44 protein-coding genes and 2 pseudogenes (2 of these 46 cut by a window edge) are annotated in these 57,671 nt (G+C 53.4%); 25 read left to right on the top strand and 21 right to left on the bottom strand.

All coding sequences use genetic code 11. From position 1 onward, the window contains the following. On the top strand, positions 1–2,088 hold the 3' portion of the coding sequence (gene mrcA, locus OGX83_RS13130) for a peptidoglycan glycosyltransferase/peptidoglycan DD-transpeptidase MrcA (protein ID WP_003827669.1). It extends 465 nt beyond the left edge of the window; 2,088 of the gene's 2,553 nt are visible here — the last part of the coding sequence; its start codon lies beyond the left edge, outside the window; it ends in the stop codon at positions 2,086–2,088. Between the two features lie 105 nt (positions 2,089–2,193). Here mrcA and nudE read toward each other — a convergent pair whose 3' ends face one another. Beyond that, positions 2,194–2,754, bottom strand: coding sequence for an ADP compounds hydrolase NudE (nudE, locus tag OGX83_RS13135; protein ID WP_048236942.1), 561 nt, complete (start codon positions 2,752–2,754; stop codon positions 2,194–2,196). A gap of 322 nt (positions 2,755–3,076) precedes the next feature. Here nudE and igaA point away from each other — a divergent pair, with 322 nt between their 5' ends. The 4 genes from igaA (at position 3,077) to hslO (ending at position 7,258) form a co-directional block, all read left to right on the top strand. Next, positions 3,077–5,212: an intracellular growth attenuator protein IgaA gene (igaA, locus tag OGX83_RS13140; protein WP_032945218.1), complete on the top strand. Its 2,136-nt coding sequence runs from the start codon at positions 3,077–3,079 to the stop codon at positions 5,210–5,212. Between the two features lie 62 nt (positions 5,213–5,274). Continuing rightward, on the top strand, positions 5,275–5,943 hold the full coding sequence (gene yrfG, locus OGX83_RS13145) for a GMP/IMP nucleotidase (protein ID WP_003023533.1): 669 nt from the start codon (positions 5,275–5,277) through the stop codon (positions 5,941–5,943). A gap of 10 nt (positions 5,944–5,953) precedes the next feature. Continuing rightward, the gene (hslR, locus tag OGX83_RS13150; protein ID WP_079934288.1) at positions 5,954–6,355 is read left to right on the top strand and encodes a ribosome-associated heat shock protein Hsp15; all 402 of its coding nucleotides are present in this window, start codon (positions 5,954–5,956) and stop codon (positions 6,353–6,355) included. Positions 6,356–6,379: 24 nt separating this feature from the next. After that, entirely contained in the window at positions 6,380–7,258 is an 879-nt protein-coding gene (hslO, locus tag OGX83_RS13155) for an Hsp33 family molecular chaperone HslO (RefSeq protein WP_003023531.1), read from the top strand. Positions 7,259–7,367: 109 nt separating this feature from the next. Here hslO and OGX83_RS13160 read toward each other — a convergent pair whose 3' ends face one another. Continuing rightward, the gene (locus tag OGX83_RS13160) at positions 7,368–9,086 is read right to left on the bottom strand and encodes a DUF4153 domain-containing protein (RefSeq protein ID WP_286588224.1); all 1,719 of its coding nucleotides are present in this window, start codon (positions 9,084–9,086) and stop codon (positions 7,368–7,370) included. Positions 9,087–9,464: 378 nt separating this feature from the next. Here OGX83_RS13160 and pckA point away from each other — a divergent pair, with 378 nt between their 5' ends. Next, the gene (pckA, locus tag OGX83_RS13165; RefSeq protein ID WP_003023529.1) at positions 9,465–11,087 is read left to right on the top strand and encodes a phosphoenolpyruvate carboxykinase (ATP); all 1,623 of its coding nucleotides are present in this window, start codon (positions 9,465–9,467) and stop codon (positions 11,085–11,087) included. A gap of 74 nt (positions 11,088–11,161) precedes the next feature. Here pckA and envZ read toward each other — a convergent pair whose 3' ends face one another. Then, on the bottom strand, positions 11,162–12,514 hold the full coding sequence (envZ, locus tag OGX83_RS13170; protein ID WP_003827658.1) for a two-component system sensor histidine kinase EnvZ: 1,353 nt from the start codon (positions 12,512–12,514) through the stop codon (positions 11,162–11,164). Next, positions 12,511–13,230 (bottom strand): osmolarity response regulator transcription factor OmpR, encoded by a 720-nt coding sequence (gene ompR, locus OGX83_RS13175; RefSeq protein ID WP_001157751.1) that lies wholly within the window; start codon positions 13,228–13,230, stop codon positions 12,511–12,513. The genes envZ and ompR overlap by 4 nt, the downstream gene beginning before the upstream one ends. Positions 13,231–13,455: 225 nt before the next feature. Between ompR and greB the strand changes: the two genes are divergently transcribed. The 6 genes and pseudogenes from greB to OGX83_RS13205 all read left to right on the top strand — a co-directional run. Further along, positions 13,456–13,929 (top strand): transcription elongation factor GreB, encoded by a 474-nt coding sequence (gene greB, locus OGX83_RS13180; protein WP_003023524.1) that lies wholly within the window; start codon positions 13,456–13,458, stop codon positions 13,927–13,929. A 98-nt stretch (positions 13,930–14,027) separates the two neighbouring features. After that, positions 14,028–16,361 (top strand): Tex family protein, encoded by a 2,334-nt coding sequence (locus OGX83_RS13185; RefSeq protein ID WP_008786333.1) that lies wholly within the window; start codon positions 14,028–14,030, stop codon positions 16,359–16,361. A 432-nt stretch (positions 16,362–16,793) separates the two neighbouring features. Continuing rightward, a complete protein-coding gene (gene feoA / locus OGX83_RS13190; protein WP_003023519.1) occupies positions 16,794–17,021 on the top strand; it encodes a ferrous iron transporter A in 228 nt (75 codons plus the stop codon). Between the two features lie 18 nt (positions 17,022–17,039). After that, the gene (feoB, locus tag OGX83_RS13195; RefSeq protein ID WP_286588226.1) at positions 17,040–19,358 is read left to right on the top strand and encodes a Fe(2+) transporter permease subunit FeoB; all 2,319 of its coding nucleotides are present in this window, start codon (positions 17,040–17,042) and stop codon (positions 19,356–19,358) included. A gap of 11 nt (positions 19,359–19,369) precedes the next feature. Continuing rightward, entirely contained in the window at positions 19,370–19,606 is a 237-nt protein-coding gene (gene feoC, locus OGX83_RS13200; protein ID WP_003023516.1) for a [Fe-S]-dependent transcriptional repressor FeoC, read from the top strand. Positions 19,607–19,839: 233 nt separating this feature from the next. Beyond that, positions 19,840–20,343 (top strand): annotated as a pseudogene (locus tag OGX83_RS13205) (Rpn family recombination-promoting nuclease/putative transposase); the annotation flags it as partial. Between the two features lie 44 nt (positions 20,344–20,387). On the opposite strand, the gene bioH reads toward OGX83_RS13205, so the two are convergent. Further along, positions 20,388–21,158 (bottom strand): pimeloyl-ACP methyl ester esterase BioH, encoded by a 771-nt coding sequence (bioH, locus tag OGX83_RS13210; RefSeq protein ID WP_008786336.1) that lies wholly within the window; start codon positions 21,156–21,158, stop codon positions 20,388–20,390. A gap of 37 nt (positions 21,159–21,195) precedes the next feature. Here bioH and gntX point away from each other — a divergent pair, with 37 nt between their 5' ends. The 3 genes from gntX (at position 21,196) to gntT (ending at position 24,209) form a co-directional block, all read left to right on the top strand. After that, on the top strand, positions 21,196–21,879 hold the full coding sequence (gene gntX / locus OGX83_RS13215; RefSeq protein ID WP_234691884.1) for a DNA utilization protein GntX: 684 nt from the start codon (positions 21,196–21,198) through the stop codon (positions 21,877–21,879). 58 nt (positions 21,880–21,937) lie between these two features. Further along, positions 21,938–22,513, top strand: a complete 576-nt coding sequence (gene nfuA, locus OGX83_RS13220; protein ID WP_003023509.1) for a Fe-S biogenesis protein NfuA — start codon at positions 21,938–21,940, stop codon at positions 22,511–22,513. 379 nt (positions 22,514–22,892) lie between these two features. Then, the gene (gene gntT, locus OGX83_RS13225; RefSeq protein ID WP_003023507.1) at positions 22,893–24,209 is read left to right on the top strand and encodes a gluconate transporter; all 1,317 of its coding nucleotides are present in this window, start codon (positions 22,893–22,895) and stop codon (positions 24,207–24,209) included. Between the two features lie 87 nt (positions 24,210–24,296). Here gntT and malQ read toward each other — a convergent pair whose 3' ends face one another. Both malQ and malP read right to left on the bottom strand, forming a co-directional pair. Beyond that, positions 24,297–26,384: a 4-alpha-glucanotransferase gene (gene malQ, locus OGX83_RS13230; protein ID WP_258884043.1), complete on the bottom strand. Its 2,088-nt coding sequence runs from the start codon at positions 26,382–26,384 to the stop codon at positions 24,297–24,299. A gap of 9 nt (positions 26,385–26,393) precedes the next feature. After that, positions 26,394–28,787 (bottom strand): maltodextrin phosphorylase, encoded by a 2,394-nt coding sequence (gene malP / locus OGX83_RS13235; protein ID WP_103284630.1) that lies wholly within the window; start codon positions 28,785–28,787, stop codon positions 26,394–26,396. Positions 28,788–29,180: 393 nt separating this feature from the next. Between malP and OGX83_RS13240 the strand changes: the two genes are divergently transcribed. The 4 genes from OGX83_RS13240 to malT all read left to right on the top strand — a co-directional run bounded on the left by OGX83_RS13240 (position 29,181) and on the right by malT (position 34,097). After that, positions 29,181–29,660, top strand: coding sequence for an Hcp family type VI secretion system effector (locus tag OGX83_RS13240; protein ID WP_213752615.1), 480 nt, complete (start codon positions 29,181–29,183; stop codon positions 29,658–29,660). 29 nt (positions 29,661–29,689) lie between these two features. Further along, positions 29,690–30,553, top strand: a complete 864-nt coding sequence (locus OGX83_RS13245; protein ID WP_286588232.1) for a hypothetical protein — start codon at positions 29,690–29,692, stop codon at positions 30,551–30,553. A gap of 123 nt (positions 30,554–30,676) precedes the next feature. Beyond that, on the top strand, positions 30,677–30,997 hold the full coding sequence (locus OGX83_RS22800) for a DUF1240 domain-containing protein (protein WP_353622193.1): 321 nt from the start codon (positions 30,677–30,679) through the stop codon (positions 30,995–30,997). Between the two features lie 394 nt (positions 30,998–31,391). Next, complete coding sequence (malT, locus tag OGX83_RS13250) at positions 31,392–34,097, top strand: HTH-type transcriptional regulator MalT (protein ID WP_003827634.1); 2,706 nt, start codon at positions 31,392–31,394, stop codon at positions 34,095–34,097. Positions 34,098–34,138: 41 nt separating this feature from the next. On the opposite strand, the gene OGX83_RS13255 is transcribed toward malT, so the two are convergent. The 3 genes from OGX83_RS13255 to glpE all read right to left on the bottom strand — a co-directional run bounded on the left by OGX83_RS13255 (position 34,139) and on the right by glpE (position 36,178). After that, a complete protein-coding gene (locus OGX83_RS13255) occupies positions 34,139–34,897 on the bottom strand; it encodes a DeoR/GlpR family transcriptional regulator (protein ID WP_003023499.1) in 759 nt (252 codons plus the stop codon). Positions 34,898–34,942: 45 nt separating this feature from the next. Continuing rightward, positions 34,943–35,776 carry a rhomboid family intramembrane serine protease GlpG gene (gene glpG / locus OGX83_RS13260; RefSeq protein ID WP_008786341.1) on the bottom strand — a complete coding sequence of 278 codons (834 nt, stop codon included), beginning with the start codon at positions 35,774–35,776 and terminating at the stop codon, positions 34,943–34,945. 75 nt (positions 35,777–35,851) lie between these two features. Beyond that, the gene (glpE, locus tag OGX83_RS13265) at positions 35,852–36,178 is read right to left on the bottom strand and encodes a thiosulfate sulfurtransferase GlpE (RefSeq protein ID WP_003827629.1); all 327 of its coding nucleotides are present in this window, start codon (positions 36,176–36,178) and stop codon (positions 35,852–35,854) included. Positions 36,179–36,376: 198 nt separating this feature from the next. Between glpE and glpD the strand changes: the two genes are divergently transcribed. After that, entirely contained in the window at positions 36,377–37,885 is a 1,509-nt protein-coding gene (gene glpD, locus OGX83_RS13270; protein WP_008786343.1) for a glycerol-3-phosphate dehydrogenase, read from the top strand. A 90-nt stretch (positions 37,886–37,975) separates the two neighbouring features. On the opposite strand, the gene glgP is transcribed toward glpD, so the two are convergent. The 6 genes from glgP to asd form a co-directional block, all read right to left on the bottom strand. Then, the gene (gene glgP / locus OGX83_RS13275) at positions 37,976–40,423 is read right to left on the bottom strand and encodes a glycogen phosphorylase (protein ID WP_286588235.1); all 2,448 of its coding nucleotides are present in this window, start codon (positions 40,421–40,423) and stop codon (positions 37,976–37,978) included. Between the two features lie 19 nt (positions 40,424–40,442). Then, positions 40,443–41,876, bottom strand: coding sequence for a glycogen synthase GlgA (gene glgA / locus OGX83_RS13280; RefSeq protein ID WP_008786345.1), 1,434 nt, complete (start codon positions 41,874–41,876; stop codon positions 40,443–40,445). Then, complete coding sequence (gene glgC, locus OGX83_RS13285; RefSeq protein ID WP_003827621.1) at positions 41,876–43,171, bottom strand: glucose-1-phosphate adenylyltransferase; 1,296 nt, start codon at positions 43,169–43,171, stop codon at positions 41,876–41,878. The genes glgA and glgC overlap by 1 nt, the downstream gene beginning before the upstream one ends. Before the next feature lie 14 nt (positions 43,172–43,185). Continuing rightward, complete coding sequence (gene glgX / locus OGX83_RS13290; protein WP_286588239.1) at positions 43,186–45,162, bottom strand: glycogen debranching protein GlgX; 1,977 nt, start codon at positions 45,160–45,162, stop codon at positions 43,186–43,188. Then, positions 45,162–47,345, bottom strand: coding sequence for a 1,4-alpha-glucan branching enzyme (glgB, locus tag OGX83_RS13295; protein WP_032945237.1), 2,184 nt, complete (start codon positions 47,343–47,345; stop codon positions 45,162–45,164). The genes glgX and glgB overlap by 1 nt, the downstream gene beginning before the upstream one ends. Positions 47,346–47,618: 273 nt before the next feature. Beyond that, positions 47,619–48,725: an aspartate-semialdehyde dehydrogenase gene (asd, locus tag OGX83_RS13300; RefSeq protein ID WP_003827614.1), complete on the bottom strand. Its 1,107-nt coding sequence runs from the start codon at positions 48,723–48,725 to the stop codon at positions 47,619–47,621. A gap of 190 nt (positions 48,726–48,915) precedes the next feature. Here asd and yhgN point away from each other — a divergent pair, with 190 nt between their 5' ends. From yhgN to OGX83_RS13315, 3 genes and pseudogenes are all read left to right on the top strand, one after another. Continuing rightward, complete coding sequence (gene yhgN / locus OGX83_RS13305) at positions 48,916–49,509, top strand: NAAT family transporter YhgN (RefSeq protein WP_003023480.1); 594 nt, start codon at positions 48,916–48,918, stop codon at positions 49,507–49,509. Positions 49,510–50,538: 1,029 nt separating this feature from the next. Next, positions 50,539–50,985, top strand: a complete 447-nt coding sequence (locus OGX83_RS13310) for a hypothetical protein (protein WP_111464609.1) — start codon at positions 50,539–50,541, stop codon at positions 50,983–50,985. Then, positions 50,979–51,158: pseudogene (locus OGX83_RS13315) on the top strand (MarC family protein); the annotation flags it as partial. The gene OGX83_RS13310 and the pseudogene OGX83_RS13315, both read left to right, overlap by 7 nt. On the opposite strand, the gene gntU reads toward OGX83_RS13315, so the two are convergent. From gntU to OGX83_RS13340, 5 genes are all read right to left on the bottom strand, one after another. After that, positions 51,081–52,421, bottom strand: a complete 1,341-nt coding sequence (gntU, locus tag OGX83_RS13320) for a gluconate transporter (protein WP_003827609.1) — start codon at positions 52,419–52,421, stop codon at positions 51,081–51,083. The pseudogene OGX83_RS13315 and the gene gntU overlap by 78 nt on opposite strands. Next, on the bottom strand, positions 52,421–52,951 hold the full coding sequence (gene gntK / locus OGX83_RS13325) for a gluconokinase (protein ID WP_003023475.1): 531 nt from the start codon (positions 52,949–52,951) through the stop codon (positions 52,421–52,423). Before gntK ends, gntU begins: the two co-directional genes overlap by 1 nt. A gap of 141 nt (positions 52,952–53,092) precedes the next feature. Next, on the bottom strand, positions 53,093–54,088 hold the full coding sequence (gene gntR, locus OGX83_RS13330; RefSeq protein ID WP_008786351.1) for a gluconate operon transcriptional repressor GntR: 996 nt from the start codon (positions 54,086–54,088) through the stop codon (positions 53,093–53,095). Between the two features lie 368 nt (positions 54,089–54,456). Then, on the bottom strand, positions 54,457–55,152 hold the full coding sequence (yhhW, locus tag OGX83_RS13335) for a quercetin 2,3-dioxygenase (RefSeq protein ID WP_003023472.1): 696 nt from the start codon (positions 55,150–55,152) through the stop codon (positions 54,457–54,459). Positions 55,153–55,275: 123 nt separating this feature from the next. Beyond that, positions 55,276–56,313, bottom strand: coding sequence for an oxidoreductase (locus OGX83_RS13340; protein WP_071446689.1), 1,038 nt, complete (start codon positions 56,311–56,313; stop codon positions 55,276–55,278). A 471-nt stretch (positions 56,314–56,784) separates the two neighbouring features. On the opposite strand from OGX83_RS13340, the gene yhhY reads away from it, so the two are divergent. Beyond that, positions 56,785–57,273 (top strand): N-acetyltransferase, encoded by a 489-nt coding sequence (gene yhhY / locus OGX83_RS13345; protein WP_008786353.1) that lies wholly within the window; start codon positions 56,785–56,787, stop codon positions 57,271–57,273. 46 nt (positions 57,274–57,319) lie between these two features. Next, positions 57,320–57,671, top strand: partial view of a hypothetical protein gene (locus tag OGX83_RS13350; RefSeq protein ID WP_048236954.1) — the 5' portion only. The gene runs 533 nt beyond the window's last position; 352 of the gene's 885 nt are visible here — the first part of the coding sequence; the start codon lies at positions 57,320–57,322; its stop codon lies off the right edge, out of view.

Raw genomic sequence — 57,671 nt, forward strand, 5'->3', positions numbered from 1 at the left:
AAAGATGAGATCCTCGAACTGTATCTGAACAAGATCTATCTGGGGTATCGCGCCTATGGCGTGGGTGCTGCCGCGCAGGTCTATTTCGGTAAGACGGTGGATCAACTCAGCTTAAGTGAAATTGCGGTGATTGCCGGTCTGCCAAAAGCGCCGTCAACCTTCAACCCGCTCTATTCGATGGACCGTGCAACCGCGCGACGTAACGTTGTACTGTCGCGTATGTTGAGCGAAAACTACATCACGCAAGCCCAGTACGATCAGGCACGCGGCGAGGCCATTGACGCCAACTACCACGCGCCGGAAATCGCTTTCTCTGCACCGTATCTGTCTGAAATGGTGCGCCAGGAGATGTATAACCGTTATGGCGAGAAAGCCTATGAAGACGGGTATCGCATCACCACCACCATTACGCGCAAAGTACAGCAGGCAGCTCAGCAGGCAGTACGTAACAACGTGATGGATTACGACATGCGCCACGGCTACCGCGGCCCGTCGAACGTGCTGTGGAAAGTGGGCGAAAGCAGTTGGGACAGCAAGAAAATTACCGATACGCTGAAAGCGCTGCCGACTTATGGCCCCCTGCTGCCGGCGGTTGTTACCAGCGCCAATCCACAGGAAGCCATTGCCGCGCTGGCGGATGGTACATCAGTGTCATTACGGATGGATGGTATGCGCTGGGCGCGTCCTTACCGTTCGGATACTCAACAAGGCCCGACGCCGCGTAAAGTGACCGACGTAGTACAGACTGGCCAGCAAATCTGGGTACGCCAGGTGGGAGATGCCTGGTGGCTGGCGCAAGTGCCGGACGTCAACTCCGCCCTGGTCTCCATCAATCCGCAAAACGGCGCGGTGCTGGCGCTGGTTGGTGGTTTTGACTTCAACCAGAGCAAGTTTAACCGTGCAACCCAGGCGTTACGCCAGGTGGGCTCCAACATCAAGCCATTCCTGTATACCGCCGCAATGGATAAAGGTCTGACGCTGGCGAGCATGCTCAACGACGTGCCAATCTCCCGCTGGGATGCCGGTGCTGGTTCTGACTGGCAGCCGAAGAACTCCCCGCCGCAGTACGCCGGTCCTATCCGCTTACGTCAGGGGCTGGGTCAGTCGAAAAACGTGGTGATGGTACGCGCCATGCGCGCCATGGGCGTGGATTACGCGGCAGAGTATCTGCAACGTTTCGGTTTCCCGGCACAGAACATTGTGCATACCGAATCACTGGCGCTGGGTTCGGCTTCGTTCACGCCGTTGCAGGTGGCGCGCGGTTACGCGGTGATGTCTAACGGAGGCTTCCTGGTCGATCCGTATTTCATCAGTAAGATCGAAAGCGATATGGGCGGCGTTATCTTCGAAGCGAAGCCAAAAATTGCCTGCCCGGAATGCGATATTCCGGTGATTTACGGCGATACCCAGAAATCTAACGTGCTGGAAAACAGTAACGTAGAAGATGTCGCCGTCTCGCAGGAACAGCAGAATGCCGCCGTGCCTATGCCGCAGCTTGAGCAGGCGAACCAGGCACTGGTCGCGCAAAGCGGAACACAAGAGTACGCTCCGCACGTGATCAACACGCCGCTGGCCTTCCTGATTAAAAGCGCGCTGAACACCAATATCTTTGGTGAACCAGGCTGGATGGGAACCGGTTGGCGCGCAGGTCGCGATTTACAGCGTCATGATATCGGCGGGAAAACGGGGACTACCAACAGCTCTAAAGATGCGTGGTTCTCCGGTTACGGACCAGGGGTAGTAACGTCGGTATGGATCGGCTTTGATGACCATCGCCGCAACCTTGGTCATACAACGGCTTCCGGCGCGATCAAGGACCAAATCTCCGGCTACGAAGGCGGTGCGAAGAGTGCGCAGCCTGCATGGGATGCTTACATGAAATCCGTGCTGGAAGGTGTGCCTGAACAGCCGCTGACGCCACCACCGGGTATCGTGACGGTCAATATCGATCGCAGTACCGGTCAACTGGCGAGCGGCGGTAACAGCCGCGCAGAGTACTTCATTGAAGGCACTCAGCCGACGCAACAGGCGGTGCATGAGGTGGGAACAACCATTATTGATAATGGTGAGACACACGAACTGTTCTGATCGATTGCCGGATGGCGCTTCGCTTATCCGGCCTACAATTTCGGTACAATTATTTGATCTTCCGGAATTTTGTAGGCTGGATAAGGTATCAGTTGGCAATCGTAATTAAAGCCGTCCCTGCCCTTTCAGCCATTCGCGTACGAGGAACAGCGCACTGACATTACGCGCTTCGTGAAAATCAGGGTCTTCCAGCAGGTCCATCAAATGCGCCAGCGGCCAGCGCACCTGCGGTAATGGCTCAGGTTCATCACCCTCCAGCGATTCAGGATATAAGTCCTCTGCCACCACGATGTTCATCTTGCTGGAGAAATAAGATGGCGCCATGCTGAGTTTCTTTAAAAACGTCAGATCTTTTGCGCCAAACCCCACCTCTTCTTTCAGCTCCCGATTCGCCGCCTCAAACACGCTTTCGCCAGGATCGATTAATCCCTTGGAAAAACCCAGTTCGTAGGACTCGGTCCCGACCGCGTATTCGCGAATAAGGATCAGATGGTCGTCAACAATCGGCACAATCATTACCGCTTCACGCGTGGATGGACGCATACGTTCATAAACGCGGCGTACGCCATTGCTGAACTCAAGGTCCACGCTTTCGACCTTAAACAGCCGGGATTGGGCGATGGTTTCCACTTTCAAAATCGTGGGTTTCTGTAATGATTTGCTCATTGTGAGGATCTTTGCTGTGAAATCTGGGGTTATTGTGCGATATACCGCACGGTTTCGGCAATGTGAATTGCCGTTTATTTACATTTATGTAACGTACTAAAAGTTAATCCCTATTTCAAATTAAAAGTCAATAGGTTGAAATAACTCCAGGAATTTGCTGATATTCCATTTTTGGTGATTTTGCTATGATTCGCATTTACTGGGCTGTACTTAAAGATGCTCAAGTTCGACTCCACACTTGCCGATAGCCAACCACAGAATCACGAATATTGAACAGGGTGCGACTGACCACGCCTGACAGACTAAGTAAGATGGGGAAAGCATGAGCACCATTCTGATTTTTTTAGCTGCTTTGCTGGCCTGCTCATTGCTTGCAGGATGGCTACTCAAATCAAAATCCAGGCAGAAAAATTTACCCTTGAGCAGCGTCTTCTCAGACGCCTCGAAACGTAAACTCACACCTGAAGAACGCAGCGCAGTCGAAAACTATCTCGAAAGCCTTAGTCAAATTCAGCAAGTACCCGGTCCCACAGGAGCCAGTGCTGCACCGGTCTCATTAACGTTGAATGCCCAAAGTAATAGCGTCATCGTGCTTACTCGTTCGATTACACGTTACGGCATTACCACCGACGATCCTAACAAATGGCGCTACTATCTTGATTCCGTTGAGGTACATCTTCCCCCTTTCTGGGAACAATACATCAACGACGAAAACAGCGTTGAGATAATCCACACCAATACGATACCGCTGGTTATCTCGTTGAACGGCCATACGCTGCAGGAATATATGCAGGAAGCGCGAGGTTATGCGTTACAGCACACCGCTTCTACCCAGGCGTCCATTCGTGGTGAAGAAAGTGAGCAGATTGAACTGCTGAATATTCGCCAGGAAACCCATGAAGAATATGCGCTCAGCCGCCCTTCGGGATTGCGCGAGGCGTTACTGATAACCGCCTCATTCCTGCTGTTCTTTTTCTGTTTGGTTATCCCGAATACGTTTGTTCCGTGGGCAGTTGGTGGCGCGGTATTGCTGTTAGCTGCGGGTCTGTGGGGATTGTTCGCCCCGCCGTCTAAAAGCGCCCTGCGGGAAATTCATTGTCTGCGCGGTACGCCACGTCGCTGGGGGTTATTTGGCGAAAACGACCAGGAACAAATTAATAATATCTCGCTGGGTATTATTGATCTGATCTACCCACCTCACTGGCAACCTTACATCGCCCAAGACCTTGGCCAGCAAACGGATATCGATATTTATCTCGATCGCCACGTTGCCCGCCAGGGGCGTTTTTTATCTCTGCACGATGAAGTGAAAAACTTCCCGTTACAGCACTGGCTGCGCAACGCCGTCATCGCAGGCGGCTCGTTACTGGTACTGCTGATGCTGCTGTTTTGGATCCCGCTGGATATGCCGATAAAGGTCACGCTCTCCTGGATGAAGGGCGCTCAAACTATCGAAGCCACCAGCGTTAAACAGCTCGAAAACGCGGGCGTTCGCGTGGGTGACACGCTGCACCTGAGTGGTACGGGTATGTGTAACATTCATACCCAAGGAAGCTGGAATGCGCAGCCTGCCACGCCGTTTATGCCTTTCGATTGCTCGCAAATTATCTGGAATGACGCGCGCGCATTGCCGCTGCCTGAGTCTGACCTGGTGAATAAGGCTACCGCGCTCACGCAGGCCGTGAGCCGTCAGCTGCATCCCAAACCTGACGATGACTCTCGCGTCAGCGCATCGCTACGCTCAGCAATCCAAAAGTCCGGCATGGTATTACTGGACGATTTTGGTGAGATTGTCCTGAAAACGGCCGATCTGTGTGCAGCCAAAGATGAATGTGTGCGCTTAAAAAATGCGCTGGTTAACCTCGGTAACAGTAAAGACTGGGCCGCGCTGGTGAAGCGAGCAAACGCAGGCAAACTGGATGGCGTGAACGTGCTGCTGCGTCCGGTAAGCGCAGAGTCACTGGATAATCTGGTGAATACCTCTACGGCGCCGTTTATTTCACGCGAGACTGCGCGAGCAGCCCAGGCGCTGAATAGCCCTGCCCCTGGCGGTTTCCTGATTATCAGCGATGAAGGCAGCGATCTAGTCGATCAGCCGTGGCCGACGACCTCGCTATATGACTATCCACCTCAGGAACAGTGGAACGCCTTCCAGCGCCTGGCGCAGATGCTAATGCAGACGCCGTTTCGCGCGGAAGGGATCGTCACCAATATTTCGACTGACGCCAATGGCACCCAGCACATTGGACTGCACCGTATCCCGGACCGCTCAGGTTTATGGCGCTACCTTGGCACGACGCTGCTGATGTTCTCCATGCTCGGATGCGCTATCTACAACAGCATACAGGCATTCAGACGCTACCAGCGTCACCGCACCCGCATCGCGGAAATTCAGAGCTACTACGAAAGTTGTCTGAATCCAACACTGATTGACAACCCGGAAAGCCTGATTCGATAACACGCTCGCGCGACAGGATATGCTACCCTGTCGCGCATCATGTTTTCTTCTGGGGAGTTTCCATGCATATCAATATTGCCTGGCAGGATGTCGACACCGTGTTGTTAGATATGGACGGCACGCTGCTCGACCTGGCATTCGATAACTATTTCTGGCAAAAACTGGTGCCGGAAACCTATGGCGCGAAGCAGGGTATCTCTCCTCAGGAAGCTCAGGACTATATTCGTCAGCAGTATCATGCCGTGCAGCATACGCTAAACTGGTATTGCCTGGATTACTGGAGCGAGTGCCTGGATCTGGATATTTGCGCCATGACCACGGAACAGGGACCGCGCGCCGTTTTGCGCGAAGATACCGTACCGTTTCTTGATGCCTTAAAAGCCAGCGGCAAGCGCCGCATTTTGCTCACCAACGCGCATCCGCATAATCTGGCGGTGAAGCTTGAGCATACCGGTCTGGCCTCACACCTTGATTTATTACTTTCCACCCACACATTTGGTTATCCCAAAGAGGATCAGCGGTTATGGCACGCTGTGGCTGAAGAAACGGGAATGAGTGCAGAGAAGACGCTGTTTATTGACGACAGCGAACCCATTCTCGACGCCGCTGCTCTGTACGGTATTCGTTACTGCCTCGGCGTGACCAATCCCGACTCCGGCATCGCCGAAAAACAGTACGCACGCCATCCGTCACTGAATGACTACCGCCGACTGATCCCCTCACTGATGTGAAGGAGACGCCATGAAAGAAAAGCCCTCTGCTGAAATCAGGCTGGATAAATGGCTGTGGGCTGCACGCTTTTACAAAACGCGTGCGCTAGCCCGCGAAATGGTTGAAGGCGGTAAGGTGCACTACAACGGCCAGCGCAGTAAGCCAAGCAAGATTGTCGAGCTGAACGCCACCCTCACCCTTCGCCAGGGAAATGACGAACGAACAGTCATTATCAAGGCCATTACCGAGCAGCGTCGCCCGGCAACGGAAGCCGTTACGCTGTATGAAGAAACCGCGGAAAGCGTGGAAAAACGCGAAAAAATGGCGCTGGCGCGTAAACTTAACGCGTTAACCATGCCGCACCCGGACAGACGACCGGACAAGAAAGAGCGCCGCGACCTGTTACGATTTAAACACGGCGACAGCGAGTGACTGTCACCTGCAAGAGAGATGATTATGCCGCAACATGACCAATTACATCGTTATCTGTTTGAAAACTTTGCCGTGCGCGGCGAGCTGGTGACCGTTTCGGAAACCCTGCAACAGATCCTCGAAAATCATACTTACCCGCAGCCGGTCAAAAACGTACTGGCTGAGCTGCTGGTTGCCACCAGCCTGCTCACCGCCACGCTGAAATTTGCCGGTGATATCACTGTGCAGTTGCAGGGTGATGGTCCGCTGAGCCTGGCCGTCATCAACGGCAACAACAATCAGCAGATGCGCGGCGTGGCCCGCATGCAGGGTGATATTCCTGAAGATGCCGATCTGAAAACGCTGGTGGGCAACGGTTACCTGGTGATCACCATTACCCCGGAAGAAGGCGAGCGTTATCAAGGCGTGGTCGGTCTGGAAGGTGACACGCTGGCAGCGTGTCTGGAAGATTACTTCATGCGTTCTGAACAGCTGCCGACACGCCTGTTCATCCGCACTGGCGACGTTGATGGCAAACCCGCTGCTGGCGGAATGCTGCTGCAGGTAATGCCGGCGCAAAACGCGCAGGCAGATGATTTCGATCACCTGACCGCCCTGACCGAAACTATCAAAGCCGAAGAGCTGCTGACGCTGCCGGCCAACGAAGTGCTGTGGCGCCTGTACCACGAAGAAGAGGTTACTCTCTACGATCCGCAGGACGTTGAGTTCAAATGCACCTGTTCACGCGAACGCTGCGCAGGCGCACTGAAAACGTTGCCGGACGAAGAAGTGGACAGCATTCTGGCGGAAGAAGGCGAGATCGATATGCACTGCGATTACTGCGGTAGCCACTATCTGTTTAACGCCATGGATATTGCTGAGATCCGCAGCAATGCCTCCCCTGCCGATCCCCAGGTGCATTAATCACCGTCTTGCCTGATGGCACGGCGCTTATCAGGCCTACGGAAAATCTGTCGTAGGCCTGATAAAACGTTCGCGCTGCCATCCGGCAAAAACGATGTCGGCAACACACTCACTCGGTGTAATAAGTCATCGGCAGTCTTTTGCCATCAATAGTGATATCCCGCCAGATTCTGGGGGCTGAGCCCAGTTGCTGATTCGCTACCGCCTGCAGCAATTTATCCTTAGTGAATCCTTCAGGTAGCCTGGCAACCGCTAACAAATCCCATTTGTTTTTCTGCATGCCGAAGACCAGACTCTCCCCATCGCCAAAGGCATATAACACCTGCTCAGGATGACCATCCGCATTGAGGTCCTGACTCACCAGTACGCACGCATTCTGCTCAGCACAAGAGGTGATGCGATACCCCTGTGTTTTGACAAACGCCCAGAACGCATCGTCTGGCTTCTGGCTCCCCGGAGCAATCACAACCTTCGATACTAACTGTGTTGCGCTTAGCTCTTTAACCGGATCCCGGCGCCCTTGCAGCAGAGAATTCAAGTCGCGTCTGCGTTTACTGTCTTGATTAAACGCCACATCTTTTTGTAATGCTTCCAACGCTGCGCGCCCCGGTTTTCCACTGTGAGCCAACATATACAGGCTGACTTGATCCGGTTTAATTTTTCCGCTGTGATACAGCCTCATATGGCTGTTAACGCTGATGCGCCAGGCATCAATAACCGGCGATGACAGCAGAACCAACAGCCCCAACGCCAGCAACGAAACGCCAAGAATGACCAGCCCCTGAAGCTCAAGCGGATTGCGCCCGCGGCGCAAAATGCTGGCCTGATAGCCAAACGACCATACCAGCAGTACCACGACCACCAGCACGCCATACAAACGCTCAGGCGTCCAACCGTACTGCTGTATTCGGACCCACAGTGACCAACCTGCAATCAGCATATAGATGGGCGCGACAATCAGAGAGCATTTGATCAGGTAGCGTAACGCGCCAGGATAGGGTAACGCCTCTTTTTGCGGTTCACGCACAATAGCCATCAACAGCAATAGGAGCAGCGTCAGCGTTGACATCAACCCGGCCGCAGACACGCGTTGCGAAATAGCCTCCAGCCCGGTGAAGGGTAAGGTCAGTATGAACATCAGCGCCAACAGCGCGACCAGAGGTAACAGACCGGTGGCGATAAACGTCAGTAATTTTTGTACCGCCGTGACCAGACGCGACTGTGTTCGGGCCAGTACCACTGCCAGTGCGGTAATCAGACCAAAGGCCACATAGCCAAACCAGTCGGTATCAAAGAAGAGCGTGCTGAAGAAGGGAATACCGACCAGCTTAAACATCTCGCTCCATAGCAGGAGCACCAGCCAGAACAAACCGTTGGCGACAAAGACAATCAGCAACGTCAACGCATTAAGCCACAATTGCCGATAAAAATGCGGGTAACGCGCCTGCTCACGAGAGACATGAAGCGAGTACTGAATCCAGGGCAAAGCAAGCATCGCCATCAGCAGTAAGCGCCAACCGTAGAACATAAAAACTTCATGTTGCCGCCACTTATCACTGTCCTCGACTTGCCACTTTAGCCAGACGCTCATCGCCAGCACCACAACAAAGATCAGCGCCATCCAGTACCACAGCGCGCGTTGTTTGAAAGAAACAACAGTAAGCAAAAGTGCCGAGGTGATCGCAATCGTCGCAGGCATGCCATAGAACAGCCAGCCGTCATTATGGGGCGCCAGATATGTCATCAGCAGATAGCATAATGTCCCCTGCAACAGGCCGATGAATATCATGCCCCAACGCGTCGTACGTGAAATTTCAGCACTATCCATGTCAGTATCCAGAATGAAGGGAAAAGCTAATTATCGCATCAACTTCACAATTTTGAGCATTGATAGAGCGATTTCAGACCACGACGACGGGAAGTGAATCGATATTGTTTATGTATATCCAACATTCATTTCTTACGTGAATGCGATTACACTCACAAGATTCCCGCCAAAAACACTCTCCATTAACGTTTTAAGAACATTTTCCACAACAAAAAAGGGTTTCCTGCCATAATATCTGCCTCTTTGTGACAGGAGTCGCAGCGCATTCGGTCGCCCGTGATTTTCCCGGATGCGTAAATCTATGAGCCTTGTCGCGGTTAACAATCCCTAAAAAACCTTACTATTCCAGGTAATACATATTGGCTAAGGAGCAGTGAAATGCGTGTGAACAACAGTTTAACCCCGCAAGATCTCAAGGCTTATGGTATCAATGACGTTCAGGATATCGTTTACAATCCAGACTACGACACGCTTTTCCAGGAAGAACTTGATCCAAACCTGGAAGGTTATGAACGTGGCGTGTTAACGAATCTGGGCGCCGTTGCCGTTGATACCGGTATCTTTACCGGACGTTCGCCAAAGGATAAGTACATTGTCCGTGACGACACCACGCGCGACACGCTGTGGTGGTCCGACAAAGGTAAAGGTAAGAACGACAACAAACCGCTCTCCCCGGAAACCTGGCAGCATCTGAAAGGATTAGTCACCCAGCAACTTTCCGGCAAGCGCCTGTTTATCATTGATGCTTTCTGCGGCGCTAACGCCGATACCCGTCTTTCCGTGCGCTTCATTACCGAAGTTGCCTGGCAGGCGCATTTTGTCAAAAACATGTTCATCCGCCCAAGCGACGAAGAGCTGGTTGATTTCAAACCTGATTTCATCGTGATGAACGGCGCTAAATGCACCAACCCGCAGTGGAAAGAGCAGGGTCTGAACTCCGAAAACTTCGTGGCTTTCAACCTGACTGAGCGTATCCAGTTGATTGGCGGTACCTGGTACGGCGGCGAAATGAAGAAAGGTATGTTCTCCGTAATGAACTACCTGCTGCCGCTGAAAGGCATTGCCTCCATGCACTGCTCAGCAAACGTTGGGGAAAAAGGCGATGTGGCAGTCTTCTTTGGCCTGTCCGGCACCGGTAAAACCACGCTGTCCACCGACCCGAAACGTCGCCTGATTGGCGATGACGAACACGGCTGGGATGACGACGGCGTGTTTAACTTCGAAGGCGGTTGCTACGCGAAGACCATCAAACTGTCTAAAGATGCCGAGCCGGAAATCTACAACGCGATCCGTCGTGACGCGCTGCTGGAAAACGTCACCGTGCGCGAAGATGGTTCCATCGATTTCGATGATGGTTCAAAAACTGAGAACACCCGCGTTTCCTACCCGATTTATCACATCGATAATATCGTTAAGCCGGTGTCAAAAGCGGGCCATGCTACCAAAGTGATCTTCCTGACCGCCGACGCATTTGGCGTGCTGCCGCCGGTTTCTCGCCTGACCGCAGACCAAACACAGTACCACTTCCTGTCTGGCTTCACCGCCAAACTGGCCGGTACCGAACGCGGCGTCACCGAACCGACCCCAACCTTCTCAGCCTGCTTCGGCGCAGCATTCCTGTCTCTGCACCCAACGCAGTACGCAGAAGTGCTGGTGAAACGTATGCAGGCGGCAGGTGCGCAGGCGTATCTGGTTAACACCGGCTGGAACGGTACCGGCAAGCGTATCTCTATCAAAGATACCCGTGCGATTATCGACGCCATCCTGAACGGTTCGCTGGATGACGCGGAAACGTTCCGTCTGCCAATGTTTGACCTGGCTATCCCGACCGAGCTGCCGGGTGTGGACACTCGCATTCTCGATCCGCGTAATACCTACGCATCTCCGGAGCAGTGGCAGGAAAAAGCCAATGCACTGGCGAAACTGTTTATCGAGAACTTCGAGAAATATACCGACACCCCTGCAGGTGAAGCGCTGGTTAGCGCCGGACCGAAGCTGTAACGAAAAGTGCCGGATGGCAGTTTCGCCTTATCCGGCCTACAGCAACAAAAAGGGAGGCATTTTGCCTCCCTTTGTTATGCGTCTTTCGTGTTGCCCGGCGCGCGAGTGAAGGGAACCGGAAGCCATGCACGAATCGACAGCCCACCGCGTTCACTGGTACCAATCTCCAGCATACCGTTATGGTTATCAATAATACGCTGCACAATCGCCAGACCCAGGCCCGTGCCGCTGGTACTGCGCGCGCTGTCGCCGCGGACAAACGGCTGGAACAGGTGCTTACGCTGCTCCGGCTTGATGCCCGGACCATCATCTTCTACCTGGAACCAGGCGCGATGCTGCTCCATTCCGCTACTGACCTTAATCCAGCCGTTGCCGTAGCGGGCGGCATTAACCACCATATTGGCAACCGCACGCTTGATCGACAGCGGGTGCATCTTCACCTGAATGCTGCCCGGCAGCAGCGCAGTTTCGATTTCACGTTCGTAGCCGCTTTCTGCCGCAACCACTTCACCCAGCACCGAGTTCAGATCTGCCATCTCCATTGGCATCTCCTGACCGGTACGCAGGTAATCGATGAACTGCTCGATGATGGCGTTACACTCTTCGATGTCCTTATTGATGGACTCCGCAAGATAACCGTCCTCTTCGCCCATCATTTCCGTCGCCAGACGAATACGCGTCAGCGGGGTACGTAAATCGTGGCTCACGCCCGCCATTAACAGCGTACGGTCATCGGCCAGCTGCTTCACGCCCGCGGCCATATGGTTAAAGGCTCGGGTTACGGAGCGCACCTCTGAAGCGCCATACTCACGCAACGGCGGCGGAATGATACCTTTCCCCACCTGCAGCGCCGCATGTTCAAGATCCACCAATGGCCGGTTCTGGATACGGATAAACAGCCACGCCCCACCGATAGCCAGCAGCATAATCGCTAGCGTATAGCGGAACAGCGGCGAGAAGTCACCCTGATGAATTTCTGTAAGCGGCACGCGTACCCAGATATTGGGCGACAGCCAGGTTTTCAGCCACACGACCGGCGAGCTTTTGTTTACCTCAACGCGGACTTCCGTTGGGCCACCCAGCTGCTGCGCCATCTGATGGCTTAAGAATTCATAGTGTTGCGCCCAACGCAGTCCGGCCTCTTCAGCAGCCTCGTTGGAATAGAGAGAAATACCCAGCTCACGATAAATTTCCCGGCGGAATGCGGGCGGCACCACCAGTTGCGTACCGTCCTCCAGTTGCAGTTTATCGGTCATCAGCATACGAACTTCGTACGCCAGAACCTTATTAAACTGCTGGAGGCTCGGCAGAATCGCGAAGTTCAGCACTACCAGGTATGTCGTCACCAGGCTGGCAAACAGCAAGGTGACGATGAGCAATAACGTGCGGGCAAACGAACTTCGTGGTGAGAAGCGCATTCGCCTCATGCTTTAGAACCGTCCGGAACAAAGACATAGCCCAGACCCCATACGGTCTGAATGTAGCGTGGATGAGCCGGATCTTCTTCCACCATGCGGCGCAGACGGGAGATCTGGACGTCGATAGAACGTTCCATCGCAGAATATTCACGACCACGGGCGAGGTTCATCAGCTTGTCGCGGGACAGCGGCTCGCGCGGGTGGCTTACCAGCGCTTTCAGTACCGCAAACTCCCCGCTGGTGAGCGGCATCGGCTCATCTTCGCGGAACATTTCACGCGTACCGAGGTTCAGCTTGAACTTACCAAAAGCGATAACCGCTTCTTCCTGAGAAGGTGCGCCCGGCAGTTCATTCGCCTGACGACGCAGAACTGCGCGAATACGTGCCAGCAGCTCACGCGGGTTAAACGGTTTCGGGATGTAATCGTCGGCACCGATTTCCAGCCCTACGATACGGTCAACTTCTTCACCCTTCGCTGTGACCATAATGATCGGCATCGGGTTGCTCTGGCTGCGCAGGCGACGGCAAATAGACAGGCCATCTTCTCCCGGCAGCATTAAATCCAGCACCATCAGGTGAAAGGACTCACGGGTCAGCAGACGATCCATCTGCTCAGCGTTTGCGACGCTTCGAACCTGGAAGCCCTGCTCGGTCAGATAACGCTCCAGAAGTGCACGCAAGCGCATGTCGTCATCGACCACCAGAATCTTATAGTTCTCTTGCATTGTTATTACTCCCAAAGGTTCGCAACAATTAAGTGTATATTCTTAAGAAAGCTAACGTGAGTCACCAGCGAATTCTGGTATGAATTCCAGGCTAAATTGTTACAAAGCATATTAAACAGCAGCTTAAGTATACAATGTTTCTCGCAATACATTATTTATTCTGTTGATATGCTCACGTAATACTAATTGTGCGCATCATCACAGAGTCGAAGGTAAAACAATAAGATGAAAACGCCCCTGATAACCCGTGAAGGGTATGAAAAACTTAAACAAGAGCTGAATTATCTCTGGCGTGAAGAGCGCCCGGAAGTCACCAAAAAAGTTACCTGGGCCGCAAGTCTGGGTGACCGCAGCGAAAATGCCGACTACCAGTATAATAAAAAGCGCCTGCGTGAGATCGACCGCCGCGTCCGTTATTTGACCAAGTGCATGGAGAATCTAAAAATCGTCGATTACTCCCCACAGCAGGAAGGCAAAGTCTTCTTTGGCGCATGGGTTGAGATTGAAAATGACGATGGCGACATCCGCAAATTCCGTATTGTTGGCTACGATGAGATCTTCGGTCGTAAGGATTACATCTCAATCGACTCACCAATGGCGCGGGCGCTATTGAAAAAAGAGGTCGGCGATCTCGCAGTAGTAAACACCCCAGGTGGCGAAGCCAGCTGGTACGTGAATGAGATTGAATACGTGAAGTGAGACCGGAACAATCCGAAGCCCCGGCAGATGGCTGGCATTTTTGCCAGTCAATCCGTATAACTATCCCCTGATTTTTTATCCTATAGACGAAGCTATCCATGATGAATGATTCTTTCTGCCGCATTATCGCAGGTGAAATTCAGGCTCGTGCTGAACAGGTAGAAGCTGCCGTTCGCCTGCTTGACGAAGGGAACACCGTGCCGTTTATCGCACGATATCGTAAGGAAATCACCGGCGGTCTGGACGATACGCAACTGCGTAATCTGGAAACCCGTCTGGGATATCTGCGTGAACTGGAAGACCGCCGTCAGGCAATCCTGAAATCTATCGGCGAGCAAGGCAAACTGACCGACGATCTGGCGAAAGCGATCAACGGCACGTTAAGTAAGACCGAACTCGAAGACCTCTATCTGCCGTACAAACCTAAGCGCCGCACCCGTGGGCAGATCGCCATTGAGGCCGGACTGGAGCCGCTGGCAGACCTGTTGTGGAACGAACCGTCTCACGACCCGGAAACGGAAGCCGCAAAATATCTCAACGCCGAAAACGGCGTGGCGGATACCAAAGCCGCCCTCGACGGCGCGCGCTACATTCTAATGGAGCGCTTCGCTGAAGATGCTGCTCTGCTGGCGAAAGTACGTGATTATCTGTGGAAAAACGCCCACCTGGTCGCCACCGTGGTAAGCGGTAAAGAAGAGGAAGGCGCTAAGTTCCGCGACTACTTCGATCACCACGAACCGATTTCTACCGTGCCATCCCACCGTGCGCTGGCCATGTTCCGTGGCCGTAACGAAGGCGTGTTGCAACTTTCACTGAATGCCGATCCGCAATTCGATGAGCCACCAAAAGAGAGCCACGGCGAGCAGATTATCCGGGATCACCTGGGACTACGCCTGAACAACGCCCCAGCAGACAGCTGGCGTAAAGGCGTGGTTAGCTGGACGTGGCGCATCAAGGTGCTGATGCACCTCGAAACGGAGCTGATGGGTACCGTGCGCGAACGTGCGGAAGATGAAGCTATCAACGTCTTTGCCCGTAACCTGCATGACCTGCTTATGGCCGCTCCGGCCGGGCTGCGCGCCACCATGGGCCTCGATCCAGGTCTGCGTACCGGTGTAAAAGTGGCAGTGGTTGACGGTACCGGCAAGCTGGTCGCGACCGACACCATTTATCCGCATACCGGTCAGGCCGCCAAAGCCGCCGTTGCCGTTGCGGCGCTGTGTGAAAAACACAACGTTGAACTGGTGGCGATTGGTAACGGTACGGCGTCGCGCGAAACCGAGCGTTTCTTCCTCGACGTGCAAAAGCAGTTCCCGCAAGTGACCGCGCAGAAAGTGATCGTCAGTGAAGCCGGCGCGTCGGTTTACTCCGCATCCGAACTGGCGGCGCTGGAGTTCCCGGACCTCGACGTATCTCTGCGTGGCGCGGTGTCTATCGCCCGTCGTCTGCAGGATCCGCTGGCTGAGCTAGTGAAAATCGATCCGAAATCTATCGGTGTGGGCCAGTATCAGCACGACGTTAGCCAGACCCAGCTGGCGCGTAAGCTGGATGCGGTAGTGGAAGACTGTGTGAACGCCGTCGGCGTCGATCTGAATACCGCCTCCGTACCGCTGCTGACCCGTGTTGCTGGTCTGACGCGCATGATGGCGCAGAATATCGTTGCCTGGCGCGATGAGAACGGTCAATTCCAGAACCGTCAGCAACTGTTAAAAGTCAGCCGTCTTGGGCCTAAAGCCTTTGAACAGTGCGCGGGCTTCCTGCGTATCAACCACGGCGATAACCCGCTGGATGCCTCTACCGTTCACCCGGAAGCTTATCCGGTTGTGGAACGCATTCTGGCTGCCACCGAGCAATCGTTGCGTGATCTGATGGGTAACAGCAGCGAATTGCGTAATCTGAAAGCCGCTGATTTTACCGACGAACGCTTCGGGGTGCCGACCGTCACCGACATCATCAAAGAGCTGGAAAAGCCGGGCCGCGATCCGCGTCCTGAATTTAAAACCGCGCAGTTTGCCGATGGTGTAGAAACCATGAACGATCTGCTGCCGGGAATGATTCTGGAAGGGGCAGTCACCAACGTCACCAACTTCGGCGCATTTGTTGATATCGGCGTGCATCAGGATGGTCTGGTGCATATCTCTTCACTGTCGAATAAGTTCGTCGAAGATCCACACACCGTGGTGAAAGCGGGCGACATTGTGAAGGTGAAAGTGCTGGAAGTGGACCTGCAACGTAAGCGTATCGCGCTGACCATGCGTCTGGACGAGCAGCCGGGTGAAACCAATGCGCGTCGCGGCGGCGGGAATAACGATCGCGCTCAGGGCAATCGCCCGGCACCAAAAGCGGCGAAACCGCGTGGCCGTGACGCACAGCCTGCAGGCAACAGCGCGATGATGGATGCGTTGGCGGCGGCGATGGGTAAAAAACGCTAAGTTTAAACCCTGTGCCGGATGGTGGTGTAAACGCCCTGTCCGGCCAGGTTATCGCAATTAATTTGCAGGCCGGATAAGACGCATGAGCGACGCCATCCGGCATATTTAATCCATGCCCCGCTTTGCACCACAATATATTTATCACTTCATTAACAGATGAAACCTTAATTAAACATTAAGATCCCCAATAATTACTTCCGCGAATCACTCGTTTCCAACCAGAATAAATATTGAGGAATATCAAAATTGGCTCAAATTATTATCCAATTGTACATTCCGTCACATTTATTCTATTGATGATAGAAACCATTCTCATTATCATTGATTTGTTGATTATTTACTCTTTCCTTACGTTGGCTAATCATCTGGTCTCATGCCGCCCTGTCGCCCCATGAGGTTATCATCCAGTTAGCGAGATATAAGTAGGTCCCTATGCAATTCACTCCTGACAGTGCGTGGAAAATTACCGGTTTTGCCCGTGAAATCAGCCCGGCTTATCGTCAGAAACTGTTGTCACTTGGCATGCTACCCGGCTCATCCTTCAACGTGGTACGCGTCGCCCCGCTCGGCGATCCTATCCATATCGAAACGCGTCGCGTAAGTCTGGTATTGCGTAAGAAGGATCTGGCGTTATTAGAAGTGGAAGCGGTTTCCTGTTAATACAGTGAGTCTATAAAAATGAAAAAACTAACCATTGGTTTAATTGGTAATCCTAATTCCGGCAAGACAACTTTATTCAACCAGCTCACCGGCGCGCGCCAGCGTGTAGGCAACTGGTCTGGCGTTACCGTTGAGCGTAAAGAAGGCCATTTCGCCACGACGGACCACCAGGTCACGCTGGTCGATTTACCCGGCACCTATTCTCTGACGACAATCTCATCGCAAACCTCTCTCGATGAGCAGATTGCCTGCCACTATATTTTATGCGGCGACGCGGATCTCTTGATCAACGTGGTCGATGCTTCAAACCTTGAACGCAACCTCTACCTGACGTTGCAACTGCTTGAGCTGGGTATTCCCTGTATCGTCGCACTGAACATGCTGGATATTGCTGAGAAACAGCAAATCCGTATCGATATCGACGCCCTCTCCGCTCGTCTTGGCTGTCCGGTGGTTCCACTGGTATCCACCCGCGCCCGCGGCATTGAAGCACTGAAGCTGGCGATCGATCGCTACAAAGAAAACGACACCGTTGAGCTGGTCCATTATGCCCAGCCGCTGCTGCAAGAAGCTGATTCCCTCGCCGACGCAATGGCCAAAGATATGCCGCTTAAACAGCGCCGCTGGCTGGGCCTACAGATGCTCGAAGGCGATATCTACAGCCGTGCTTACGCCGGTGATGCAGCACAAAACCTTGATGCCGCTGTTGCTCGCCTGAGCGAGACAATGGACGACCCGGCGCTACATATTGCCGATGCACGTTACCAGTGCATTGCCGCTATCTGCGATACCGTCAGTAATACCCTGACGGCAGAGCCGAGCCGTTTCACCACAGCGGTAGATAAAATTATCCTCAACCGCTTCCTCGGTCTGCCGATTTTCCTGTTCGTGATGTACCTGATGTTCCTGCTTGCCATCAACATTGGCGGCGCGCTGCAGCCGTTGTTTGATGTTGGCTCCGTGGCACTCTTTATCCATGGTATTCAGTGGATTGGCTATACGCTGCATTTCCCGGACTGGCTGACCATCTTCCTGGCCCAGGGCCTTGGCGGCGGGATTAACACCGTGCTGCCGCTGGTACCGCAAATCGGCATGATGTATCTGTTCCTCTCCTTCCTTGAAGACTCCGGCTACATGGCGCGCGCCGCATTTGTGATGGACCGTCTGATGCAGGCGCTGGGACTTCCGGGCAAATCGTTCGTCCCGCTGATCGTCGGCTTTGGCTGTAACGTACCGTCAGTGATGGGCGCACGTACGCTGGATGCCCCGCGTGAGCGTCTGATGACCATCATGATGGCGCCGTTTATGTCCTGTGGTGCACGTCTGGCGATTTTCGCCGTCTTTGCCGCCGCGTTCTTTGGTCAGAACGGCGCGCTGGCGGTCTTCTCGCTGTACGTACTGGGTATCGTCATGGCGGTGTTGACCGGCCTGATGCTCAAACACACCATCATGCGTGGCGAAGCAACGCCGTTCGTGATGGAGCTGCCGGTATATCACGTACCGCACATTAAGAGTCTGATCATTCAAACCTGGCAACGTCTGAAAGGCTTCGTTCTGCGTGCAGGTAAAGTCATCATCATCGTCAGCATTTTCCTCAGTGCCTTTAACAGCTTCTCACTGAGCGGGAAAATCGTCGACAACATCAACGACTCAGCTCTGGCTTCCGTGAGCCGCGTCATTACCCCAGTCTTCAAACCGATTGGTGTTCACGAAGATAACTGGCAGGCAACCGTAGGTCTGTTCACCGGCGCGATGGCGAAAGAAGTGGTTGTCGGTACGCTGAACACGCTCTATACCGCAGAAAACATTCAGGAAGAAGAGTTCAACCCGGCAGATTTCCACCTCGGTGATGAGCTGCTCAGCGCGGTAGATGAAACCTGGCAAAGCCTGAAAGACACTTTCAGCCTGAGCGTGCTGGCTAACCCTATCGAAGCCAGCAAGGGCGACGGTGAAATGGCTACCGGTGCAATGGGCGTGATGGGCGAGAAATTTGGCAGCGCCGCCGCCGCGTACAGCTACCTGATCTTTGTTCTGCTGTATGTACCGTGCATTTCAGTGATGGGCGCTATCGCACGTGAATCCAGCCGTGGCTGGATGAGCTTCTCGATTCTGTGGGGCCTGAATATCGCCTACTCTCTGTCGACGCTGTTTTATCAGACGGTCAGCTACAAAGAGCATCCGACCTACAGCCTGGTGTGCATTTTAGCGGTCATCCTGTTTAACATCGTGTTGCTGGGCCTGCTGCGCCGAGCTCGCAGCCGCGTGGACCTCGCACTGCTGGCAACCAACAGGACGGCGAGTTCCTGCTGTTCCAGCACGACTGGCGATTGCCACTAAGGTTATCGACAATGGCATCGCTTATTCAGGTTCGTGATTTACTGGCTTTGCGGGGGCGCATGGAGGCTACACAAATTAGCCACACGCTGCATACCCCGCAGCCCATGATTGACGCCATGCTGAATCAGTTAGAAAAGATGGGCAAAGCGGTGCGGATTCAGGAAGATGCCGACGGGTGTCTTTCCGGAAGCTGCAAAAGTTGCCCGGAAGGTAAAGCCTGCCTGCGCGAGTGGTGGGCTTTACGCTAATCAGATGCTCTTTGCCGGATGGCGCTACGCTTATCCGGCCTACAAATGATGCAAACGTCCAGGCCGGATAGCGCGTTTACGCTGATATCCGGCTTTTTTGCGTAATGGATTCCACACAGATTTCATTATTTCAGCAAAAAAGATCTATCCTCCAGCCAGCCACGCATCGTTATTAATCCGTGGATGATTACTGGTAACCTGGGAAGTAGAGTCTCGTCATCTTTTTTCTCAGGTATAGCACCGCGTTTCCACTGATCGATATCACTGTTGTGCCCGATGACAAGATTATGCAGCATCGCTGGATGGCGCTGTTGGAGCTCATCCAAAAGCATATTCGTAAACGCGATTTGATGGGGCTGGTAGAAAAACTGGCCATCCTGCTTGTTAAAGGACACGCTAATGACAACCAGTTGAAAGCCTTGTTTAATTATTTAATGCAGGCCGGTAACACCACACATTTTGGCGAGTTTCTTCATGAAGTCGCCGAACGTTTACCCCAACATAAGGACAAGTTGATGACTATCGCCGAAAGATTACGACAGGAAGGGCACCTAAATGGTCTTCAGGAAGGCCATAGGAAAGGGTTGCAAGAAGGGTTACAAACGGGTCTGCAACAAGGCAAACGAGAGGAAGCATTACGTATTGCATCAACCATGCAGGCTGATGGTATAGACCCACTAACCATCATCAGAATTACTGGCCTGACCGCTGAGGATCTGGCTACGCGCAGCCATTAATCTCAGGCCCGGCGAGCATGGCACCACCGGGCAACACATCAAATTTATAGTTTCTGTTTTAACGCCACAAGCGCTGCACAGAATTCGGCGGGATGCGAGATAAACGGCGCATGCGCCGCTTTGGCAAACACCAAAGACTCGCTCTGCGGCCACAGGGCATCCAGCATCGGGACGACTTTGCGCGGCACCAGCCCGTCAAGATAGCCGTACAACCGCAGGAAAGGCATTTCCACCGCGCACAGCGGTTCTCGCAGATCGACCGTTTTCAGGATCTCCAGTCCACCATTGAGCACCTCGACGTCCGGCATGGGTAAAGCCAGTACCGTTTTCTTCAGCGCTCGCGCATCCTGACGCGCAGTTTCTGTGCCCATCGTTTGCAATGCCAGAAAACGCTCCACCGTACGCTGGAAATCTTCGCTCAGCTGCTGCTGGAAGCCTGCCAGCACCTCTGGCTTGATTCCCGGCCACTCATCCCGCGCGCTAAAGCAAGGAGAAGACGCGACGGTCACCAGCGCCTGAACACGCTCAGGATGCGTTAACGCCACCTGACTCGCGACCAGCCCGCCCAGACTCCAGCCGAGCCAGATAGCTTTCTCCGGTGCCTGTTTCAATACCCGCTCAGCCATCTCTTCCAGTGACATTGCACCGAAACCCTGGCTACGACCAAATCCCGGTAAGTCGACAAGATGCAGCGTAAAATGCGAGCTCAGTTCCTCGCTTATGCAATGCCACACTTGCGCATTCAGTCCCCATCCGTGCAGCAGCACAAGATGGCAATTTCCCGAACCCTGGGTCTGCCACCAGATGTCATTCATCAGTTATTGTTCTCTTTTAGCCTGAAAGGATGCATCTATGCTAACAGTACCGGGATTGTGCTGGCTATGCCGAATGCCCCTGACGTTAGGGCATTGGGGGATCTGCTCAGTCTGTACGCGGGCAACGCGTCAACACGCCAGCCTGTGCCCTCAATGTGGACTCCCTGCCGCTCATACCGTCATTCCCTGTGGGCGCTGCCTGCAAAAACCGCCGCCGTGGCAGCGGCTGGTTACCGTCAGCGACTATGTTCCGCCGTTGAGCGGGCTTATCCACCAGCTCAAGTTTTCAAGATGCAGCGAAACAGCCTCAGCTCTTTCACGTTTGCTGTTGCTGGAGGTACTACAGGCCCGGCGCGCCAGCGGCCTTCTTCTACCGGACAGGCTGGTCAGCGTCCCGCTCTGGCAACGTCGACACTGGCGCAGAGGGTTTAATCAGAGCGATTTACTGTGCCGCCCGCTGGCACGCTGGCTGGGTTGCGACTGGGACAGCCGGACCATCTCGCGGGTTCGGGCAACCGCCACACAGCACCATCTCAGCGCCCGATTACGTAAACGTAACCTGAAAAATGCCTTTCGCCTTGAATTGCCGGTGCAGGGACTCCATATGGTTATTGTGGATGATGTCGTCACTACCGGAAGTACCGTCGCGGAAATCGCGCAGCTGCTTTTACGCAACGGCGCGGCGACTGTCCAGGTATGGTGCCTGTGTCGAACCTTGTAGAGCCTCGATGATGGGCGTATTATAACCAAGTAAAATAGTCAACTATTAGGCCATTACTATGATCCATATTTCCGATGCTGCACAAGCGCACTTTGCCAAACTGCTGGCAAATCAGGAAGAAGGGACACAAATCCGCGTATTTGTGATTAATCCCGGCACGCCTAACGCTGAATGCGGCGTTTCTTATTGTCCGCCGGACGCCGTGGAAGCAACCGACACCGCCATTAAATTTGACCTGCTGACCGCATATGTTGATGAACTGAGCGCACCGTATCTGGAAGATGCAGAAATCGATTTCGTTACCGACCAGTTAGGCTCCCAGCTGACCCTGAAAGCACCAAACGCCAAAATGCGTAAAGTTGCCGATGATGCGCCGCTGATGGAACGCGTGGAGTACATGCTGCAATCGCAGATCAACCCACAGCTGGCTGGCCACGGTGGTCGTGTCTCTCTGATGGAAATCACCGATGAAGGCTACGCCATTCTGCAGTTTGGCGGCGGCTGTAACGGCTGTTCAATGGTAGATGTAACGCTGAAAGAAGGTATCGAGAAGCAGCTGCTGGCTGAATTCCCTGAACTGAAAGGCGTTCGCGATTTAACCGAACACCAGCGCGGCGAGCACTCTTACTACTAACGCCCGAACCTGTAGAGTATCCGTAGGCCCGATAAGACGCACCCGCGTCGCTATCGGGCATTAATGCCGGGTGGTAGCGTAATCGCGGTCTCCGGCTTACACCCCAACATTTCTTCGCATTTATCCTGCAACAATCCCCCGCATAATTTGACCAGCTTCTCATATTTTAAATTTTGCCTGTCCAGGTGATTTTCAAGCGTAGCATGTTACCCGTATCATTCGTGTCAGCACCTCACACACACATAATAGCCAGTTAAACTGATTAGTTTTGAAGGCAACCAGCATTGGTGCTGAGAATACTCTGTTCCCGGTCGGGACAATCGGAATTTGTCATCTAAACACTGACGTTACCCATAACAAAGTAAAGGCCAGGTAAATCATGCCATTAGTCATCGTTGCTATCGGTGTAATCTTGTTACTCCTCCTGATGATCCGTTTCAAAATGAACGGCTTCATCGCTCTCGTCCTGGTGGCGCTTGCTGTCGGATTGATGCAAGGGATGCCACTGGATAAAGTCATCGGTTCGATTAAAGCCGGCGTCGGCGGAACCCTTGGCAGCCTCGCCCTGATTATGGGTTTTGGCGCCATGCTGGGCAAAATGCTGGCGGACTGCGGCGGCGCACAGCGCATCGCAACCACGCTGATTGCTAAATTCGGCAAAAAACACATTCAGTGGGCAGTGGTATTAACCGGCTTCACCGTCGGTTTTGCCCTGTTCTACGAAGTCGGCTTCGTGCTGATGCTGCCGCTGGTATTCACCATTGCTGCCGCTGCTAACATCCCGCTGCTGTACGTTGGTGTGCCGATGGCGGCTGCGCTGTCCGTTACTCACGGCTTCCTGCCGCCGCACCCGGGTCCAACCGCTATTGCCACCATTTTCCACGCAGACATGGGTAAAACTCTGCTGTTTGGTACGATTCTGGCAATCCCGACCGTTATTCTCGCCGGTCCGGTATACGCGCGTTTCCTGAAAGGCATCGATAAGCCAATCCCGGAAGGTCTGTACAGCGCAAAAACCTTCACTGAAGAAGAGATGCCAGGCTTTGGCGTCAGCGTCTGGACCTCTCTGGTCCCGGTTATCCTGATGGCAATGCGCGCCGTGGCGGAGATGATTCTGCCGAAAGGCCATGCTTTCCTGACGGTTGCAGAATTCCTCGGTGACCCGGTCATGGCAACGCTGATTGCGGTGCTGATTGCGATGTTCACTTTTGGTCTGAACCGCGGACGTTCGATGGATCAGATTAACGACACGCTGGTGTCCTCAATCAAAATCATCGCGATGATGCTGTTGATCATCGGTGGTGGCGGTGCCTTCAAACAGGTTCTGGTTGATAGCGGCGTAGACAAATACATCGCTTCAATGATGCACGGCTCTAACGTTTCTCCGCTGCTGATGGCATGGTCTATCGCTGCAGTACTGCGTATCGCACTGGGTTCCGCAACCGTTGCAGCGATTACTGCAGGTGGGATTGTGGCACCGCTGATTGCAACGACCGGCGTAAGCCCTGAGCTGATGGTTATTGCGGTTGGTTCCGGTTCCGTCATCTTCTCCCACGTGAACGATCCTGGGTTCTGGCTGTTCAAGGAGTACTTCAACCTGACCATCGGTGAAACCATCAAGTCATGGTCAATGTTGGAAACCATTATCTCCGTCTGCGGTCTGGTAGGGTGTCTGCTGCTGGGTATGGTGGTCTGATAAAACTGAGCCTGATGGCGCTACGCTTATCAGGCCTACGTGTTACGAGCCATCACCATAAAAAAGCCGGGGAAATCCCCGGCTTTCTTACTTCTTCTTCGCGGCCGCTTTTCGCCGCTTATCCAAATCCTTAATCAGCTTATTCACGCCCTCATCGGCAAACATCTGCTCCAGCGTGGCGGTGAGCTTACGCCGCCAGTTTTTGTACTGGTCGCTGGTCCCCGGAATGTTGACCGGCTCAGCCATATCCAGCCAGTCTTCCGGTTGCAGGCCCAGTAGCGCACTGTTGCTGTCAGCGATGTAGCGTTGCATGCCGCGATTCAGAATCGGCGTCATCGACATCAGGGACGCCTTGTGACCGGCACGTTTTGGCAGGCAGCCGTATTTGTGCAGCGCGTCCAGCAGCCCTTGTTTCGCCAGTTCCCGGTCCTGATACAACCCGCGCAGCACGACTTCATCCGGATACAGGCCCAGTGCTTTACCTAGCGTCAGATCGCCGCTATCCCAATAACCTTTAAGCGTAGGAAGGTCATGCGTCGCCGCGACTGCCATTGATTGTTCCGGGTACGCTTTCGGCGCACGGAAGTTTTTCTCATGGTCATTCTCAAAATAAAGCACTTTGTAGGAGTAGACGCCACTGTCACGCAGCTTGCTGACGATCTCCACCGGCACGGTACCCAGATCTTCACCAATCACCATGCAGTGGTGACGTTTACTTTCCAGCGCCAGAATTGAAAGCAAATCATCGACCGGATAATGCACGTAGGCACCGTGATCGGCAGTTTCACCGTAAGGGATCCACCACAGACGCAGCATCGACATGACATGGTCGATACGCAACGCGCCGCAATTCTGCATATTGGCGCGCAGCAGTTCGATAAACGGTTCGTAGGCGCGTGCCGTGATGATGTGCGGATCCATCGGCGGCAGTCCCCAGTTTTGCCCAAGCGGACCGAGAATATCCGGCGGCGCGCCAACTGAAGCTTTCAGGCAATACAACTCGCGGTCACACCAGGTTTCCGCCCCGCCTTCGGCCACGCCAACGGCCAGGTCGCGATACAGCCCTATCGGCATTGCAAAGCCCTGGCTGGTTTTCCAGCAGTCAGCAAACTGGGTATACGCCAGCCACTGCAACCACAGGTAGAAATCTACGTCATCACGATGTTCTTCGCAGAAGCGTTTTACCTCTGGCGAGTCCACTGACTGGAAAACTTCTGGCCACACCGGCCAGCCCCAGCGCAATGCGTCCTCTTTCACCTGATGCGCATGCAGCGCATCAAAGGCCGCCTGCCAGTAGAGGCTATCCCCTTCCTGAGCCACAAACTGGCGAAATGCCGCCATCTGCTCATCATCACGCGCAGAGAAGCTTTTCCACGCCATACGTAGCGCCGTCATCTTCAGTGCGGTAACGGCAGAATAATCAACCCACTCGGTATCGCGCGCGCGTTGCAGAGCTTGCTGAGTCGCGGGTTTCTTCCACCACGCCTGCGCCTCTTTACTCAGACGGAAATCATCTACGGCGTTTACATCAATATAAATAACGTTCAACCAGCGGCGTGACGACGGGCTGTACGGGCTGGCACTCTCCGGATTCGCCGGATACAGCGCGTGAATCGGATTAAGCCCGATAAACGCGCCGCCGCGTTGCGCCACATCCACCAGCATGGTGCGGAGATCGCCGAAGTCGCCAATCCCCCAGTTATTTTCCGATCGCAGGGTGTAGAGCTGTACACATGCGCCCCACAGCTTCTGCCCGGCTAACAACGCCTGCGGTTCATAGCAGCGCTTTGGTGCCACGATGATACGACAATGGGAACGCAGCTCGCCCTGGGTCAGGGTCAACGTGTGATACCCCTCCGGCAGCTTCGCCGGAAGGTTAAAAGATTTACCGCCGACGGCATGCCCTTTGTGCTGCACGCCCTCTTCGGTGGTCAGCAGCCAGTTAAACTCTCCGCTTCCCTCAACCGCCAGCGGCATTTTCTTGCCAGCGGTATAGACCATGACATTCGGCACCGGGGTTACCGCCACCTGAGTGGCAGCGGTGGTGCGATGCATGGCGTCAAGCAAACGCCGTTTGGTTTCGGCGCCAATAGACTGCGGTTTACCGTGGGCATTAATGTAATTGGGGCTGATCCCCGCCGCCAGCGCGGCATTATCCAGACGTTTGCTTTCCATCGCTATTCCTTAACGTTTCGCCTGCCAGATACGAGCCTGATAATCGCGGATGGAGCGATCAGAGCTGAACATGCCGCAACGCGCGGTATTCAGAATCGCCGCCCGGGTCCAGGCGTCCTGGTCACGATACAACACGTCAACCTGCTTCTGAGCTTCAACGTAGGCCGCGAAGTCCGCCATCACCAGATACGGGTCGCCGCCCTGCTTGCCGATACTGTGCAGCATCTGGTCAAAGGCATGCTTGTCGCCATCGCTGTATTTCCCGCTTTCCAGCTCTTTCAGGACAGCATCCAGCACTTTGTCTTTTTTACGCCATTTCACCGGGTCGTAGCCTTTGGCTTTGAGCGCCTTCACCTCTTCCACGGTATGACCAAAGATAAAGATATTCTCGTCACCCACCTTCTCGGCGATTTCGACGTTTGCACCATCCAGCGTACCTACGGTTAACGCACCGTTCAGCGCCAGCTTCATGTTACCGGTGCCGGAAGCCTCTTTCCCTGCGGTTGAAATCTGCTCAGAGATATCCGCCGCCGGGATCAGCATTTCCGCCGCCGAGACACAATAATCCGGCAGGAAGACAACCTTCAGCTTGTCACCGACTTTCGGGTCGTTATTGATGGTTTGTGCAACCTGGTTGATGGCGAAGATGATATTTTTCGCCAGGTAGTAACCCGGAGCAGCCTTTGCGCCAAACAGAAATACGCGCGGCACGCGATCTGCCTGCGGGTTCTCACGGATTTCTTTGTACAACGCCAGAATATGCAGCAGATTCAGGTGCTGGCGCTTGTACTCATGAAGACGTTTAATCTGAATATCAAAGATAGCGTTAGTCGTTATTTCAATACCGGTACGCGCTTTAATAAACTTCACCAGACGCTCTTTGTTCGCCAGCTTGATGTCACGATACTGCTGACGGAACTTCGCATCGTCCGCGTATTTTTCCAGGTTAATCAGCTGGTCGAGGTCGTTAGCCCACTCTTTTTTCAGCGATTTATCCAGCAGTGCGGCAAGCGCCGGGTTGCATTGCTTAATCCAGCGACGCGGAGTAATCCCGTTAGTGACGTTATGGAATTTGTTCGGCCAGAGCTGGTGATATTCCGGGAACAGATCTTTCACCACCAGATCGGAGTGCAGCGCCGCCACGCCGTTGACCGCAAAACCGCTGACCACACACATGTTGGCCATACGCACCTGTTTATTGTGCACCACTGCAAGCTTCGCCCAGACTTCAGCATCACCCGGCCAGGTTTTATCAACCAACGTCTTAAAGCGGTCGTTAATCTCTTTGATGATTTGCATGTGGCGCGGCAGGAGTGCTTTCACCAGTTTCTCATCCCAGCACTCTAACGCTTCCGGCATCAGGGTGTGGTTGGTGTAAGCGAAGGTCTTGCTGGTAATCGCCCACGCATCGTCCCAGCTCATCTGGTGCTCATCAATCAGCACGCGCAGCAGTTCAGGGATCGCGATAGTCGGGTGAGTATCGTTAAGTTGAATGACTTCGTAATCAGCCAGTTCGTGCAGCTTACGCCCTGCCAGATGATGGCGGCGCAGAATGTCGGCTACGGAGCAGGCGCACTGGAAGTACTGCTGCATCAGGCGCAGCTTTTTACCCGCGGTGTGGTTATCGTTCGGGTACAGCACTTTCGTCAGTTTTTCAGCGTCGATGCCCTGCTGCTCTGCGCGCAGGAAATCGCCGTCATTAAATTTGGTCAGGTTAAACGGGTGCGCATGGCTGGCCTGCCACAGACGCAGCGGTTGCGCTACGCCGTTACGGTAACCGAGAACCGGCAGATCCCAGGCCTGGCCGGTGATAGTAAACCCTGGCTCCCAGTGCCCTTCTTTGGTGACCTTGCCGCCAATCCCAACCTGCACATCCAGCGCCTCGTTGTGACGGAACCACGGGTAGCTGCCACGATGCCAGTCATCCGGGGCTTCCATCTGTTGGCCATCGGCAAACGACTGACGGAACAGGCCGTACTGGTAGTTGAGGCCATAGCCCGTCGCCGACTGGCCGACTGTCGCCATCGAATCAAGGAAGCAGGCCGCCAGGCGTCCCAATCCACCGTTACCCAACGCCGGATCGATCTCTTCTTCCAGCAGATCAGTCAGGTTGACGTCATGCGCTTTCAGCTCATCGCTCACCGCCTGATACCAGCCGAGGTTGAGTAAATTGTTGCCGGTCAGGCGACCAATCAAAAACTCCATCGAGATGTAGTTAACGTGACGCTGATTTTTTGCCGGTTTCGCCGCAGGCTGGGCGCTGAGTAACTCAGCCAACGCCCCACTCACTGCCTGCCACCACTGGCGCGACGTCATTTCTTGAGCCGACAGTAAACCGAAGCGCTGCCACTGACGCGTCAGGGCAGCCTGAAATTGATCTTTGTTGAAAGTAGGCTGTGACATAGGGGTTCCAGATCCTTAGGTAATAAAACAACGTTATCGCTAGTTTGCCTGGCTCGTTGTTGACATTCCTCATCCTGGCACGGATTAGGGAGGGAGGAGGAGCAGGGATGAGCATAAAAGTGTGATCGCTGCCACTTTATTATTACCAACTACGCCAATAAATCGACTGACTTCGCAGTGCACTGTACCAGAGACGCCTCGCCTGATTTGACAAGAATCAGCATAATACCTTACAAGACGAGATGACAAATTAATAATTATAACTTTTACAACAATTACTACAGCCGCTATTTTAAAAATAACAAGACGGTTGAAATCAAAATAATTCAAGAGCACACTGAGATAAATCTTCGACATAAAAATAAAACAAACAAATACTATCCAAGGATATATATGGCAAACTTATCTTGGATTACTCTGAAAGGTGAATTACAGGGTAATATTTCCGAAAACTGCGGCTCCAGGTACTCTATAGGAAATAAGTCTCAGACAAATCATCTCAACCAAATTATGATTTATGGACTTGAGCATGAAACAACGCGTCAGCAGAACGTTAATCACCACGAACTCCAGATTATCAAACCTGTTGATCGTTCGTCCCCTTTGTTGAACAAAGCGATCAACGATAACGAAACGCTGGAATGCGAAATATCCCTCTATCGTACCACACCTACAGGAATGCAAGAAGTCTATTATAAAATTAAATTATTCAAAGCACATATATCAAACATTAAATTAATAGTCCCTCACAATATCATTGAAAACGGAAACGAAGCACAAGAACGCGTTTCCTTTATTTTTGAATCGATTAGTTGGGAACACTGCATGGCTAGTACCAGCGCTTATAGTTTGTGGAGTGAACGAATTTTCTGACGCCAAACATCTCTTGATAAGGAAAAATCATGCGTAAACGCAACAACGCATTAAATGGCAACTCACTCAGGTTTCAGGACGAACGACCGCAGGCAAGAGATTTTAATAGCTGGCATACCATGAACCCTGTGCAGCGCGATATGGCCTTTATGGATGGCTCATTTATCACGCAAAGTCATCACATCCTTCTGCTCACTCTCGAAGAAGCACAGCAGGTGGCGGACGATTTAATGGGCGGAGTAGATAAATTTTTTTCTTACCGCGCTGCACCCGGCAACTTCAAAGATGGCCTGGATAGCTTCCGCAGTCTCTCTAAGCTTACTACCTATTACAATTCCGCACAGGAGCTGGTCTTTAATTTCAGGGCAATCCGCATTAAAGCCATTGAATACAAAGTCGGTGGGAAAACTTATATCAAAATTACCGGGTATCCCGCCCTGCGCCGGATTCTTAACGGAACCCGCTACGGAGCAAGCCATCCACAGATGCTGGAAATGGCATTGGGTAAACGTGGGCTTTATAACAGCCTTAGAAATGGCGTCAAATATTGCATTTACTTCTCACTTGCCTGGCGGGCAATCGAACTGATCTTTAAGTCCGATTATGACATGGTAGATTTTTTGGTAGATATCTCAATGGATGCAGCAAAAGCGGTGGTATCGGGAGTAGTGATTGGAGTGATGGTTACTGGAGTATTGACAATATTTAGTGTTCCTGTAGTAATCACGACTCTTGGTATTATTATCGTAGGGTTATTTTTCAACTATGAATTAAATGACCTGGACGATAAAATAGGGCTATCAGTTTCATTAAAGAACAAACTTCGCGACTATCTTCACCATAGTAAACATGAAAATTATGGTTTTAATAGCCCTTATTTTTACTCTTTTTAAGGAAAGCGAATGACTAAGCTCCATTTGCGCCTGATATCTTTCTCTCTTACTATTTTTTTCTGTAGTCTCCTTTATATGATATTCACTGGGAGCATAATGGGAAATTTTCTTTCACTAATTAGAATGGGTGATGTAATTTCCTATAACAAAAATACATGCGCAATAGTAGGAGGAATACCAACAATATTTCTATTTTCAATACTTTCTGTTTTCGCATTATTTAGTAAGGAAGGTCGTTTGAAAAAACTGCCCACTACAATAGAGTTATGGATGACAATGATTGTAGTAATTTCCTTTCTCATAGGCATTATTGCTAACTGTCTTATTCCCTTTTTATTGTTTGGATTATCATACACATCCTGCCCCCAGAAGAAGCTTCATGATTTCTACGTTACAGATATCGAACTGTGTAAAACTATCGTAGATAAACGTGGCTTGTGGTAACGGATTCATCATACTTTTATTAATTTAAGGAATTGAATCGTTATTTTCAAAGAAAATGAGTATAGAACTCTGCAAAATCTATAGTCACCAATGATTTACATTAAAAATTATCACCAACAGTAACAATTAAGATAATTCTATAACAGCAAATCATGCTTCGTCAGAAGGGGTTCAATCGCCGCCCTTGGTCAAACACTTCAACAGCCGCGCATCCTGACACCGGTTTCAGTAGGTGTCTATCATCTTAAGAATTTGTGACATAGCGCAAAATAAGACAGTCCAATCCCGGACATAACTTGCAATAAATCTTAATCTGGCCGACCTTATATCTATTAATTACGAAGCGCAAAAAAAATCATTCTTCCCTATTTTCACACAGTGAAGTGACTAACTTATGTTGATTCCGTCTAAATTAAGTCGTCCGGTTCGACTCGACCATACGGTGGTTCGTGAGCGCCTGTTGGCTAAACTTTCCGGCGCGAACAATTTCAGGCTTGCCCTGATAACAAGTCCTGCTGGTTATGGAAAAACGACGCTGGTTTCACAATGGGCGGCAGGGAAAAATGATTTAGGCTGGTATTCTCTGGATGAGGGCGATAATCAGCAAGAGCGCTTTGCCAGTTATCTGATCGCCGCTATCCAACAGGCAACCGGTGGACACTGCACCACCAGCGAAGCGATGGTGCAAAAACGTCAGTACGCCAGCCTGACGTCACTGTTTGCCCAGCTATTTATCGAACTGGCCGAGTGGCACCGCCCGCTCTACCTGGTAGTAGATGATTATCATCTGATCTCTAATCCGGCCATTCACGAAGCGATGCGTTTCTTCCTGCGTCATCAGCCTGAAAACCTCACGCTGGTCGTGCTGTCGCGCAATCTGCCGCAGTTGGGTATTGCCAACCTGCGGGTGCGCGATCAACTGCTGGAGATAGGCAGTCAACAGCTGGCCTTTAACCATCAGGAAGCCAAACAATTTTTCGACCGACGTTTGTCCTCCCCCATCGAAGCAGCTGAAAGCAGCCGGATGTGCGATGACGTTGCTGGCTGGGCCACAGCATTACAACTGATCGCCCTTTCCGCCCGCCAGAACAATCATTCCGCGCACCAGTCAGCACGACGCCTCGCGGGGATCAACGCCAGCCATTTGTCCGATTATCTGGTTGATGAAGTGCTGGACAGCGTCGACCTCGGCACCCGTCACTTCCTGCTAAAAAGCGCCATTCTGCGATCCATGAACGATGCGCTGATCGTCCGCGTTACCGGGGAAGAAAACGGCCAGATGCGGCTGGAAGAAATTGAGCGCCAGGGGTTATTCCTGCAGCGAATGGATGACGTTGGCGAGTGGTTCAGCTATCACCCCCTGTTTGGCAGCTTTTTACGCCAGCGCTGCCAATGGGAACTGGCGAACGAACTGCCTGAAATACACCGCGCCGCAGCTGAAAGCTGGATGGCGCAAGGCTTCCCCAGCGAAGCTATCCACCACGCGCTGGCGGCCGGCGACGCCCATATGCTACGCGATATCCTGCTTAATCATGCGTGGGGACTGTTTAACCATAGCGAGCTGACGTTACTGGAAGAGTCGCTGAAAGCCCTGCCGTGGGAAAGCCTGCTGGAAAATCCGCGTCTGGTTCTGTTGCAAGCCTGGCTGATGCAAAGCCAGCACCGCTACGGAGAGGTTAACACCTTGCTGGCGCGCGCAGAGCAGGAAATGAAAGGCGACATGGAGCCGACACTGCACGCCGAATTCAACGCTTTACGGGCGCAGGTAGCGATTAACGACGGCAACCCTGACGAAGCCGAACGCCTGGCGAAACTGGCGCTGGATGAGTTACCCATCGCCTGGTTCTATAGCCGGATCGTCGCTACCTCGGTGCACGGCGAAGTCCTGCACTGTAAGGGCGATCTCACGCGCTCTCTGGCGTTAATGCAGCAAACCGAGCAAATGGCGCGCCATCATGACGTCTGGCATTACGCACTGTGGAGTCTTATCCAGCAAAGCGAAATTTTGTTTGCCCAGGGCTTTTTACAGGCCGCCTGGGAAACTCAGGAAAAAGCATTCCAGCTGATCAAAGAGCAGCACCTGGAACAGCTGCCGATGCACGAATTCCTGGTACGTATTCGCGCACAACTACTGTGGGCATGGGCGCGTCTGGACGAATCAGAAGCCTCTGCCCGTAGCGGTATTGAACTGCTTTCCACTTTCCAGCCGCAGCAACAGCTACAGTGTCTGGCGTTGCTGGTTCAGTGTTCACTGGCGCGGGGCGATCTCGATAACGCTCGCAGCCTGCTCAACCGCCTGGAAAACCTGCTGGGTAACGGTCACTATCACAGCGACTGGATCTCCAACGCCGATAAGGTGCGGGTGATTTACTGGCAAATGGTGGGCGACAAAAACTCGGCCGCCAACTGGCTGCGCCACACGCCGAAACCAGAATTCGCCAATAACCACTTCCTGCAAAGCCAGTGGCGCAACATCGCTCGTGCACAAATCCTGCTCGGCGAGTTTGAACCGGCTGAGATTGTGCTGGAAGAGTTGAATGAAAATGCGCGCAACCTGCGCCTGATGAGCGATCTGAACCGCAACCTGTTGCTGCTTAATCAGCTCTACTGGCAGGCAGGGCGCAAAAATGACGCCCAGCGTGTGTTACTCGACGCCCTACAGCTGGCGAACCGCACCGGGTTTATCAGCCACTTTGTTATCGAAGGCGAGGCCATGGCGCAACAACTGCGTCAGCTGATTCAGCTCAATACCTTACCGGAACTCGATCAGCACCGCGCCCAGCGCATTTTGCGTGAGATTAACCAGCACCACCGCCATAAATTTGCCCACTTCGATGAAGGATTCGTTGAGCGTCTGCTTACTCACCCGGAAGTGCCGGAGCTTATCCGCACCAGCCCGCTGACCCAGCGCGAATGGCAGGTTCTGGGACTGATTTATTCGGGCTACAGCAACGAGCAGATCGCCGGAGAGCTGGCCGTCGCGGCAACGACCATCAAGACGCACATCCGCAATTTGTACCAAAAGCTCGGCGTCGCACATCGCCAGGATGCGGTACAACATGCGCAGAAGCTGCTGAAGATGATGGGGTACGGCGTTTAGTTAATGCCTGATACGCAACGCTTATCAGGCCTGGAATTACCTTAGCACAGCTCTAACTGGATATGATGGTCAGCAATCACCTGCATCACACCAGCAGGCGGCAGCGTGTCGGTATACACCGCATCCACCATGCTGATGCTGCCCATATTCACCATCGCGTTACGCCCAAACTTCGAGTGGTCCACCACCAGCATCACATGCCGTGAATTCTCAATGATCGCGCGCTTGGTGCGAACCTCGTGATAATCAAACTCCAGCAGAGAACCATCGCTGTCGATGCCGCTGATCCCTAAGATGCCGAAGTCCAGACGGAACTGAGAAATAAAGTCGAGGGTCGCTTCACCCATAATACCGCCATCGCGGCTACGCAGTTCACCACCGGCGAGGATTATGCGGAAATCCTCTTTCGCCATCAGCGTGTTCGCCACATTGAGGTTGTTGGTCACAATGCGTAAATTGCTGTGATTAAGCAGCGCGTGAGCCACCGCTTCCGGCGTGGTTCCGATATCAATAAACAGCGTTGAGCCGTTCGGGATTTGCGTGGCAACTTTGCGGGCAATGCGCTCTTTTTCCGCCGTCTGCGTCGCTTTACGGTCATGCCACGGGGTGTTGACCGAGCTGGATGGCAGCGCCGCGCCGCCGTGATGGCGCAAAATCATGTTCTGATCGGCCAGATCGTTAAGATCGCGGCGAATCGTCTGCGGGCTGACGGAGAAATGCTCCACCAGCTCTTCAGTACTGACGTATCCCTGTTTTTTTACCAGCTCGATGATCGCGTCATGTCGTTGTGTTTGCTTCATTAGTGTTCCCTGAAATTTTGCCGGATGCGCTAACGCTTATCCGGCCTACAAAGTTCGTTTCCGCACATTCATCGTATCGGCAAACGCCATTGCCAGACCCACGGCCAATCCGGCGACATGAGCGCCATTCGCCATCGACATGCCGAATAGATCAAACCAGCCGGCAACAATCCAGATCAAAGCAAAGATAATCAAACCACGCTGCAGGAAAATACCGCTTTGCGGATCGCGCTCGCCGCGCAACCACACGTAGCCCATCAGCGCATATACCACGCCAGACAGTCCACCAAACCACGGGCCGCTAAATTTCTGCTGAACATAGCCGCTCAACAGGGCGCTGATCACGGTAATTACAATCAGTTTTCCACTGCCCAGACGCTTTTCAACCGCACCGCCGAGATACCACCACCACAACAGGTTGAACAGAATATGCATCAGCGAGAAGTGCATAAAAGCGTGGGTGAAATAACGCCAGAATTCAAATTTCAGCGAAGGGTCAAACGGCCATGCCAGCCAGAGCATCACCGCCTGGTCGCCCAGCACGTTCATCGCGATAAACACCAGCACACACGCGGCCATCACCAACCAGGTTACCGGGCCTGCGCGTTCGCGCAATGTGGCCAGGAACGGATAACGCTGGTAGTGCAGACCGCTGTCGGTCTGACCCGACTGCCAGCTTGCCGCGAGGTAGCGCGGATCGCCCGGATTCTCCAGAAATCTCGCCAGTTCAGCATGCACGCGCTCGGCCTGGGACTCATCCGCCAGCCAGACATCCGTTTGCTGATGTTGTTGAATCGTCAGGATAACGCCCTGTGTCGCCATATAATCAACAAATGCCTGCGCCACGCGGGGGTTAGCAAAAGAGGTAATCATCAACATGGTTGCTGTCGCTTCATCCACACAAAAGAGGACAGTATATATATCCTACCCGTTTCAGGCTGCATCTTTGTTAGCTTACGAACCGTATGCCACTTCTGCCGGAAAATGTCGATGCCAGGCGTCGAAGCCGCCATCAACGCTGTAAACCGCGTCATAGCCTTGCTGAAGAAGATATTGCGCCGCACCTTTACTGCTGTTGCCGTGATAACACATCACCAACACGGCGGTGTCGAAATCATGCTCGCGCATAAATGACCCCAGCGTGTCGTTCGTCAGATGAAACGCCTGCGGGGCATGACCCATGGCATAGCTTTGCGGATCACGGATATCCACTAACACCGCGCTCCCCTGATGCAGCTTCTGATGCGCTTCTTCGACATTAATACATTCAAACTGATCCATTGCTCTCTCTTCTTTATATGGCAGGTGATGCTTTTCGGACATGTTACTGCTTAGTGTACGTCCCGACGGCAGTTAAACGCCATAATGTTATATGTATCACTGTAAATTGTTTATCCGATGTTACCAATGGCGCGATTCTTTGCTATTATGCTCGATAACGAACATTAATGAGCTATAACGAAAGTGCGAGAGGCCAGCATGGAAACCAAAGATCTGATTGTGATAGGTGGAGGCATCAACGGTGCCGGTATCGCGGCAGATGCCGCTGGACGCGGTTTATCCGTGCTGATGCTGGAAGCGCAGGATTTAGCCTGCGCCACCTCTTCCGCTAGCTCCAAACTCATCCACGGTGGCCTGCGCTACCTGGAACACTACGAATTTCGTCTGGTAAGCGAAGCGCTGGCCGAACGTGAAGTGCTGTTGAAAATGGCACCGCATATCGCCTTCCCGATGCGCTTTCGTCTGCCCCACCGCCCGCATCTGCGTCCGGCGTGGATGATCCGCATTGGTTTGTTTATGTACGATCATCTGGGCAAACGCACCAGTTTGCCAAGTTCTACCGGTTTGCGTTTTGGCGCAGATTCCGTAATGAAACCTGAGATTGTGCGCGGTTTCGAATATTCCGACTGCTGGGTAGACGATGCGCGACTGGTTTTGGCAAACGCCCAAATGGTCGTACGCAAAGGCGGAGAAGTATTAACCCGCACTCGCGCCACTTCTGCTCGCCGTGAAAACGGTTTGTGGATTGTTGAAGCTGAAGATATCGATACCGGCAAAAAATACACCTGGCAGGCGCGTGGCCTGGTCAACGCCACCGGTCCGTGGGTGAAAGAGTTCTTCGACGACGGTATGCACCTGCCATCACCGTACGGCATTCGCCTGATTAAAGGCAGCCACATCGTAGTGCCGCGCGTACATACCCAGAAGCAAGCTTATATTCTGCAAAACGAAGATAAGCGTATTGTGTTTGTTATCCCATGGATGGACGAATTCTCGATCATCGGGACGACAGACGTTGAATACAAAGGCGATCCGAAAGCAGTGAAAATTGATGAAAGCGAAATCAATTACCTGCTGAAGGTCTACAACGCACACTTTAAGAAACAGCTGGGTCGTGATGATATCGTCTGGACTTACTCGGGCGTGCGTCCGCTGTGCGATGACGAGTCTGACTCACCGCAGGCGATCACCCGTGATTACACGCTGGATATCCACGACGAAAACGGCAAAGCGCCGTTGCTGTCGGTCTTTGGCGGTAAGCTGACCACCTATCGTAAGCTGGCTGAGCACGCGATGGAAAAACTGGCATCGTACTACCAGGGAATTGGTCCGGCATGGACGAAAGAGTGCATTCTGCCAGGCGGTGACATTGGCGGCGATCGCGAAGATTACGCGGCCAAACTGCGCCGTCGCTACCCGTTCCTGACCGAGTCGCTGGCACGCCATTATTCTCGCACCTACGGCAGCAACACCGAATGGGTTATCGGCGAAGCCACCTCGCTTGCTGAGTTAGGTGAAGACTTTGGCCATGAGTTTTATGAGGCCGAACTGAAATATCTGGTCGATCATGAATGGGTTCGTCGTGCGGAAGATGCGTTGTGGCGTCGCACGAAAGAAGGTATGTGGCTGAACGCTGAGCAGCAGTCGCGTATGACCCAGTGGCTGGCGGAGTACATTGAAAAACACCAGCTGTCGCTGGCGTCCTGATAAAAATGCCGGATGCGGCTAGCGCCTTATCCGGCCTACAAGAGTGCATAAACGTAGGCCGGGCAAGCGAAGCGCCCCCGGCATCGTGTGTTACAACCGCACCGAATCGATATGCCAGATGTTTTCGGCGTACTCTTTTATCGTTCTGTCCGACGAGAAGTATCCCATGTTGGCGATATTAATCATCGACTTGGTGGTCCACTCTTCCGGGTGACGATACAGTTCATCAACCTTATCCTGGCAATCAACGTAGCTGCGATAATCCGCCAGAACCTGATAGTGGTCGCCAAAGTTAATCAGCGAATCCACCAGGTCGCGATAGCGTCCCGGCTCCTCAGGGCTGAATACGCCGCTACCGATCTGCGTCAGCACCTGGTGCAGCTCTTCGTCTTTCTCGTAATACTCACGCGGCTTGTAGCCCTGGCTGCGTAAAGCCTCGACCTCTTCCGCCGTATTACCAAAGATAAAGATATTTTCTGCGCCCACATGCTCCAGCATCTCAACGTTGGCACCGTCCAGCGTCCCGATGGTCAGCGCACCGTTAAGAGCAAATTTCATATTACTGGTACCGGAGGCTTCGGTCCCGGCCAGAGAAATCTGTTCAGAAAGGTCGGCGGCAGGAATAATCACCTGCGCCAGGCTGACGCTGTAGTTGGGGATAAACACCACTTTCAGCTTGTCGCCAATTTGCGGATCGTTGTTGATCACTTTCGCGACGTCGTTGATCAGGTGAATGATGTGTTTCGCCATGTAATAAGCCGAAGCCGCTTTACCGGCGAAGATATTCACACGCGGTACCCACTCAGCATCAGGATCGGCCTTAATGCGATTGTAGCGGGTGATCACATGCAGCACGTTCATCAACTGGCGTTTGTATTCGTGAATACGCTTGATCTGCACATCAAACAGCGATTTCGGGTTCACCACCACGTTCAGCTGCTGGGCAATGAGCGTGGCCAGACGCTTTTTGTTCTCCAGCTTCGCGCGGCGCACCGCCTGATTTACCAGTGGGTAATCGCAGTGCTGTTCAAGCTCACTGAGCTGGCTGAGATCGGTGCGCCAGGTACGGCCAATGTTCTCATCCAGCACATTGGAAAGCGATGGGTTGGCTAGCGCCAGCCAGCGACGCGGCGTCACGCCGTTGGTGACGTTGCAGAAGCGAGTCGGGAAAATCTTCGCAAAATCAGCAAACAGCGACTGCACCATCAGGTTGGAGTGCAGCTCAGAAACGCCGTTTACCTTGTGGCTCACCACCACCGCCAGCCATGCCATACGCACGCGACGGCCGTTAGACTCATCGATAATCGACGTCCGCCCCAGCAGAGCGGTATCGTTCGGATACTGTTCCTGCAACGTCTTCAGGAAGTAGTCGTTGATCTCAAAGATGATTTGCAGATGGCGCGGCAAAATTTTGCCCAGCATATCGACGGGCCAGGTCTCCAGCGCTTCGCTCATCAAAGTGTGGTTGGTATACGAGAAGACCTGACAGCAGACCTCAAACGCATCATCCCAGCTGAACTTATGCTCATCGATCAGCAGTCGCATCAGCTCAGGGATCGACAGCACCGGATGGGTGTCGTTGAGGTGAATGGCGATTTTATCCGCCAGGTTGTTGTAGGTTTTGTGCAGCTGGTAATGACGGCTCAGAATGTCCTGCACCGTGGAGGAGACCAGGAAATACTCCTGGCGCAACCGCAGTTCGCGTCCTGAATAGGTGGAGTCGTCCGGGTACAGTACGCGGGAGACGTTCTCGGAGTGGTTTTTATCTTCCACCGCCGCAAAGTAGTCGCCCTGGTTAAATTTACCGAGATTAATCTCGCTACTGGCCTGGGCATTCCACAGGCGCAGCGTGTTGGTGGCGTCGGTGTCGTAGCCGGGGATAATCTGGTCGTAGGCGACCGCGAGGATCTCTTCGGTTTCTATCCAGCGCGTTTTCTTACCTTCCTGCTGAATACGCCCGCCAAAACGCACTTTGTAGCGCGTGTTGTGGCGTTTGAATTCCCACGGGTTACCGTATTCCAGCCAGTAGTCCGGCGACTCTTTCTGGCGGCCATCAACAATGTTCTGCTTGAACATGCCGTAGTCATAACGAATACCGTAACCGCGTCCCGGCAATCCCAGCGTTGCCAGAGAGTCCAGGAAGCAGGCCGCCAGACGCCCGAGACCGCCATTGCCAAGACCCGGGTCGTTTTCTTCGTCGATCAGATCTTCAAGATCCAACCCCATACCTTCCAGCGCATTTTTGACATCGTCATAAATGCCCAGCGATAACAGTGCATTGGAAAGCGTGCGGCCAATCAGAAACTCCATAGACAAGTAATACACCTGACGAGTTTCCTGAGATAATTGCGCACGGTTAGAACGCAGCCAGCGCTCCACGAGACGGTCGCGCACCGCGAACAACGTGGCGTTCAGCCACTCATGTTTATTGGCAATGACCGGGTCCTTACCAATCGTGAACATCAGCTTATAGGCAATAGAATGCTTAAGTGCCTCTACGCTGAGTGTGGGCGATGCATAAGTAAATGGAGCATTCATATAGGTGATTCCTGGATATCTATTTCAAGCGATAGTAAAGCTCACGGTATGACTTCGCCGCGACTTGCCAGCTAAAATCCATGGTCATGGCCTGACGTTGTACAAACCGCCAAAGCGAAGGCCGGGACCACAATACGAAAGCACGCCGGATCGCGCGTAACAGCGACCAGGCATTACTATCTTCAAATACAAACCCACTGGCGATACCGTCCGCCAGGTTTTCCAGCGAACTGTCAGAGACTGTATCAGCCAGCCCACCGGTGCGCCGCACCAGCGGCAGCGTGCCGTACTTCAGTCCATACAACTGCGTTAAGCCACACGGCTCAAAACGGCTGGGAACCAATATCACATCGGCCCCACCCATGATGCGGTGCGAGAAGGCTTCGTGATAGCCGATCTGCACACCCACCTGTCCTGGATGTTCCGCCGCTGCGGCGAGGAATCCTTCCTGTAATACCGGATCGCCCGCGCCTAGCAATGCCAACTGTCCACCCTGCTCTAACAACCCCGGCAGCGCTTCCAGCACCAGATCCAGCCCTTTTTGACTGGTCAGACGGCTCACCACGGCAAACAGCGGTACTTTATCGTTGACCTTAAGTCCCATCGCTATCTGAAGCTGACGTTTGTTTTCTGCCTTCTCCTCCAGCGTGTCGCGCGTATATCGCGATGCCAGCAGGAGATCGGTTTCCGGGCTCCAGATTTTTTCATCAACGCCGTTCAGCACGCCGGAAAGACGGCCTTCACGATGACGCTGCTGCAACAGACCTTCCATCCCGTAGGCAAACTGCGGCTCGGTAATTTCCCGCGCGTAGGTCGGACTGACCGCCGTAATGTGGTCGGCGTAGTACAACCCTGCCTTCAGAAACGAAATCTGCCCGTTAAACTCCAGTCCGTGCACATTAAAGAACGACCATGGCAATTGGATGTCATCCATATGCTTTGCATAAAACATGCCTTGATACGCCAGATTGTGGACGGTGAACACCGATTTCGCCGGATGGCCGCGCGCCGCCAGATACGCCGGAGCCAGACCCGCATGCCAGTCGTGCGCATGCACCACATCCGGGCGCCAGAATGGGTCAAGGCCACAGGCCATTTCACAGCCAACCCAGCCCAGCAATGCAAAACGCTGCACGTTATCGGTATACGCATACAGGTTAGTGTCGTGATACGGGCTACCGGGGCGGTCATAGAGATGCGGCGCGTCAATCAGGTAAATACCCACGCCGTTGAAATGCCCGAACAGCAGCGTGATACGTCCGGCGAAGGTATCCCGACGCGTCACTACCTGCGCATCGGGAATGCCGCGACGAATATCAGGAAACGCCGGGAGCAGCACGCGGGCATCCACGCCGTCCGCTATTTGCGCTGCGGGTAACGCCCCAATAACATCCGCCAGTCCCCCGGTTTTTAACAGGGGGAACATCTCTGAACAAACGTGTAAAACCTGCATTATCGCTCCTGTTTGATCTGCAGTTTGCGTAGCATTTCACGCGTGACCAGCACAATACCTTCCTCTGAACGGTAGAAACGACGCGCATCTTCTTCCGCGTTTTCACCAATCACCATGCCTTCGGGAATAACGCAGGCGCGGTCGATAATGCAACGACGTAAGCGGCACGAACGTCCCACCCACACTTCAGGTAACAACACTGCCGAATCAATGTTACAGAATGAATTCACCCGCACTCGCGGGAACAGAACGGACTGCACCACCACCGAACCTGAAATTATGCATCCGCCAGAAACCAGCGAGTTCAGCGTCATTCCGTGGCTGCCGGAACGGTCCTGAACAAATTTCGCCGGTGGCAGCGATTCCATGTGCGTACGGATTGGCCAGTCCTGGTCGTACATGTCCAGTTCAGGCGTCACCGAAGCCAGATCGAGGTTCGCCTTCCAGTAGGCTTCCAGCGTACCCACGTCACGCCAGTACGGCTCGGATTCCGGGTCAGACTGCACGCAGGACAACGGGAATGGATGTGCATACGCCATGCCAGCTTCGGTGATTTTCGGGATAATGTCTTTACCGAAATCGTGACTGGAGTTTTCATCGAGGTCATCTTCCGCCAGCAATTCATATAGATAATCGGCGTTGAAAACGTAGATCCCCATACTGGCAAGAGATTTGGTCGGGTCACCTGGCATAGCTGGCGGGTTGGCGGGTTTTTCAACGAACTCGATAATTTTATCGGTGTCGTCCACGTCCATTACGCCAAACGCGCTGGCCTCTTCAATAGGCACTGGCATACAGGCCACGGTGCAACGCGCGCCTTTCTCGACGTGGTCGATCAGCATGCGTGAGTAGTCCTGCTTGTAGATATGATCGCCCGCGAGGATCACCACATATTCCGCTTTATAGCGTCGAATGATGTCCAGGTTTTGGGTCACCGCATCCGCCGTACCGCGATACCAGTTTTCACCCTGCATTCTCTGCTGGGCAGGCAGCAGATCGACAAACTCGTTCATCTCTTCGCTAAAGAACGACCAGCCGCGCTGAATATGCTGCACCAGCGTGTGGGACTGGTACTGGGTGATCACGCCAATTCGGCGGATCCCGGAGTTAATACAGTTGGATAAGGCAAAATCGATAATGCGGAACTTACCGCCAAAGTGCACAGCAGGTTTGGCACGTTTGTTGGTTAAATCTTTTAAGCGGGTACCGCGGCCACCGGCCAGGATCAGGGCAACAGATTTTAATGGCAGCTGGCGCGCCAACATTACACGATCGTTCTTCTCTAAACTCACCATGACTAACTCCTTTTTTATCTTCTCTGGAACACACACAGTCCGTGCGCAGGTCCCTGCCAGACAGCCGTAAGCACCGGATTATCCTCTCCGGCAAATGGGGGAACGGCGCACCATTCCCCTTCAGGTAAAACGATATCTGTCACCTCAAGCGTGGCATTTATTGCAATCAGAAAACGGTCTGAAAGCAGGATTTGCATCTGCCTCGGGCCGTTTTGCCACTCATCCGCACTTAAGGGTTGTGCGTACTTATTCAGCCAACGAACATTGCCATCGCCCTCTTCCCACCAGCGATCACCCGTCAGTGCAGGAATTTGCTGGCGAAGATGGATCAGGGCAGCGGTAAATGTGGTTAGTCCGCTGTTTGCCTGCTGCCAGTCCAGCCAGGTCAGGGCGTTATCCTGGCAGTAAGCGTTATTGTTGCCGTGCTGGCTATGACCATGCTCATCGCCCGCCAGCAACATCGGCGTCCCCTGGGAGAGCAACAGCGTGGATAACAGCGCATGAATGCTGTCGCGCCGCCGCTCAATCAGGTCCAGCGTGCCGCCTAATCCTTCTTTACCATGATTGTCGCTGTAGTTATTGCTAGTGCCGTCGCGATTTTCCTCACCATTCGCTTCATTGTGCTTATTTGTGAAGCACACACAGTCGCGTAGCGTAAAACCGTCGTGCGCAGTCACCAGATTGACCGTCGCGCTGGGTTTGCGACCATCGCGTTTAAACACGTCGCTTGATGCGGCAAAACGCCCGGCAAACTCACCCAACGAGAGATTACGCTGGAGCCAGAAGCGTCGGGTCGCATCGCGGAAATGGTCATTCCACTCGGCAAACGGCGGGGGAAAATTCCCCACCTGATACCCGCCTTCACCAATATCCCACGGTTCCGCAATCAGCTTAACGCGTGAGAGCAGAGGACAGTTTTGGATCGCGGTAAACAGTGGCGCATCCTGACGAAACACAGGTGTACGCCCCATGACGGAAGCCAAATCAAAACGAAAACCATCCACATGGCAGGTTTCAACCCAGTAGCGCAGGCATTCACATGCGTATTCCACAACACCCGGATGGCTCAGATTGAGGGTGTTCCCACAACCGGTCCAGTTGTAGTAATCACCATCGTCCCTGATCCAATAATAGCTACGGTTATCAATTCCGCGCAGCGAGAAGACGGGGCCTTCGAGATCCAGCTCGGCGCTGTGGTTCAAAACGATATCGAGAATGACCTCAATCCCCGCTTTGTGCAGCGCTTTTACCGCGTCGCGAAACTCATCAAGCGCACTCTCCGGCGAACAGGCATAGGCCGGATGCAGCGCAAACATCGCTACCGGGTTGTAGCCCCAATAGTTCGACAGCCCCAGCCGCTGAAGCCGTGGTTCGCTGGCAAAATGCGCCACCGGCAGCAGCTCCAGCGCGGTAATGCCGAGGCGCTTGAAGTAATCGATCATCACTGGATGGCCCAGCGCTTTGTAGGTTCCGCGAATCTCTTCCGGCAGCTCAGGATGCAAATACGTCAACCCTTTGACATGCGCTTCGTAAATCACGGTATTGCCCCACGGCGTGCGCGGCGGGGTATCATCCTCCCAGTCATAATGATCGGACACCACCACGCCCTTCAGCGCGATGGTGGCATTATCATGATGATCCGGTTCATTTAGCCCACCGTGCAGCAGCGGGTTATCTTTTAACTCGCCATCCACCCGACGGGCGCAAGGGTCAAGCAGCAGCTTGGCCGGATTAAACCGGTGGCCCTGCTGCGGTTGCCATGGGCCATGAACACGATAGCCATAGCGCAGACCGGGCCGGGCGTTGGCCAGATAGCCGTGCCAGACATCACCGCTACGCCCCGGCAGGTCATAGCGAAGTTCGCACCCTTGCTCATCGAATACGCATAATTCAACGCGTTCAGCGTGGGCTGAGAAGAGTGTGAAATTGACACCATGGCCGTCATACGTTGCACCATGGGGGGTGGCGTTGCCGGTTGCCAGTTGCGTCATTACCCCTCCCGAACCAGCCAGATCGTTGCCAACGGCGGTAACGTGAGGCTCAGTGAGTGCTGACGACCATGGCTGGCGATTTCATCGCTGTGCACCGCACCGCCATTGCCGGTATTGCTACCGTGGTAATGCATCGAGTCGGTATTGAGGATCTCACGCCATTTGCCTGGTTGATTGATACCGAAGCGATAGCCGTGGCGGGGCACAGGCGTAAAGTTGCTGACCACGATGATTTCATTGCCGACCTTGTCACGACGCACGAAAGCCAGCACCGAACGTTCGTTGTCATCTACCACCAGCCACTCAAAGCCATAGGCGTCAAAGTCGAGTTCGTGCAGCGCTTTGTGATGACGGTAGGTGTGGTTCAGATCGCGCACCAGACGCTGTACGCCGTGGTGCCAGTTATCGCCACCTTCCAGCAGGTGCCAGTCGAGGCTGGCGTCATGGTTCCATTCACGTCCCTGCGCAAACTCGTTGCCCATAAACAGCAGTTTTTTTCCCGGGAAGGCCCACATCCAGCCGTAGTAGGCGCGCAGGTTGGCAAACTTCTGCCATGCGTCTCCTGGCATGCGATCGAGAATGGATTTTTTACCGTGTACCACTTCATCATGCGACAGCGGCAGGACAAAGTTTTCGGTGTAGTTGTACAGCATGCCGAAGGTCAGCTTGTCGTGATGGTACTGACGATGAATCGGGTCCAGCTTCATGTAGTCCAGCGTGTCGTGCATCCAGCCGAGGTTCCACTTATACCAGAACCCTAAACCGCCCATATCCTGTGGTCTTGAAACGCCGGCAAAGTCGGTGGACTCTTCCGCCATACTCACCGCACCAGGCACCTGCTCGCCAAGAATGCGGTTGGTATTGCGCAAAAATTCAATGGCTTCGAGGTTTTCACGACCACCAAATTCGTTTGGGATCCATTCCCCTTCTTTGCGGCTGTAGTCGCGATAAATCATCGACGCCACGGCATCCACGCGCAACGCGTCAATACCAAAGCGTTCAATCCAGTACAGGGCGTTGCCCACCAGGTAGTTGCTGACTTCACGGCGACCATAGTTGTAGATCAGCGTGTTCCAGTCCTGGTGATATCCTTCGCGCGGGTCGCTGTGCTCATACAGGTTGGTGCCATCAAACTCTGCCAAACCAAAGTCGTCCGACGGGAAATGACCCGGCACCCAGTCGAGAATGACGTTCAGCCCCGCCTGATGCGCGGCATTCACGAAATAGCGGAAATCATCGCGCGTCCCGAAGCGACGGGTCGGCGCATACATACCGGTAGGCTGGTAGCCCCAGCTACCGTCGAACGGATGCTCGTTAATCGGCAACAGTTCAAGGTGGGTAAAGCCCATCCACTTAGCGTACGGCACTAACTGATCCGCCAGTTCGCGGTAGCTCAGCCAGAAGTTGTTATCGGTATGACGACGCCATGAGCCCAGGTGCACTTCATAGATAGAGATCGGTGCATCAAACTGGTTGGCTTTTTTGCGCGCCTCGCTTTGCACTACTTTTTCCGGCAGACCACAGATAAGCGACGCGGTTTCCGGACGCATTTGCGCTTCGAAGGCGTAAGGGTCCGCTTTGATTCGCAGCTTACCGTTGGCATCGATCATCTCGTATTTATACAGCTGACCATGCTGCGCGCCGGGGATAAACAGCTCCCAGATACCGCTTTCTTTGCGCAGGCGCATTGGGTGGCGACGACCATCCCAGTAGTTGAACTGCCCAACCACTGACACGCGTTGAGCGTTAGGCGCCCAGACTGAGAAGCGCGTACCGGTTACGCCATCCATGGTATCCGCATGCGCACCCAGCGTTTCGTAAGGTCGCAGATGCGTACCTTCAGATAACAGCCAGGCATCCATATCCTGGATCAGCGGGCCAAAACGATAAGGGTCATCAATCAGATTCTGCTGTCCATGCCAGACAACGGCCAGCTGATAGCGAAAGAAATTTTTACGGCGGGGAAGTACTGCACAGAAAAAACCGCGAGAGTCGAGGCAATCCAGCTTGCCGACTTTGCGTCCGGTTTTGGGTTCGATTACCCACACTTCGGTGGCGTCAGGTAATAGGGCGCGGACTTCAAGTCCAGCATCAGTTTGGTGCATACCGAGTACGGAAAAAGGATCCGCAAAATGGCCTGCAATTAGCGCATTAATCACGTCTCTATCGATACGAACGGACATGGTTGTCATCCTGTTTTATGGCGTCACCCCTTCCAACTGATTTTCGACATCAGGTAGTGACACTTTTTTTGACCTGAACGGCGCAGCACAATTGTGCATCCTCTCTGCGTCGTCCCACCTTCAGGCAACAACTTAATACCTCCGGTACTAAGTCACCCTTAAAGAATAGCCAATGCTTTATCTTACTCCTGGTAAAAAATGAAACATCTGCGCTTACTCCTGTATTACGCAAAAAAAGGGGTGATTCCTCACCCCTTGATCGTTAACAAACTATTACGCCAATTGGCGCAGCATACGGCGCAATGGCTCCGCAGCACCCCACAGCAACTGGTCGCCCACGGTAAAGGCTGACAGGAACTCCGGTCCCATGTTCAGCTTACGCAGACGGCCTACTGGCGTGGTCAGCGTGCCGGTAACGGCCGCCGGGGTTAACTCACGCATGGTGATATCCCGATCGTTTGGTACAACTTTGGCCCACGGATTGTGCGCCGCCAGCAGTTCTTCCACGGTCGGAATAGACACATCTTTTTTCAGTTTAATGGTGAACGCCTGGCTGTGGCAGCGCAGCGCGCCGACGCGCACGCACAGACCATCAACCGGGATCACGGAAGACGTGTTGAGAATTTTGTTGGTTTCCGCCTGTCCCTTCCACTCTTCGCGGCTCTGACCGTTATCGAGCTGTTTGTCGATCCACGGAATCAGGCTACCGGCCAGCGGTACGCCAAAGTTATCAACCGGCAGTTCGCCGCTGCGGGACAGGGTCGTCACTTTACGTTCGATGTCGAGAATAGCAGAGGAAGGGGTCGCCAGTTCCTCGGCCACATGGCCATACAGATGACCCATCTGAGACAGCAGTTCACGCATATGGCGCGCGCCGCCGCCGGAAGCCGCCTGATAGGTCGCCACGGAAACCCAGTCAACCAGGTCATTGGCAAACAGGCCACCGAGGGACATCAGCATCAGGCTAACGGTACAGTTGCCGCCAACAAAGGTCTTAATGCCTTTGTTCAGGCCGTCGGTGATGACATCCTGGTTAACCGGATCGAGAATAATGATGGCATCGTCTTTCATACGCAGCGAAGAGGCTGCGTCAATCCAGTAACCCTGCCAACCGCTTTCACGAAGCTTTGGATAGATTTCGTTGGTATAATCGCCGCCCTGACAGGTCACGATGATATCGAGCGCCTTCAGCGCATCCAGATCAAAAGCGTCCTGAAGTGTGCCGGTCGCGGTGCCACCGAACGTCGGTGCCGCCTGCCCAAGCTGGGAAGTAGAAAAGAAAACAGGGCGAATGGCGTCGAAGTCACGCTCCTCAACCATGCGTTGCATGAGAACAGAGCCGACCATACCGCGCCAGCCGATAAAACCAACATTTTTCATAGCGTTTTTTCCTGCAGAGATGTGTGCTGTGTATGCTAACCAGTATCCTACTGGCCTATCCTTCACCATACAAAAAGCAGCCAAAGTCGCAAGTGAAATTAATCAATGATAGCGAAGCCATCAGTAATGCGACTTATCCCGCTGCGCAAGCAAGCAGAAAGTCCGCGGTAATTATCAGGGAATTTGAGTTATGAATGAAATCATTTCAGCGGCAGTTTTATTGATCCTGATTATGGATCCGCTCGGAAACCTGCCCATTTTCATGTCCGTATTGAAACATACCGAACCAAAACGTCGCCGCGCGATTATGATTCGCGAGCTGTTTATTGCGCTGTTGGTGATGCTGATATTCCTGTTTGCGGGCGAGAAAATTCTGGCATTTCTTAACCTGCGCGCGGAAACCGTATCGATCTCCGGGGGCATCATTCTGTTCCTGATCGCCATTAAGATGATTTTCCCCAGCGCCACCGGGAATAGCACCGGGCTTCCGGCTGGTGAAGAGCCATTTATCGTACCGCTGGCGATTCCGCTGGTAGCCGGGCCGACAATCCTGGCCTCATTAATGCTGTTGTCGCATCAGTACCCAAACCAGATGGGGCATCTGGTGATTGCGCTGCTGATCGCCTGGGGCGGTACATTCGTGATTTTGCTGCAGTCTTCGCTGTTTTTACGCCTGCTGGGAGAGAAAGGGGTTAACGCGCTGGAACGCCTGATGGGGCTGATTCTGGTGATGATGGCAACCCAGATGTTCCTCGACGGCGTTCGGATGTGGATGAAGGGGTAACCGTTTTGAAGCTGGAGAGCATGGCATTTCAGAGAACGATTCCGTTCACGTTATGTTCATTGCTTCTCTGAGATCTCGTCACCAGTGAACGTGTTAAGGGGGCTACGCAGCCCCCTTAACAATCCCGGCTCCCGGCAGGAAAATTGCCACTTTGTGGTTCCCTCCACTTATTCCTCCAGGCTACCGGGCCGGGCGCGAGGCAGCGTCCATGCAAAACGCGCCCTGAACCCGCATCCCTGCGGGTTCTCCCGGCCTTACGGAAACGCGTCGGCAATTTTCAGCCGGACCAGCCCACACCTGACCACCTGAGCTTTTACTTGAATACCTGTGAACAGCAAAACGGATATAGCTGAAAGCCAGAGCGCTGAAGCGACACCCTGGTCCGGCTGAAAATCGATGAGGTGTTGACGGCTGACCGGGTCTGCCCGCAGGGATGCGGGCAGAGGGGACGGCCTGCATGGATGCAGGCTCGGCCCCGACCCGACAGGCAGACGGAATAAGACGAATAACTCGCGCAGCGACGATTTTCCCGCCGGGAGCCTGGGTTGCAAGGGAGGCGGCGGTGAGCCTCCCTTGCACGTTCACGGGCATCAGCGCTTCAGAGAAATGACACCACTGAGGTGAACGGAACCCTGAGCAATAATCACATGTTCACCCTACATGCTTAACTGAACGGCATTGCACTGTAATACCAGGTATTCCTTATGCTTTTAAACCGCTGAGAAAACGTATTTTCATTTCTGCGAAGCGCCTTCCGGAATGCCCTCTTGTCAGCATCACGGATAAGCATTATCTTCTCGCTGCACCTGCAAAATCAGGTGCCAGAATTAGCCTTCTGAACTCCTTCATCGGTGACGCAAGTATTTTTGTGTCGCACGCTTAGGTACACTCCAATGGTGGACCGGGCGGGGGCGTCGCAAGACGCGCCGGTATCCGATGAGGCCGGTAAGGCTAACCCTGTTCGGCTCCACCTCCAGTGAGATTAGCCTCTCCAGTGGTGGATGAAAATCACTCATCGGAGGCTGCCCTATGGCTACTACCCCTCTCTTTTCATACTCTTTATTTACCCTTCCCTTTAGCCATGCCACGGACTTCACCGAACTGGCGGATAACTGTGAGCGTTTTGTCGAAGGGCTTGTTGAATGTCATGACCCGGTAGAAAAACTGGCGATTTGTGCGCGCCTGTCGGCCTGTCTGGCACTACTACAACCAACCTTAACGGAACCTGTACCGCAGCATCTACAGGCTAGCCTGACGGTAGAAACCTTACCGACCCGCTCTCCCCTCTTTGAACCCGAACCAGATCAGATGGGGCGTTACTGCCAGCTTTTAACGCATTTGCTGATGAGCAAAACGCTTTCTGATGATATGGAGCGGGTGGCGGGTGATTTGCTGCAGGATTTGGTGGATTATTTCGCCGACACACTGAAAGCGCCGCGCTGGTTGAAAACCGAGGATGGGGTGATGGTGCTGTAAAAAAGCCGGGTGGCGGCTTCGCCTTACCCGGCCTACGGTGTCGATATGTGCTCGTTTCCAGGCCCGGTAAGCGCTAGCGCCACCGGGCAATGCCATCAGCTCAACAGCTGGAAAGCAATCATACCGACAATCGCGCCGACCGTACCGAGGATGGTTTCCATCATCGTCCAGGTCTTCAGCGTTTGCGCTTCAGTCGCACCGGTAAATTTACCGAACAACCAGAAACCAGCGTCGTTAACGTGGCTGACCACGATAGAGCCGCCCGCGATACAGATAGACAGCGCCGCCATCTGGGCACCGGAGTAGTTCAGTTGCTCAATCACCGGCATCACCAGACCGACCGCCGTTAAGCAGGCCACTGTCGCGGACCCCTGAATGATACGCACCGCCGCCGCCAGCACGAAGCAGGTGATAGCGATCGGCAAGCCCATACCGGTTAACGCTTCGCCCAGTGCAGGGCCAACGCCGGAATCTACCAGTACCTGTTTGAACACGCCGCCCGCACCAATCACCAGCAGAATAATCCCCGCTGGCTGAAGCGCATGGCCGCAGATTTCCATCACGCGGTCTTTTGGCATGCCCTGGCGCACCGCCAGACCGTAAATCGCCACCAGACAGGCAACCAGAATCGCGGTAAACGGATGACCGATAAACTCGAACCATTCGTAGGTTGAAGAACCGACCGGAACAAAGCGTGCGGCGATGGTTTTCAGACCAACCAGCACCAGCGGCAGCAGGATAAGCGATAAGCTGAAGCCAAAGGAGGGCATTTTGCCTTCGCCCAGATGCGGCTCGGTAATGTCTTCCGGTACGTGCAGCTCAACGTAACGGCTGATGAAGTTACCCCACAGCGGCCCGGCGATAATCATGCCCGGGATCGCGGCGCACAGGCCAATCAGGATCATCCAGCCAAAGTCGGCGTGCATCTGAGAGGCCAGCAGCATCGGCGCAGGCCCCGGCAGCAGGAACGCTGCGGCAGCCGCCACGCCCGCAAACAGCGGAATGACCAACTTAACCAGGTTAGTACCGGTATGGCGCGCCATTGAGAACGCTACGCTAATCAGCAGCACAATCGCCACCTCAAAGAACAGCGGCAGCGCGCAAATCAGACCGGCCAGGCCAATCGCGTAATGTGCGCGGCTATGACCGAAGGATTTCAGCATTTTGACGGCAATCTGATCGACCGCGCCGGTCTCATGCAAAATCTTGCCGAACATCGCCCCCAGCGCCACCACAATCGCCAGGAAACCGAGCGTGCCTCCCATCCCTTTTTCCATGGTCGCCGCGATTTTATCGAGCGGCATACCGGAAAAGAGACCTGCACCAATGGATACCACCATCAAAGCAACGAAGGCGTGCATACGCGCCTTCATCACTAAAAACAGCAGTAATAAAACGGACCCTACTGCTGTTAAAACAAGCGTTAATGTGCTCACTACTTACTGCCTTGGTTAATAACCTCAATGGTGCTGGCGACCACACCGTCCAGTGGTTGATCGATATCGACCACCAGTACATCGTTTTCATTCGCACCCGGTTCTTCCAGCGCTTCAAACTGGGTAACCAGCATCTGCGTTTTGAAGAAGTGGCCTTTACGCGCCTTCAGACGGCTTTCGATAACGTCAAAATCCCCTTTCAGATAAATGAAAGAGAGGTTCGGGTTACCGTCGCGCAACTGGTCGCGGTAGACTTTTTTCAAGGCAGAACAGACGATCAGCGAAACCTTGTTGGTACGCTGCATCGCAAAAGCGGCGTCATTCAGCGCCTGTAGCCACGGTTTACGGTCGTCATCGTTGAGTGGCTCACCGGAAGCCATTTTCATGATGTTGCTGCGCGGATGGAGAAAATCGCCATCAAGAAACGCGGCCTGCAGTTGATGCGCCACTTCGCTGGCGACAGCAGATTTACCGCTGCCCGATACGCCCATCAGAACGTAAACGTGGTGATCATGATTAGTCGTGCTCAAAGCGTTGCCCCCACTGGTACAAGAATCAGGAAATTGTTACGGGTAACTGTTATCGGTAACATTGTCCAGCCGGATAAATAGAGAAGCAATATCCATTCGTGCTCGAAGTGTATAAGTGTGAGCTACTTCAAACTTGTTGGCTTAAATAGATCCGCCCGGTGACAAGGTGAAACCTAAATCTAACATTTTAGGCGTGACTGCTTCACCACGAATGCGCGCCAGCAGGCGTTCTGCGCCAATGCTGCCCATCCGTTCACGTGGCGTGAGCACACTCGCCAGACGCGGCTCCATCACCTGCCCGATGTCGTGACCGTGGAATCCGGCAATCGCCATGTCATCCGGGATTTTCAGCCCTAAACGCTGGCATTCGAAAGCCGCCCCTACCGCCAGGTCATCGTTGGTACAGAAAACGCCGTCGAGCTGCGGGTATTCACGCCGCGCCTGACGGATGAGTTCAATACCGGAGGAGTAGGAAGAAGACTGTTCCACCATCACGCTGTACGGCACCAGGTTGGCATCGCGCATTGCCTGCTCGTAGCCTCTCTGTTTGATGATAGTACGTTCATCAAGACGAGCGCCAAGATAGGCTACATGACGGTGCCCGCGGGCGATAATAGCGGCAGTCATCTGACGCGCGGCTTCGAAGTTGTCGAAACCGACGGCGATATCCAGACACGGAGACTGGCTGTCCATCAGCTCAACCACCGGGATACCGGCAACTTCAATCATTTTCAGCGTGCGGGGCGTGTGGCTACGTTCGGTGAGGATCAGGCCATCGATATTCCACGACAGCATCGATTCCAGGCGCTCTTGTTCCATCTCAGGCTTATAGCCGTAGTGCGCGAGCATCGTTTGATAACCATGGGCGTCGGTGACGGCCTCAATGCCGCGTAGCACTTCAGCAAAAACCTGGTTAGTGAGAGACGGTAACAGCACGCCGATAGCGCGGCTGGTAGCGTTAGAAAGGATATCAGGAGCGCGATTGGGAATATAACCCAGCTCATCAAGTGCAGCGGCAATTTTGCCCCGCAGCGCCACGGAGACCTGCTCCGGGTTACGCAAAAAGCGACTGACCGTCATTTTGGTCACGCCCACGCGGTCGGCTACATCCTGAAGTACGGGTCTTTTCTTTTTCATCGTCCTGAAGCGTTAAAAAGGGATAGATTCTCCCAGTTTACCACGGACGTGCGTGAACCTTTGCAGAGAAAAAAAGGAGTTTTTATTGTGATAAATACACAAAATCATTCGAGTTGCATCAAGGCGGCGACGCAGTGACAAATTCGTCAGGAACGAATTTGAACAACCGAAGGTTGCCTCTGGTGAGGGACAAGGATGTCCCTCATTAAATCCCCGGGAGCGTACATTAAGTACGCGACCGGGGTGAGCGACAAATCTGCCGGGAGCAGATTTGAACGCTGCATACAGCGGCCCCGAAGGGGCGAGGCCTATGGATGGGCCGAGTAATAAAGCCAACACAGATGCGGCTTGAAGGATGACGTGTATTTTTATACTGGCGGCAGGTCAAACAGTAACACTTCACTGTCGCTGTCGGCATGAATAGAAATTGCCTGTTCATCCCAGATTGCCAGACCGTCGCTGGTGGTCGCTTTGGTGCCGTTAATCGTCACGTTGCCTTTTACCACCTGGATCCAAACGCGGCGTTCCGCGGCAATCTGATGCACCGACTGCTCATCTTTGACCAGCGCCCAACGGTACAGCTCCATATCCTGGTACACTTTCAGTGAACCATCACGGGCATCCGGCGACAGCACCAGTTGTTTACCCTGAGCGGCATCGAAACGACGCTGTTCATAGCGCGGAGTAATACCGTTCTCCTGCGGCATGATCCAGATCTGATACAGATGCAGCTTCTCAGTATTGCTCGGGTTGTACTCCGAGTGACGGATCCCCGTCCCGGCGCTCATAATCTGAAACTCACCGGCCGGAACCTGCTCTTTGTTGCCCATGCTGTCCTGATGCTCTACCGCGCCTTCCAGCACGTAGGTCAGGATTTCCATGTCTTTATGGGGATGAGTACCAAATCCCTGACCTGCATCGATCACGTCATCGTTAATCACGCGCAGTGCCGAGAACCCCATAAAGTTCGGGTCATAGTAGTTGGCAAAAGAGAAGGTATGCCATGAATCAAGCCAGCCATGATTAGCGTGGCCACGGTCGTTAGCTTTGCGTAAGTAGATCATTGTGTTCACCCCCAGATGTTTTCGATGGAGTAAGTGTGGACTCAATCCGTCTGGGATCATAGAGGGTGAAAATTGACTCCTCTGTTCAAAAAATATGAACAAGCCCAGAGGAGTCTGTGCAGGCTATTTGGCGAGGGTTATCGTGGCAGGCGTTGCCTGTTCAAAGGCGCGTTCGAGGATCTCCAGGTTGGTAAGAACTTCAGATTCCTTGACGTAATTAGGCGTACCGGTGGTCAGCGTCTGGTACAGCGCGTCATACACGCGACCGTAATCCCCCACTTCCGGCTTTACCTCTTCTTTTACCGTGATGCCGTCATCGTTGACGTACTCTAGCATCCCAATGGAATCATCAGCAGCGAAACCTGGCTCACCCGGCATGATATTGGCCTTCAGGCTGGTTTCCTGCTGGTCGATGCCGTACTTCACAAACGAGCCTTTGGTGCCATGGACGATAAACTTCGGATAGTCGATTTTCACCAGATGACTGGTTTTAACAATGGCTTTCAGGTCGCCGTAAAACAGCTGCGCTTCAAAGGTATCGTCCGGGTTCGCTTTGTTGCGCAGGCTGCGGATGTCATAGGCCACATGATCGGGACGTCCGAACAGCGAGATAATCTGATCCATGGTGTGTACGCCCAGACCATAAAACGCGCCGTCCTGCGGCAGTCCCGGCTTGGTTTCTGCTTCAGGACGGTAGTAATCGAAATGGCTTTCAACCTCAACAATCTTGCCGAGCTTGCCGCTCTCAATGGCTTTTTTCGCGGTGAGGAAGCAGGAGTCAAAACGGCGATTCTGATACGGCGTAACGGTCAGTCCTTTGCTTCGCGCCAGTTCGAACAGCTCTTTTGCTTGCGCAAGCGTCGGCGTGAAGGGTTTCTCAACCAGCACATTTTTACCCGCTTCCAGCGCGCGTTTAGCATATTCAAAATGGCTGTCAGCATGGGTACAGACGATCACCAGTTTCACCTGCGGATCGTTTAAGATCTCGTCGAGGTCGCTGGTGAAGTGAATATGCGAATACTGCGGCGCCTGCTCTTCCGGCCTGGCGTTGCGGCGGAAAATGTGCGCGACGTGCCAGCTATTTTTGCGGTTTAGGACGTACGGCAAATGGTAGCGGGTGGTGCTTTTACCAAAACCAATAAATGCGCAGTGTAAGGTCATGAGACGATCCTTTTGAAGGTGATTGTCTACACCATAGCGCAAAGCGGCTGGAGACTGAATCCATCCTGTCATCGTGCCGGATGCGGCGTTGCCTTATCCGGCCTACCGCATTATACAGCCAAAAGATCGGGCGTAAGTGGCGTAGGCAGATTATTCACGGCCTGCGCGCAGCAACCGGAGCGTACACAGAGTACGTGAGGATTGCGAGCACAGCCCGGGATTAAGCTGGCAAGCAAACTAGCCCGAAACCCAGCCAAAAAAAAAAGCCAGCAAAAGCTGGCTAAAGTAATACTGGAAGCAATGTGAGCAATGTCGTGCTTTCAGGTTCTCCGTAGGGGTTCCCCTGAACGCAGAGCAATAATAATCATTCTCATTCGCACTTGTCTACTTATTTTTGCAAAAAAATGCAGTTGACGGATTTTTCTTTCTCAGCGAGTGTAAATGCACAATTAACCCTGCAGGAGATAAGGAATGAGTGAGATAGTGATACGCCACGCTGAACCGAAAGATTACGACGCAATTCGTCAGATCCACGCCCAGCCGGAGGTGTACCACAACACGCTACAGGTTCCTCATCCTTCTCTCGAAATGTGGCAAGCGCGGCTAACCGAGCAAGCCGGTGTCAAACAGCTGGTTGCCTGCATTGATGATATCGTCGTGGGGCACCTCTGTATTGAGGTCGCGCAGCGCCCGCGCCGCAGCCACGTGGCCGATTTTGGTATCTGCGTGGATGGCAGGTGGCACAATCGTGGCGTTGCCAGCGCGCTGATTCGTACGATGATCGACATGTGCGACAACTGGCTGCGCGTCGAGCGCATTGAGCTGACAGTATTTGTTGATAATGAGCCTGCTGTAGCAGTCTATAAGAAGTACGGCTTTGAAATCGAAGGCACCGGTAAGAAATACGGCCTGCGCAACGGTGAGTATGTTGATGCCTACTTTATGGCGCGCGTGAAATAAATTTAAGGGCGAGCCTTATCGCCCTGCTTATTGAAAGGACGCAATAGTGAAAAAGTTTCTTCCCCTGGTTTTGCTGGCCTCGCTCTCCCCTGCTTTTGCCACTACCGTACAAAATCTCGATTCCGTAGCCAGTGCCATCCAACATCCTGAAGGTAAACAGATTTTTGCTGAGCAAATGGCAGGAGCAACCCCTGCGAAAGGATTTGGTGAGCTTCCTCAGGGCTTATCTGAAAAGCAGTGGATTGCATGGGTTGCACCGAATGAAGATCCTGACAACCTGATCCTGACCGGTGCTAAATCTTGGGGAAAAGACGGTAAATATATTGGCATTGCTTGTTTTGCCGATAATAAGGCTGACGCCGAGCAAGCAAAAAAATACGCGGATAACACCTGCCCGG

Origin of the sequence: Citrobacter sp. Cpo074 (assembly GCF_030332745.1) — a bacterium.
Classification (GTDB): domain Bacteria; phylum Pseudomonadota; class Gammaproteobacteria; order Enterobacterales; family Enterobacteriaceae; genus Citrobacter; species Citrobacter portucalensis.

Bases quoted from the DNA above. Each gene is read 5' to 3' on its own strand.
- nudE (WP_048236942.1), bottom strand. From the start codon at position 2,754: ATGAGCAAATCATTACAGAAACCCACGATTTTGAAAGTGGAAACCATC.
- igaA (WP_032945218.1), top strand. From the start codon at position 3,077: ATGAGCACCATTCTGATTTTTTTAGCTGCTTTGCTGGCCTGCTCATTG.
- yrfG (WP_003023533.1), top strand. From the start codon at position 5,275: ATGCATATCAATATTGCCTGGCAGGATGTCGACACCGTGTTGTTAGAT.
- hslR (WP_079934288.1), top strand. From the start codon at position 5,954: ATGAAAGAAAAGCCCTCTGCTGAAATCAGGCTGGATAAATGGCTGTGG.
- hslO (WP_003023531.1), top strand. From the start codon at position 6,380: ATGCCGCAACATGACCAATTACATCGTTATCTGTTTGAAAACTTTGCC.
- OGX83_RS13160 (WP_286588224.1), bottom strand. From the start codon at position 9,086: ATGGATAGTGCTGAAATTTCACGTACGACGCGTTGGGGCATGATATTC.
- pckA (WP_003023529.1), top strand. From the start codon at position 9,465: ATGCGTGTGAACAACAGTTTAACCCCGCAAGATCTCAAGGCTTATGGT.
- envZ (WP_003827658.1), bottom strand. From the start codon at position 12,514: ATGAGGCGAATGCGCTTCTCACCACGAAGTTCGTTTGCCCGCACGTTA.
- ompR (WP_001157751.1), bottom strand. From the start codon at position 13,230: ATGCAAGAGAACTATAAGATTCTGGTGGTCGATGACGACATGCGCTTG.
- greB (WP_003023524.1), top strand. From the start codon at position 13,456: ATGAAAACGCCCCTGATAACCCGTGAAGGGTATGAAAAACTTAAACAA.
- OGX83_RS13185 (WP_008786333.1), top strand. From the start codon at position 14,028: ATGATGAATGATTCTTTCTGCCGCATTATCGCAGGTGAAATTCAGGCT.
- feoA (WP_003023519.1), top strand. From the start codon at position 16,794: ATGCAATTCACTCCTGACAGTGCGTGGAAAATTACCGGTTTTGCCCGT.
- feoB (WP_286588226.1), top strand. From the start codon at position 17,040: ATGAAAAAACTAACCATTGGTTTAATTGGTAATCCTAATTCCGGCAAG.
- feoC (WP_003023516.1), top strand. From the start codon at position 19,370: ATGGCATCGCTTATTCAGGTTCGTGATTTACTGGCTTTGCGGGGGCGC.
- bioH (WP_008786336.1), bottom strand. From the start codon at position 21,158: ATGAATGACATCTGGTGGCAGACCCAGGGTTCGGGAAATTGCCATCTT.
- gntX (WP_234691884.1), top strand. From the start codon at position 21,196: ATGCTAACAGTACCGGGATTGTGCTGGCTATGCCGAATGCCCCTGACG.
- nfuA (WP_003023509.1), top strand. From the start codon at position 21,938: ATGATCCATATTTCCGATGCTGCACAAGCGCACTTTGCCAAACTGCTG.
- gntT (WP_003023507.1), top strand. From the start codon at position 22,893: ATGCCATTAGTCATCGTTGCTATCGGTGTAATCTTGTTACTCCTCCTG.
- malQ (WP_258884043.1), bottom strand. From the start codon at position 26,384: ATGGAAAGCAAACGTCTGGATAATGCCGCGCTGGCGGCGGGGATCAGC.
- malP (WP_103284630.1), bottom strand. From the start codon at position 28,787: ATGTCACAGCCTACTTTCAACAAAGATCAATTTCAGGCTGCCCTGACG.
- OGX83_RS13240 (WP_213752615.1), top strand. From the start codon at position 29,181: ATGGCAAACTTATCTTGGATTACTCTGAAAGGTGAATTACAGGGTAAT.
- OGX83_RS13245 (WP_286588232.1), top strand. From the start codon at position 29,690: ATGCGTAAACGCAACAACGCATTAAATGGCAACTCACTCAGGTTTCAG.
- OGX83_RS22800 (WP_353622193.1), top strand. From the start codon at position 30,677: ATGGGTGATGTAATTTCCTATAACAAAAATACATGCGCAATAGTAGGA.
- malT (WP_003827634.1), top strand. From the start codon at position 31,392: ATGTTGATTCCGTCTAAATTAAGTCGTCCGGTTCGACTCGACCATACG.
- OGX83_RS13255 (WP_003023499.1), bottom strand. From the start codon at position 34,897: ATGAAGCAAACACAACGACATGACGCGATCATCGAGCTGGTAAAAAAA.
- glpG (WP_008786341.1), bottom strand. From the start codon at position 35,776: ATGTTGATGATTACCTCTTTTGCTAACCCCCGCGTGGCGCAGGCATTT.
- glpE (WP_003827629.1), bottom strand. From the start codon at position 36,178: ATGGATCAGTTTGAATGTATTAATGTCGAAGAAGCGCATCAGAAGCTG.
- glpD (WP_008786343.1), top strand. From the start codon at position 36,377: ATGGAAACCAAAGATCTGATTGTGATAGGTGGAGGCATCAACGGTGCC.
- glgP (WP_286588235.1), bottom strand. From the start codon at position 40,423: ATGAATGCTCCATTTACTTATGCATCGCCCACACTCAGCGTAGAGGCA.
- glgA (WP_008786345.1), bottom strand. From the start codon at position 41,876: ATGCAGGTTTTACACGTTTGTTCAGAGATGTTCCCCCTGTTAAAAACC.
- glgC (WP_003827621.1), bottom strand. From the start codon at position 43,171: ATGGTGAGTTTAGAGAAGAACGATCGTGTAATGTTGGCGCGCCAGCTG.
- glgX (WP_286588239.1), bottom strand. From the start codon at position 45,162: ATGACGCAACTGGCAACCGGCAACGCCACCCCCCATGGTGCAACGTAT.
- glgB (WP_032945237.1), bottom strand. From the start codon at position 47,345: ATGTCCGTTCGTATCGATAGAGACGTGATTAATGCGCTAATTGCAGGC.
- asd (WP_003827614.1), bottom strand. From the start codon at position 48,725: ATGAAAAATGTTGGTTTTATCGGCTGGCGCGGTATGGTCGGCTCTGTT.
- yhgN (WP_003023480.1), top strand. From the start codon at position 48,916: ATGAATGAAATCATTTCAGCGGCAGTTTTATTGATCCTGATTATGGAT.
- OGX83_RS13310 (WP_111464609.1), top strand. From the start codon at position 50,539: ATGGCTACTACCCCTCTCTTTTCATACTCTTTATTTACCCTTCCCTTT.
- gntR (WP_008786351.1), bottom strand. From the start codon at position 54,088: ATGAAAAAGAAAAGACCCGTACTTCAGGATGTAGCCGACCGCGTGGGC.
- yhhW (WP_003023472.1), bottom strand. From the start codon at position 55,152: ATGATCTACTTACGCAAAGCTAACGACCGTGGCCACGCTAATCATGGC.
- OGX83_RS13340 (WP_071446689.1), bottom strand. From the start codon at position 56,313: ATGACCTTACACTGCGCATTTATTGGTTTTGGTAAAAGCACCACCCGC.
- yhhY (WP_008786353.1), top strand. From the start codon at position 56,785: ATGAGTGAGATAGTGATACGCCACGCTGAACCGAAAGATTACGACGCA.